Origin of the sequence: Xanthomonas sp. XNM01, from assembly GCF_014851915.1 — a bacterium.
Classification (GTDB): domain Bacteria; phylum Pseudomonadota; class Gammaproteobacteria; order Xanthomonadales; family Xanthomonadaceae; genus Pseudoxanthomonas.
In genome coordinates, this window is the sequence record NZ_JACVAP010000004.1 from 455,435 (window position 1) to 512,562 (window position 57,128).

Consider the following 57,128-nt stretch of genomic DNA (forward strand, 5'->3'; position numbering starts at 1 on the left):
GCGTTGCGGAAATCGAAGTCCAGCTCGCTGCCGACCGAGTGCACCAGGTTGCCCTGGATGTAGTCGATGCCGCCCATCCACATCGCCGCGGCCGCCTGGGGATCCTCGATCTGCTGGCCGATGACCTGCAGGCCGAGCCGGTGCGCCTGGTCGATCACGTCGCGCAGCTGGTCGCGCAGCTCCGGGTCGTTGTGCGCGCCGGCATAGCGGCCTGCCATGCGGACGTAACCGAGCGGCAGCTGGGTCAGCAGCGCCTCGGCCTCGGTGCCCGGCTCGTACTGGCTCAGGCAGAACTGCACGCCCACCGACATCAGCCGCTTGCAGAACGTGCCCAGGGTGACGCTGTGGATCAGCGCGTCGGCCAGGCGCAGGTCGATCACCAGCGCGGTGCCGTCGATCCTGCGCGTGGCGATCGCCTGCTGCAGCCAGTCGGCGAAGGCCTCGCGGGCCAGCGTGCGCGGCGACTGCGACAGGAACAGGCGCAGCGGGCTGCCGGTGTCCTTGCGCTCGGCGATCAGGTCCAGCGCGTGTTCCATGACCTGCTGGTCCAGGTCGGCGATGCGCCCACTGGCCTCGGCGGCCGGGACCACCTGGCCGGCAGAGAGCAGGGTGCCGTCCGGCTGGCGCAGGCGCAGCAGCACCTGGTACTGGGCCTGGTCGTTGCCGGCCACCGAGACGATCGGCTGGTAGGCCAGTTCCAGCTGGCCTTCGAGCATGGCCATCCGTTCCTGGGTCTCGTGCTCGCTCGGGGCGAGGTAGGCGGCGATGCCTTCCGGCTCCAGCCTTGCCTGCAGCGCACTGCGTTCGGTGGCTTCCAGTGCCGAACCGGCATCGTCGAATCCGGCCGACAGCGCGCAGTAGCCGATCGCGCTGCGCAGCTGCAGCAGTTCACTGTCGCGCACCTGGAAGCTCTCGTCCGACAGCCGCGTGCGGATGGTACCGGCGCGCGCCTCCAGGCTGCGCTCGTCCAGCGGCGCGGCCAGGGTCAGGAAGCTGTTGTCGTTGAGCCGGGCGAGCGGGTGCGGCGCGACGATCTGCGCCAGGCGCCGCCCGGCCTCGGCCATGACCCGCTCGAACGCGGCATAGCCGTAGCGTTCGCGCAGGCTCAGCGCGCCGGCGATCTCGATGAAGAACAGGCCGCCGGTGGTGCCGTCGCGCAGGCTCTGCTCGATCCGCTGCAGCAGCCAGGCGCGCGTGGCCAGCCCCGTGTCCGGATGGTGCCGCAGCGCGCTCTGCTCGCGCTCCTGCAGGCGCGGCTGGGCGCGGCTGCGCATGATCCGGTTGGACACCGCCGCGATCAGGTGGCGCGGCCGGATCGGCTTGGTCAGGAAATCGTCGGCGCCGCTTTCGAGTACCTCGAACTGGCGTTCCGGATCCGGATCGCCGGTCAGGAACACGATCGGCAGCAGCTGCAGCCCCGGCTGCTGGCGGATCAGCGTGGTCAGGCGCATGCCGTCCAGGCCGGGCATGTGCAGATCCATCAGGATCAGGTCCGGATCGAAGCGGGAGATGGTTTCGATCACGCCTTCGGGATGGTTCTCCACCTCGGCGGTCATCCCGGCGCCATGCAGCACGCTCTGCGCGAACAGCGCCTGCGCGCGGTCGTCCTCGACCACCAGGATCCGGTACGGCGCTTCGGTGGCCGGGGCATCGTCCGGCGCGGCGGCGGGTGTGGTCGCAGGCGCGGCCTGGCCAGGCGGCGAGGACGCGGGACGCACGTCCTGCGGTGCATCGGCGACCGGTGCGATGGCGCCGGGGGCGGCCACCTCCGCCGCTGCGGTTCCGGGCAGCGCCTCGGGCGTCGCCGGCGGCGGCACGGCGTCGGCGCTCCAGCGGCGCCAGTAGTGGGGCGGGGGCGTTTCCGCGCGCAGGCGCGGACGCGCGGACGTTTCGTCCGACATGGCAGGATCTCGTGCGGCCATCAGTCTTCCCCCTGGTGGTCGTGCATTATGCGGGCAAGCGTGGCCGGGTGCGCAGCATCTATGGTGCCGGCGCGAACAGGCGGCGCAGCCCGCGACCGAGCGTGCGCCAGATCCACCAGACCAGCAGCGCGCCGGTGATGCTGATGCCGACCACCAGCGCCAGCGCCAGCCCGGGATGGGCCATCGCCAGGGCGAGCCCGCCGATCACCACCGTGTCCTCGGTTGCCGAGGCGAGCCAGTTGCTGGCCGGCTCCGGCGACGTGTTCAGCAATGCCCGCGCGCCCGACTTGAGGACGTGGCTGGTCAACGCGGCGCCGGCACCGACCGCGAGCGCGCCGGCACCGAGCTCGCCGTCCGGCGACAGGGTGGCGGCGGCCAGGAACGCGCCGGCCGGTACCCGCGCCAGGGTCTGCAGCAGGTCCCAGACCGAATCCACGCCCGGGATCTTGTCGGCGAAGAATTCGGTCAGCGCCAGCACCGAGGACGTGCCCAGCACCCACCACGATTGCGTGGCCTCCAGCGCCGGCGGCAGCTCGGCCCAGCCGAGCAGCCCGGCCAGGCCGACCCCGAACACGGTGAGATAGACCCGGATGCCGGCCATCCAGGCCAGCAGGATGCCGATCACGAACAGGTGCGCTTCGGTCATCGTCGGTTCCTCGCGTGGCGCTGGCGGACGGGCCCTGCCCGTGGTGTCGTCCGGGCGGTTTACACTAGCCCGTCCAGGCCGCGCCGCAGTATAGGCAGAAACGGCTGGCAGACCCCGCAGGGGCCAGCCGCCGCCGACCCGATGAACCAGCCCTCGTCCCGCTTCCGCATCGTCCAGCGTCGCCCCGGTTCCGGGCGCGGCCCGCTGCTGGTCATCGGCATCGTCTGGCTGCTGTCGCTGGTCGCGGTGTGGGCGCTGGCCAGCTGGCGCGCCGCGCCCAGCCTGGGCAGCGTGCAGGGGCAGCTGCGCAGCGCCGAGCGCGAGCAGGCCCGGTCCGGCCGCCAGCTCGACGAGCTGAACCAGCGCATCGCCACGCTGACCCGCTCCGACCAGATCAGCCGTGCCGCCAACACCGAGCTGCAGTCCTCGCTGGCCGAGCGCGACGAGGAGATCGCCGCGCTGCGTGCCGACGTGGCGTTCTACGAGCGGCTGGTCGGCGCCACCGCGCAGCGCAAGGGCCTGAACGTCCATGCGATCGAATTCACGCCTGAAGACGCCGGCACCTGGCGCTACCGCGCCGTGCTGACCCAGAACCTGAACCGTGGCGCGATCAGCCAGGGCCAGATGCGTTTCAGCATCGAAGGCGTGCGTGCCGGCAAGCTCGCCAGCATCGGCTGGAACGAGCTGCTGCAGCGTCCCGATGCCGGCGGGCAGGAGTATTCGTTCCGGTATTTCCAGGAACTGGGCGGCAGCGTGATGCTGCCCAAGGATTTCACCCCGCAACGTGTGCGAGTCTCGCTGCGGGGAACGGGGACGAGCGCCGACCAGACCTTCGACTGGAAACTGGCCGGCCCAGGTGGAGTGAAGTGAAGATGTTCAAGAGCAAATCGACCCAGCGCGACGGGTTCGCGATCGACACGCTGATCGGGCCGCAGGTGGTGATCCGTGGCGACCTCGTGTTCAGCGGCGGGCTGTATGTGGAAGGCCGCATCCACGGCAAGGTGACCGCCGAGGACGGCAAGCCGGCCAGCCTGATCCTGTCCGAGCAGGGCGCGATCGAAGGCGAGGTGCGTGCGCCGGTGGTGGTGATCAACGGCGAGCTGACCGGCGACGTCCATGCCGGCGAGCGGGTCGAGCTGGCGCAGAAGGCGCGGGTGCAGGGCAACGTCCACTACCAGGTGGTGGAGATGAGCGCCGGCGCCCAGCTGACCGGGCGCCTGGTCCACGCGCAGCAGGCCAAGGCGCTGCCCGCGCCGGAAGCGGCCGAGCCGGCCACTGCCGGGGCTTGAGTCCGGCCGCCGCCGCCCCCATCTGTGCCCCCATGAGCGTCCTCAGCTACCAGCAACTCGAGCAGCCGCTGCGGTTCAGTGCCGCCGCGGCCACCAAGGTCCGTGACCTGATCGCGGAGGAAGGCAATGCCGACCTCAAGCTGCGGGTCTACATCCAGGGCGGCGGCTGTTCGGGCTTCCAGTACGGTTTCGAGTTCGACGAGAACCAGGCCGGCGACGACATGGCGGTCAGCACCGACGGGGTCACCCTGCTGGTCGACCCGCTCAGCCTGCAGTACCTGATGGGTGCGGAAGTGGACTACAGCGAAGGCCTGAGCGGCGCGCAGTTCGTGATCCGCAATCCCAACGCCAAGACCACCTGCGGTTGCGGCAGCAGCTTCAGCATGTGATCCGGCGGGCCGGCACGATGCTAAGCCCCTGCATGCCGGACTTCAGCGGTTATGCCTTTTCCGGCGCGGCGGTCCTGGACCGCGCCGATGCCCTGCGCGGCGATGCCGACGCGCTGCGCGCGGCCTGGCCTGATGCGCGGTTGATCGTGCTCGATGCCGAGGGCCGCGCCGCGGCCGACGCCGCCGGCGGCCTGTTGCCGTTGTCCGGCGGCGATCTGGGCGGTGGCCCGGGAACCGCGATCCTGCTCGGCCTCGATCCGACCGGTCGCGCGCTTTTCGCGCTGGACGCCACCGCGCTGCCGGCGATCGAGGCGGCGCAGTGGATCGACCTGCGCCGCGCCGCGGCCGAGTGGCCGGCCGAGCAGGCATCGGCCTTCGCCTATGCGCGCGGCATGCTGTACTGGCATGCCCGCAACCGGTTCTGTGGCGTGTGCGGCGGGGCGGTGGAGTTCCGGCGCGCCGGCTTCGTCGGCCACTGCGCCCAGTGCGGCACCGATCATTACCCGCGTGTGGACCCGGCGGTGATCGTCGCGGTCAGCGATGGCGAGCGCCTGCTGCTGGGCCGCCAGGCCGCGTGGCCGCCGCGCCGCTGGTCGGTGATCGCCGGCTTCGTCGAGCCCGGCGAGACCCTGGAACAGACCGTGCGCCGGGAAGTGTTCGAGGAAACCCGGGTGCGGGTGCGCGATTGCCGGTATCTCGGTGCCCAGCCGTGGCCGTTCCCGGGTGCGTTGATGCTCGGCTTCTGCGCCGATGGCGAGCCCGATGCGCCGCAGGTCGACGGCGAGCTCGAGGCGGCCCGCTGGTTCGATCGTGACGACATCGGCGCCGCCCTGGCGCGCACGGACGGGGATCCGGGCGATGGCATCTTGCTGGCCCCGCCGATCTCGATCGCGCGTGCGCTGATCGCGCACTGGCATGCCTCCGTGACGCGCCCGCCGGACGGCGACTGACCGCGCAGACGTCCGGACCCGCATGCTGCGGCCGCGGCATGCCGCAACGGCCACCGAGGCTCTAGAATCCGGGGTCGAGGGAGGATCCATGTTCACGACCCTGGTCGCCGTCATCGCTGCGCTGGTGCTGGGCCATGTCGCACCGGCGACGGTGGCCTCGCTGCGCCGGTTCTCCTGGTTTTCGCACTGGCTGGAGTGGCTGGGCGCGCAGTCCGCGCAGCGCGGGCTGCTGGCCGGACGCTACGGCATCGCACTGGCGCTGCTGCCGCCGGTGCTGCTGGTGCTGGCGGTGCAGCTGGCGCTGAAGGCGCCGTGGTTCGGCCTGCCCGGACTGCTGTTCGGCCTGCTGGTGCTGATCTACGCCTGGGGACCGCGCGACCTGGATGTCGACGTCGAGGCGGTGCTCGATGCGCTCGATCCGCAGAGCCGGCGCGAACGCCTGTTGCGGCTGGCGCCCGAGCCTGGCGTCGAGGTGGTCGAAGGACCGTCCGCCGCCGAGGCGGTCGTGCGCAGCGGCCTGCGCCGCTGGTTCGGTGTGCTGTTCTGGTTCCTGCTGCTGGGGCCGGCCGGCGCGCTGCTGTACCGGCTCAGCGAGCGCGCGGTGGTGGCGCAGGCGATGCCGGCGCTCGGTTTCGAGGCGCAGGCCGGCGCACGGCGCTGGCTGCAGTGGATGGAATGGCCGGTGGCGCAGCTGATGACGCTGACCCTGGCACTGGCCGGCAACTTCGACGTGGTGTTCCGCGCCTGGCGCGGTGCTGGCGGCGATCGCTGGACGCCGGACGCGGCCTTCCTTGGTGCGGCCGCGCGTGCGGCGGTCAGCGGCGAGCTGGCCGAGGAGCTGGCCGACGATCTGCGCGACGGGCTGGTTCCGGTCCTCGGTGACCTGGCCGAGCTGCGCGATGCGATGAGCCTGGTCTGGCGGATGCTGCTGCTGTGGCTGGCCCTGCTCGCGCTGTTGATCATCGCCGGCTGGGTGCACTGACGGCGGCGTGCGGGCCGCAGCGGCACGGCCACTGCGCAGGAACGACCGGCTAACGCGGGCGACCGGTGGGTCAGGTCGACGACACCGGACCTGAAACCTCAAACCCCACTGATCGATCCGGCGGCACGCCGCTGAGGCCGGCGCCGTGAACCGCATGGCTCGGACAGTGGCCGGGCGGATGCAGTGATCTGCGGGCTCCGGCGCCTGCCGGCATGCGTTGCGTGCGGATTGCCGCGTTCCGGCGGCAGGCGTGATTCCGCTGGACGCGGCGCCGGGCAGGAGAACGGCGGCTACGACCGGGAGCGGACGATTCCGGCCGAGAGGAAGATGGGATGCCGTGCCGTGGGACGCGCGCGCCCCTGTCGCTGCACGCGTGTCGGCACTCAGCCCGGTGCGAGCAGGTTGAACGGATACCAGGGGAGGTTGCGGGCGATCCAGTACCCCGGCAGCAGCCACAGCCACAGCTTCGGTGCCATCAGCACGTCCATGACCGGGCGCAGCCGTGCGGGCTGCCACCAGCCGGCCGACCAGGCAGCCATCACCGGCATCAACGGCAGCAGCAGCACCGCCAACGGATTCATCGACAACGCGCGCTGCAGGTCGCCATGCACCAGCGCGTGCAGGGCCCGGGTCAGGCCACAGCCGATGCAGTAGCAGCCGGTGAACGCGCGGAACATGCAGGGCGGGAACGGATTGCCGGCCACGTTCGGATCGTAGGTGCGCAGCAGCCACACACCGGCGCCGGCCGCGACAGCGGCCGACGCCAGTCCTGCGATCTGCAGTGGACGCAGGGATGCCACCGATCAGCCGGCCTGTTCGATCTGCTGCATGATCTGCTGGTACTCGGCCATGCCGCCGGTCGAGAAGAAGTAGACCGTCCACAGTAGGCCGATGATGGCCAGCGCGGTCGCCACCCAGCACCAGGTCTTGGCGTTGGCCGAGGCGCGGCGCGCACCGTCGAAGTCGCCCTGGTTCATCAGGCTGTTGACCTTGCTCGAGAACACGATGGCGACGATGCCGACCAGGCCCAGCGGGCAGCACAGGCAGGTGGCCAGCACGGTCGAGATGATCGCCCAGGCCAGGTGGTTCGGGATCGGCGCGTGGGTGGACGGAGCGTTGGAGGGAGGCGGAACGTAACTCATGTGATGCTCCTGAGCGGATGGGTGGAACGGGGTGGATGGATCAGTAACCGCTGCCCGACAGCGCGCCCAGTACGGCCAGACCGCCGAACAGGAAGAACCAGAGCAGGATGAGGGTCGGCCCGACCAGTGCCGAGCACCAGGCCCAGACCGACGCCTTGCGCGCGGATTCGCGTGCACCGGCGATGTCGCCGGCGGCGCGCTTGCCGTCGACCTGGGCGGCATGGACGATGGAGACGATGCCCAGCGGCAGGCAGCAGAACAGCGTGGTCAGGATCGCCCAGACCAGGTTGTTGGGGACGTACTCGTAACGCCCGGGCGGGGGCGGCAATGCACTCATGACGCGAATCCTTTCAATGCCCGTGCTGGCGGACCGCGGCGGGCAGTCGAGCTGTGGGCGACAAGCCTAACCGAGGCCCCGTCGGAGGCAAAGGGCGATGTCACGCCGCGTCGCCGCGCAGCTGCCGTACCGCCGCTTCCAGCGCCGCCGCGTCGGTACCGGTGCCCGGCTGCGGCGTGCCCGCCACCACGTCGACCGGTGCACGGAAGCGGCGCGGCACCCGCATCCTGGCCAGACGGCCGTCGCGCCGGCTCCACATGCTGGCCCACATGCCGCGCAGCGCCATCGGTACCACCGGCACCGGCTGGCCGCGTTCGGCCGCGCGCTGCAGGATCCGCTCGACGCCCGACTTGAACGTCGCGATCCCGCCGTCCGTGGTGAGCCGGCCCTCGGGGAAGATGCAGACCAGCTCGCCCTCGGCCAGGGTCGCGTCGATCTCGTCGAAGGCGCGCTGCATCAGCGCCGGGTCCTCGCGCGCGCCGGCGATCGGGATCGCCTTGGCGGTGCGGAAGATCCAGCGCATCACCGGGATGTTGAAGATCCTGTAGTACATGACGAAGCGCACCGGGCGCGGGATGCTCGCCGCCAGGATCAGCGCATCCATGTAGCTGACGTGGTTGCACACGATCAGTGCCGGCCCTTCGTCCGGCACGTGCGCCTCGACGCCGCGGATCCGCAGCCGGTACAGCAGGCGCACAAGCAGCCAGCTGAGGAAGCGCATCAGGAACTCGGGCACGATCGTGAAGATCCACAGCGCGACCAGCGCATTGGCGATCGCCAGCGCCAGGAACAGCTGCGGGCTGGTCAGGCCCAGCGGTTGTTGCGCGGCCAGGCCGATCAGCGCGGCCAGCACGATGAAGCCCGAGTTCTGGATGTTCAGCGCGGCGAACACGCGCGACATCCGCGAGGTCGGCGTGCGGCTCTGGATCAGCGCGAACAGCGGCACCACGAAGAAGCCGGTGAACACGCCGATGCCGAGCAGGTCGACGATGATGCGCACGCTGCCGGGCTGCTGCAGGAATCCCGGCAGGTCCAGGCCGGTCACGGTGGCGGCAACCGGCCGCGCGAAGTAAAGGTCCAGCAGGAACGCGGTCATGCCGAACGCGCCCAATGGCACCAGCCCGATTTCCACCGTGCGCGCCGACAGCTTCTCGCACAGCAGCGAGCCGGCGCCGGTGCCGATCGAGAACAGCGCCAGCGCGGCGATGTAGAGCAGCGCCGAGTCGGCTGCGCCGCCCAGGTAGGTCTCGGCGTAGGTCGGCAGCTGCGAAGTCAGCATCGTGCCGAAGAACCAGAACCAGGACACGCCGAGGATCGCGTTGCGCACGGCCAGCTGCTCGCGCGCCATGCGCAGCACCGCGATCGACTCGGGCAGCGGATTCCAGCGGATGGTCAGGGTGGGTTCGCCGGCATCCATGCGCGGGATCAGCCGGGCGACCAGGTTGCCGCCGATGGCCAGCAGGACGATCGCGGCCGCGGCGGTGACCGGGCCATGCGCGCCGGCGAGTTCGAAGATCAGCACGCCGCTGATCATGCCGAACAGGATCGAGATCGAGGTGCCCATCTCGACCAGGCCGTTGCCGCCGGTCAGTTCCTCCGGCTTGAGGATCGACGGCAGCACCGAGTATTTCACCGGGCCGAACAGCGTGGACTGCATGCCGGTGCAGAACAGCGCGACCAGCAGCAGCGGCATGCTCTGGATCAGGAAGCCGACCGCGGCCAGCGACATGATCGCGATCTCCATCGTGGTGGTGATCACGATCAGCCGCTGCTTCTCCAGCTTCTCGGCGATCTGCCCGGCGATGGCCGAGAACAGGAAGTAGGGCAGGATGAAGATCGCCGGCGCGATGATCGCGTAGAGCGAGCGTTCCTCGGTGCTGACGCCCAGGAAGAACAGCAGGCCGATGATCGCCTGGCGGTAGACGTTGTCGTTGAACGCCCCCAGCGCCTGGACGATGAAGTACGGCAGAAAGCGGCGCTGGCCGAGCAGGGCGAACTGGCTGTGGCGGGGCATGCGGTCTCCTCGATCGGCCGCAGTCTAGCGGGCCGGCACCGGTCATGGGCGACCGGCGCCGGCGTCGTGGATCAGTCCGCGGCCGGCGCGTAGACCAGGTGGTCGTCCAGCTCCGGCCCGCCGCCACGGTTGCCGCTGCCGGCGGCGATGTGGATTGCGCCGTCCAGCAGGGTGGCCTGGGTGCCGTGGCGGCCGACCGGCAGCGGCGCCAGCGTGGTCCAGCGTCCGCTGGCCGGGTCGTAGGCCTCGACCTCGGCATGGGCGAGCTGCTGGCTGCCGCTCTCGCCACCGATCACCACGATGCGGCCGCCATGGGCCACGGTCGCGCTGCCAGCGCGTGCGGTCGGCAGCGGTGCGTCCAGCGTCGACCAGGTGCCTGCGGCGAGGTCGTAGACGTCGACCGCGACGATGGTCCTGCTGAAGGTCTCGCCGGTGGCGTGCGAGCTGGTGCGGCCACCGGCGGCATAGAGTTTTCCATCCAGCACCGCGGCGTGGAAATGGTCGCGCGGATGCGGCGCATCGGGCAGTGCGGTCCAGCGCCCGCTGACCGGATCGAAGCGGTCGGCCCAGGGCACGTAGCCGCCCAGATGGCCGCGGGTCAGTCCGCCGATCACATAGAACTGCCCCTCGTGCACGACCAGTCCACCGCCGCCGCGCTGGCGTCCTTCGGGCAACGGCGCGCCGGCCTGCCAGCGGTCGCTCGCTGGATCGTAGGTCAGCACCGTCGTCACCGGCGGCTCGTCCGGGAAGCCGCCGGTCAGCGCGCCGATCGCCCACAGCCTGCCGTCGTGCGCGACCGCCTGCAGATGGTGCAGTTCCTGCGGCGGCGCGGCGCCTTCGCTCCAGCGGCGCGTGGCCGGGTCGAAGATCTGCAGGGGCCGTTCGCCGCGCCCGCCGAGCAGGTACAGGCGGCCGTCGAGCGCGACGAAGGCGTTCTCGTGGCGCGCGGCCGGGCGATTGGCCGATGCGACGCTGCGCCATGCCGGTTCGCCGGTGGCTGCAGCCGCCGGTGCCGGACATGCGGCGGCCCAGGCGCACAGCGACAGCAGCAGAAGGGCGGGGGCGCGTCGGAATGGATGCATCGGCAAGCTCCTTTCGATCATGGGATGGACGGCGCCGCAGGCGCGAGCCGATGGTAAACGCTGCGCCGGCAGCCACCGTGACGGGCGCGCGCACCACCGCCGGCGGCCGGAGCGACTACCATCGAGCGGTCTCCCGCTGCCGGATCCATGCGATGTCCTCACCGCTTCGACGCCTTCGCCCGCTGCTGTTCGCCGCCGCTGCCTGGCCCTGCCTGGCGATTGCCGCCGACGCGGCGCTGCCGGTCACCGAGATGACCGCCTGGCGCCGCGACCTGCACCAGCATCCGGAACTGGGCGGGCAGGAGACGCGGACCGCGCAGAAGATCGCCGACCACCTGCGCACGCTCGGGTTGGAGCCGCGCACCGGGCTGGCGCATACCGGCGTGGTCGCGGTGCTGAAGGGGGCGAAGCCGGGCCCGCGGATCGCGCTGCGCGCGGACATGGATGGCCTGCCGGTGACCGAGGAGACCGGCCTGCCGTTCGCGTCGAAGGCCACCACCACTTATCGCGGCCAGCCGGTCGGCGTGATGCATGCCTGCGGCCACGACATGCACGTGGCGATCCTGATGGGGGTCGCCCAGGCGCTGGTCGCGCGCCGCGACACGCTGGCCGGCGAGGTCATGTTCGTGTTCCAGCCCTCCGAGGAAGGTCCGGCCGAACCGGGCGCGCCGTTCGGCGCGAAGATGATGCTGGACGAGGGCGTGTGGAAGGACTTCACACCCGACGCGGTCTTCGGCCTGCATGTCTGGGCCGGCCTGCACACCGGCCAGATCGGCTTCCGCAGCGGCCCGTCGCTGGCCAGCGCGGACGAGTGGCTGCTGACGGTGCGTGGCCGCCAGACCCACGGTTCGCGGCCGTGGGACGGCGTCGACCCGATCACCATCGGCGCACAGATCCTGCTGGGCACGCAGAGCATGATCGCGCGCCAGGTCAACATCGCCAGCACGCCGGTCGTGCTGACGGCCGGCCAGTTCAACGCCGGCGTGCGCTTCAACATCATTCCCGACCAGGCGCAGCTGGTCGGCACGCTGCGCACCTTCGATCCGGCCGTGCGCGAGGACGTCATCGCCCGCTTCCGCCGCACCGCCGAGGATTTCGCCCATGCCGGCGGCGGCAGCGCCGAGCTGCAGGTCAATGCGAACGCGCCGGCCACGATCAACGATCCGGCACTGGCGCGGCGGGTGACACCATCGCTGCAGAAGGCGGTGGGCCGCGACAACGTGATCGAGATGCCGCTGGTGACGGTGGCCGAGGATTTCTCGCAGTTCGCCAACGTCGCCCCGGGCGCCTACTTCTTCGTCGGCACCACACCGGCCGGCCAGGACCCGGCGACGATGCCGATCAACCACTCGCCGAAGTACGCGCCGGATGAGGACGCGCTGGAGGTCGGCGCGCGCGCGATGCTGCAGGTGGCGCTGGATTATCTGGAGGCGGGCGCGGCAGTGCGTTGAGCGGTCAAGCGCGCGAGCACGGCGGCATGACCGATGGCCCATGCCATGCGCCTCGCCGGCGGCGAGGCTGGCATCCGGTACTGGACAGGGGCGCGATCATGCTGCTCGGCATGGTGTTGGGATTGCAGGTGGCGCTGGCATCGGTGACGCCGATCGAAGCGGTGACGATTTCGCCGCTGTTCCGTCAGGCCTTCATCTGCGGCGAGCATCCCGAAGGCGAGCTCGAGTGGCCCGGCGACGCATTGGGCACCGACTGCCTGGTGACCGGCGGCATCGATCCCCGCAGTCCGGTCGGCTTCGCGCGCACCTTCCGGACCGACGGGATGCGCAACGAAGACTGGTATGGCTGGGGCGCCGAGGTGCTGGCGCCGTTCGATGGGGAGGTCATCCGCGTCGTCGCCAACGATGTGGTCAATCCCCCCGGCCGGTTCGGCAAGCCGCCGGCGGCGATGTTGATGTTCCGTCGCGACGACGGCGTGGTCGTGGTTTACGGCCATGTCGCCGGGGTGCGCGTCGCGGTTGGCGAGCGTGTCAGCGCGGGCCAGGTGGTCGCGCTGGTCGGCAACAACGGGATGTCGCGCAGCCCGCACATCCATGTCGGCGCACTGCGTGGCGATACGCCGCTGCAGATCCGCTGGGACCTGCGCGCGATGGGGCGGTTGCAGCGTGGCGAGTAGGCGACGGTCTTCGCCCGTGCGCAGCGCGGATTCTCAATCCTCGCGCAGGCGCATGTTCCCGCGCTGGAACACGAAGCGGCGCCGCTGCAGCAGAGGCTGGATCGCTGCCGGTGCGTCGTAGTGGCGACGGCGGCAGACATCGTCCGGCAGTTCCAGGAACTGCGCGTCGACGCGTTCGCCGTCGATCTGCAGCAGGCCGACGCCGTGCAGGCGGGTCTGCGCATGCCGCACCGCCGGGTTGCCGCGCACGATCAGGCCGTCCAGCGCCGCGGCCAGCCGGCGCGTGGCCTCGGCCTGTGCACCATCGCCCTGGCCGCTGCGGGCGATGATGCTGCCCAGCGTGTCCGACGACACCGCGGCGGTGGTGAACTCCACCGTGCGCGCGCTGTGCTGGGTGGCAAAGCTGGCATGGATGTCGCCCGACAGCAGGATCGTGCCGCCGGCCGGATCGAACACTTCGCCGATCAGGCGCCGGCGTTCTGCCGGGAAGCCGTCCCAGTGGTCGAGGTTGAGATAGACCTGGTGCCGCATCGGTGCCGGCGCATCCACCGCCGGGTCGGCCAGGTCGAGCACCAGCGAGGTGAACGACACCGAGCTGGCGACGACCTTGAAGCGCGCGTCGCTGCCGCGCATGCGCTGTTCCAGCCACTGCCGCTGGGCGGCGTCGTACGGCGATGACGGGCCTTCCAGCGCACGCAGCGCGGCGAACAGGTCGAAGCTGGCCTTGAGCACCACATAGCGCGATCCGATGTCGCTGAACGGCTGGGTCTTGCCCAGCGCCAGCCAGGGCAGGCCACGTGGCAGCGTCGCCGGATCGGGCAGTGCCGGAAGCGGCTGCGCCTGTGCAGATGCGTGAGTGGCGAAGGTCTTCAGCAGTTCGGCCAGCACCGGCAGTGCGATCGGGCCGGCGGCGATGCGCTGCGCCGCCTGCTGGGCCTGGGCGGCCGGCAGTCCGGCGGCGGCCGCGCCCTGCGCGATCACCGCAGCCACCGGCGCGCGGAAAGCTGCCGCAGCGGCGTCGGACAGCTCCAGGTACGGCATCAGCATCGGTGCGACCGCCGCCTCGTCCAGGCCGAGCCGCGGCAGCAGCGTGGCCAGCTGCGTGGCGTCGTAGGCCAGCGCGCCGGGAAAGGCATCCTCGGGGATCGCGTGGTCCGGGCGCGCGCTGCGGTAATCGGTCAACAGCAGGTCCATCGCCCTGCCGTAGCGCAGGCCGCGCCACAGTTGCACGTTGGGGAACAGCTTCTCGCGCGCGACCGGCAGCTGCGCGTCGCCGCCGACCGCATCGGCCAGCTCGATGTCCACCGGCAGGTACTCGAAGTAGGCCTGCTCGGCGTTGCGCCGGCGCTCGCGGTCGCGTTCGTCGCGCAGCCCGTCGTGGTAGGTGCCGGTGTCCTGCCAGCAGTCGTCGGAGAATTCGTGGTCGTCCCAGATCGCGACCAGCGGTGCGCGTTCCAGCAGGGTCTGCAGCACCGGATCGCTGCGGTAGGTGCGGTGCAGCTGGCGGTAGTTGGCCAGGCTGCGCGCGGCGTGATAGCGCTGGCCGCCGCGTTCCAGCGCGATCGCGCCGTCGATGTCGTCGAACACGATGCCGCGCTCGCCATCGCGCTCCTGGAACTGCGGGTCGCCGGCGGTTTCGTAGATGAAGTCGCCCAGGTGCAGGACGAAGTCGAGGTCCTGCTCCAGCAGCGGCAGCAGCGTGTTGTACCAGAGGCCGCCGTAGTCCTGGCAGCTGAGGAAGGCGAAGCGGACCGGCACATCGGCATCCGCGGCCGGTGCGGTCCGGGTGCGGCCGACCGGTGAGGACACACCGCGATCGACATCGAGCAGGAAGCGGTAGTGGTAGGTGGTGCCGGCAGCCAGGCCGTCGACGCGCACCTTCAGGCAGCCGTCGCAGTCGCGCTCCAGGGGCAGCAGGCGGTCGACGCGCAGCTGCGCGAATGCGGCATCCTCGGCCACCTGCAGTCGTACCGATGCGACATCGGCCAGCACGCGCGTCCACAGCAGCACGCGGTCCGGACGCGGATCGCCGGAGGCCACCGACTGCGGGAAATGCGTGCGCGAGACGCGCAGCGTGCGTGGCGCCGCAGCCACGACAAGCGAGGCGGGCAGCAGCGTCGCCGAGGCGGTGACGACCAGGGCCGACAGGAAGCGGCGACGGGAAGTGGAAGGCATGCGGCGTGCTCGGGCTGGCGTGGAAGCCGGCCATCGTGTCCGTCGTCGATGACCGTTTCTTGTCGGCGGCGACGTCATCCCGGTGTCATGCGCGCATCAACGTGCGGCAACGCATGGCGCCCAGCCTCTGCGGTTTCGCGACCCGGGGAACCTCCACCATGACCTGCCGTCTTCATCCGCTTGTCCCGGCCGTGCTGGCCGCTCTGTCTTCGGGCCTGCTCGCCGCACCGGCGCAGGCGCTCGATGCGCCGACCGAACTGGACGCCATCGTGGTGACCGCGCAGAAGCGCGAGCAGCAGGTGCAGGAGGTACCGATCTCGATCACCGCTTACTCCGGCGACTTCCTGCAGCGGCTCGGCGTGGATGGCTTCGAGCAGCTCGGCCACTACGTGCCCGGCCTGCAGACCCAGGTGCAGAGCCCGAACAACCCCGGTTTCGTGATCCGCGGCATCACCTCCGACAGCGGCGATGCGACCAGCGAGCCGCGCGTGTCGGTGTTCCAGGACGGCGTGTCGATCAGCCGCTCGCGCGGCTCGGTGGTCGAACTGTTCGACATGGAGCGCGTGGAAGTGCTGCGTGGCCCGCAGGGCACGCTGTTCGGACGTGGCGCGCAGATCGGCGCGGTCCATCTGATCCAGAACAAGGCGCGCGATGTGGTCGAAGGCGGCTTCCGCGCCGGCTTCGGCAATCTTGGCGAGACCTACTTCACCAGTCATGCCAACGCGCCGCTGATCGACGACACGCTGTACGGCCGCATCGCAGTGTTCCACCAGCAGCGCGACGGCAGCGTCGACAACCTCTCCGGTGGCGACCTCAATGGCCGCGACACCCAGGCCGTGCGTGGCGCGCTGCGCTGGGATCTGGGCGACAACGGCATCCTCGACCTGATCGTCAATCATCAGCGCGACACCCCGCCGGGTACGGCGTTCCGCAGCGGCAACATCCCGACCCGACAGGGCAGCACCGCGTTCTTCGACGCGCCGGCCGACCTCAACCGCGGCGAGGCGCTGGGCCTGGACCGCACGGTCAACAGCGCGACCCTGCTCGGGGAGTTCCGCCTGGGCGACACCTGGACGCTGTCCAGCACCACCGGCTGGCGCGAGTTCGATTCGACCGAGGAGTTCGACGCCGACGGCTCGCAGGCCAACCTGCTGGAATTCGCCGAGATCGCCGAAGGCCGTCAGTTCAGCCAGGAGATCCGCTTCAACTACGACGCCGGCGGTCGCTTCCGTGGTTTCGCCGGGGCCAGCTGGTTCGATGAGTCCGGCTCGCAGCGGGTGCCGTTCCAGACCGACGAGCGCAGCCTGTACGCGCTGCTGTCGCCGATCATCTCCGGCGCGGCCGGCGGTCTGCTGCCGGTGGTGCCGCTGCTCAATGCCGACGGCACGCCGAACACCAGCCTGTCGGTGATCAACGTGCACCCGGCGCTGCAGCAGATGCTCGGCCTGCCGGCACTGCTGCCGCTGAAGGCCTCGCACACCGAGGAATACGCGAACTTCGGCGACGTGCGTGCGCTGGAGGTGTTCGCCGACGGCACCTGGTCGCTGACCGACCGCTTCGACCTGACCCTGGGCCTGCGTTACACCCGCGAGGACATCGAGTCCGGCTACGAGGCCATGTTCCATGGCACGCCCAGCGTGCTCGGCCTGTTCCTGCCGTCGTTCCCCAACAGCGTGGCGTTCCCGAACGCGCTGTTCCTGCCGACCGCGCGCCTGCAGGCCTCCGACACGTTCTCCTCGGTGGTCGGCCGCGCGGTGGCCAGCTACCGGTTCAGCGACGACGTCAACGGCTACGCCAGCGTCGCGCGCGGGCGCCGGCCGAACCTGCTGCAGTTCAACGACAACGCGATGGAAGAGGTCGACGCCGAGATCGTCTGGAGCTACGAGGTCGGCCTGAAGGGCTCGGCCAACAACGGACGTTTCATCTACGATCTGTCGGCGTACTACTACGACTACAGCAATTTCCAGGCACAGATCGAGAACCCGAACGCGCCACCGTTCTATGTCACCGCCAATGGCGGCAACGCGCATGCTGCAGGCTTCGAGGCCTCGCTGATGCAGCGCTTCAGCGACCACGTCACCGGCTTCCTCAACGTCGGCTGGATCGACGCGACGTTCAATGCGGTCGACGACCAGGGCAATCCGCAGGCCCTGGCCGGCAACCGCTTCCGCCTGAGCCCGGAGCACACCGTCGCACTGGGGCTGGACTGGCGCATCCCGACGGCCGGCGGGCATGAGGTCTACGTGCGTCCGAACTACAGCTGGCGTTCGCAGGTGTACTTCGAGGACGACAACACCGCCGGAATCGAGCAGGATGCGTATGGCCTGCTCAACCTCAACGCCGGCATCAGGCTGGCCGGCGGCTGGGACCTGCAGGCCTACGTGCAGAACCTGGCCGACAAGGAGTACCTGATCGATGCGGGCAACACGGGTTCCCAGTTCGGCATCCCGACCTATGTTCCCGGTTCGCCACGCCTGTACGGCGTCCGCATCGGCTATGCGTTCTGACGCCATGCGCATGCTCTCGATGCTGATGGCCGGTGCGGCCGCGCTGGCCGCGTTCGCAACGCCTGCAGCGGCAGCGCCTGCCGGCGAGGGGCGGCTCGATCCGGCGACCGCCGCGTCGATCCGGGCCTCCGATGCCGGCCCGGCGGTGATCGCGCACCGCGGCGCCAGCGCACTGCGGCCCGAGCACACGCTGGAGGCGTATGCGCTGGCGATCGCCGAAGGCGCCGACTTCGTCGAACCCGATCTGGTGATGACCCGCGACGGCGTGCTGGTGGCCCGGCACGAGAACGAGATCGGTTCGACCACCGATGTCGCCGCGCATCCGCGGTTCGCTTCACGCCGGACGGTGCGCGAGGTCGATGGCGAACAGGTCGATGGCTGGTTCATCGAGGATTTCAGCCTGGCCGAACTGCGCACGCTGCGTGCACGCGAACGCCTGCCGGAACTGCGTGGCACCGCGTACGACGGCAGGTTCGCGGTGCCGACTTTCGACGAGATCGTCGCCGCGGTGGCGCAGGCGTCGGCGCGCGATGGCCGCATCATCGGGCTGGTGCCGGAGCTCAAGCATTCCAGCCACTTGCATGCGCGTGGGCTGGATCCGGAAGCGGCGCTGATGGAGGCGCTGCAGCGGCACGCCTACACCCGGCGCGCGCCGGTCGGCGTGCAGTCGTTCGAGGTCGGCAACCTGCGACGCCTGCGCGGGCTGCTCGATGCGGCCGGGCTGCGCAATGTGTTCCTGGTGCAGCTGATCGGCGATCCGCAGGCCTCGCCGGCGGATCTGGTCGTAGCCGGCGCGCCGGTGCCGTATCTGCAGCTGCTGTCGGCGCAGGGCCTGCAGGACATCGCCGGCTACGCCGACGTGCTCGCTCCGCATCTGCGCTACGTGCTGCCGCTGGATGCGGCCGGTGCGCTGGCCGCGCCGACGCCGCTGGTGCCCGCCGCGCATGCCGCCGGGCTCGCCGTGCACGTGTGGACGCTGCGGCCGGAGAATCCCTTCCTGCCGCCGGCGCTGCACTGTGCCGACGGCGTGCGCTGCGAGGACGGTGCGCGGACCGAGGCGCTGGCCTTCGTCGAGGCCGGCGTCGATGGCCTGTTCGGCGACGACCCGGGGCTGCTGCGGCGGATCCTGCAGCAGCGTCCGTGACGCGGTGACTCAGTCGGCCGCGGCCAGCGCTTCCACGCGCATCGCCTGGTAGCGCTGTTCCAGTTCCTGGCGGATCTCGCGGCGCTGGCGGCCCTGGGCGAAGCGGCGCCGTTCCTCGGCGGTCTCCGGTTCGCGCGGCGGCACCGGCGTCGAGCGGCCTTCGTCGTCCACCGCGACCATCGTGAAGAAGCAGCTGTTGGTATGCCGTACCGCGCGTGCGCGGATGTCCTCGGTGACCACCTTGATGCCCACTTCCATCGAACTGCGGCCGGTGTAGTTGACCGAGGCCAGGAAGGTCACCAGTTCGCCGACATGCACCGGCTCGCGGAAGGTCACCTGGTCGACCGACAGGGTCACCACGTAGCGGCCGGCATAGCGGCTGGCGCAGGCGTAGGCGACTTCGTCGAGCAGTTTGAGCAGGGCGCCGCCGTGGACGTTGCCGGAGAAATTGGCCATGTCCGGCGTCATCAGCAGGGACATGGTGAGCTGGGCGTTGCCTGGGGTCATGGCGGCGCGGGCAGTGGAGGGGCAGGACGAGCATGGCATGTCCGCGTCGTGCGCGGACCATCCCTGTGCGCGTTGCACGCCGTGCCGGCTGCAGACGACCGGGCCGCCGCTGGCGACCCGGATCGCGTGGGTGTCAGTCGGCGGCGCGTTCGCGCTCGATCGCGCGCCAGCCGATGTCGCTGCGGTGGAACGCATTGGCCCAGTTCACCGCGGCAACGCCGGCGTAGGCGTTGCGCTGCGCATCGGACACGCTGTCGCCCAGCGCGGCCACGCACAGCACGCGGCCGCCGGCGCTGACCACACTGCCGGCCGCATCCAGCGCGGTGCCGGCATGGAAGATCTTGGCGCCGCCCCGGTCCAGATCGCCGGCGACCGCATCCAGGCCGGAGATCACGTCGCCGGTGACCGGCGCGTCCGGGTAGGGCCTGGCCGCCAGCACCACGCCCAGCGACGGGCGCGGATCCCACTGCGCTTCGGCCTCGTGCAGGCGGCCGTCGATCGCGGCCTCGACCAGATCGACCAGGTCCGACTGCAGGCGCAGCATCACCGGCTGGGTTTCCGGGTCGCCGAAACGCACGTTGAACTCGATCACCTTCGGCGCGCCGGACGCGTCGATCATCAGGCCGGCATAGAGGAAGCCGGTGAACGGCACGCCGTCGGCGATCATGCCCTGCACGGTCGGGTTGACGACCTCGCGCATCACCCGCGCATGCACCTCGGGCGTCACCACCGGCGCCGGCGAGTACGCGCCCATGCCGCCGGTGTTCGGGCCGGTGTCGCCGTCGCCGACGCGCTTGTGGTCCTGGCTGGTGGCCATCGGCAGCGCGGTGGCGCCATCGACCATCGAAATGAAGCTGGCTTCCTCGCCCTCGAGGAACTCCTCGATTACCACACGCGCGCCGGCATCGCCGAAGGCGTTGCCCGACAGCATGTCGCGCACGGCGGCTTCGGCTTCGTCCAGCGTCATCGCCACGATCACGCCCTTGCCGGCGGCCAGGCCATCGGCCTTGACCACGATCGGCGCGCCCTTCTCGCGGAGGTAGGCCAGCGCCGCCTCGACCTCGGTATGCACCGCGTAGAACGCGGTGGGAATGCCGTGGCGGGCGAGGAAATCCTTCGCGAACGCCTTGCTGCCTTCCAGCTGGGCGGCGGCGGCGGTCGGGCCGAAGATGCGCAGGCCGGCGTCGCGGAACGCATCGACCACGCCTGCCACCAGCGGCACCTCGGGGCCGACCACGGTCAGCGCCACGCCTTCGTCCTGCGCGAGCGCGAGCAGGCCGGCGATGTCGGTGACCTTGACCGGCACGTTGCGGCACTTGCCCTCGGTGGCGGTGCCCGCGTTGCCCGGCGCGACCAGCACCTCCGACACGCGCGGCGACTGCGCGATCTTCCAGGACAGGGCGTGTTCGCGGCCGCCGGAGCCGATGACGAGAACTTTGAAGGGCGTGGGCATGGGGTCTGGACCGATTGGTGAAATGAGCCGCGCGGGATGCGTGCTCAGGTGAGCAGTGCGACGAGGTTGACGACGCAGAGCGCGATCAGCGCCAGCCACCACGCCATCAGTCCACGCAGCGACAGGCGGAAGCCCAGGCCGATGAACAGGTGGATCGCGTAGGCCAGCCCGCCGATGGAGAACAGCCTGCCGGACTCGTGCGTGAGCGCGGTGGCCCGTGTGTAGGACACCTGGCAGGCCGGATGAAAGCTCCACAGGCAGTCGAAGAAGCGCTCCATCTTCGTGGCCGTCCACCACCCCATGACGTTGCCCAGCATCAGCAGGCTGAAGAACAGCACGATGATGCCGGCATAGGCCGCCCATTTGGCGCCTTCCAGGCCGGTGGGCGCGGTGCGGCCGGGTGCGGCGGGTGTCGTCGCGGTCGTCGGCGCTACGACAGGTGACGGCGCGGCGATGCCACGCGCGGCCAGTTCTTCCCGCGCCAGTGCGCGCACCTGCGGGTTCCACGCAGCGTCGTCGCTGGCGGCGATCCGCCTCAGGGCCTCGTCGTTGAGGCTGCGGTGGCGTTCACGGATCGCGTCGATGTCGAGCGTGTCGGTCATGCGGACAGGAATGGCCCATGTGCGGGGCGCGTCAGCATAGCGCAGGGCCCGTGCCGCCACGAATCCCGACGGGTCGCACCGCGCACGCCCGCTCAGTTCGCGGAGAATGCGGCGTGATAGGCCACGCTGGCTGCCGGCGGCGCGGCATCCAGGCCCAACGCGAGGAAGTAGCCGGCCGGTGCCTGCGGATAGCGCAGCGCGGCATGATGGCGGAAGCCGAAACGCGTGTAGTAGGCCGGCTCGCCGAGCACCACGCAGCCGCGCGCGCCCAGTGCCGGCAGTTCGGCCAGCGCCGCACGCACCAGCGCGCTGCCGACACCATGGCCCTGGTCGCGCGGGTCGACCGCGACCGGGCCCAGCCCGAACCATCCATCGCTGCCGTCGTCGAGTACGACCGGCGACAGCGCGACATGGCCGGCGATGCGCCCATCGATGTCGGCCACCAGCGACAGCGCCAGCGCACCGGCGCGCCGCAGTGCCGCGACGATCCCCGCCTCCGTGCCGGAGGCATGGGCCGCACCGGCGAACGCCGTGGCGATCACGCGGGCGATCGCGTCATGGTCGGCGGCGGTTTCGGTGCGGATCCACATGGTGCGGCTCCAGGCGGGATGCTCAGTGGCGGAAGTGGCGCACGCCGGTGAACACCATCGCGATGCCGTGCTCGTCGGCGGCGGCGATGACCTCGGCGTCACGCATCGAGCCACCCGGCTGGATCACCGCCTTGATGCCGGCTTCGGCCGCCGCGTCGATGCCGTCGCGGAACGGGAAGAACGCATCGGACGCCATCACCGAGCCCGGCACCACCAGGTGCGCGTCGGCGGCCTTGATCCCTGCGATGCGGGCCGAATACACGCGGCTCATCTGGCCGGCGCCCACGCCGATGGTGCGGTTGTCCTTCGCGTAGACGATGGCATTGGACTTCACGAACTTGGTCACCTTCCAGGCGAACAGCAGGTCGGCGAACTGCGTGTCGGTCGGCGCCAGCTTCGTGACGACCTTGAGTTCGTCGCGGGCGACCACGCGGTCGTCGGCGGTCTGCATCAGCAGGCCCGAGCCGATCCGCTTGGTATCGATGAAGCCGGCCGAGGCCGGCGCGTGCGGAATGCGCAGCACGCGCACGTTGGCCTTCTTCGTCGCGTAGTCCAGCGCGGCCGGCTCGTAATCCGGCGCGATCAGCACTTCGACGAACTGCCGGTCCAGGATGACCCTGGCGGTGGCCGCGTCCAGCGTGCGGTTGAACGCGATGATGCCGCCGAACGCGCTGGTCGGGTCGGTCGCGTAGGCCAGCTCGTAGGCATCGCCGCAGGCCACGCCGACGGCCACGCCGCAGGGGTTGGCATGCTTGACGATCACGCAGGCCGGCGCGTCGAACTGGCGCACGCACTCCCATGCGGCGTCGGCGTCGGCGATGTTGTTGTAGCTCAGCTCCTTGCCCTGCAGCTGGACGAAGGTCGCCAGCGAGCCCGGTGCCGGATGCAGGTCGCGGTAGAACGCGGCCTGCTGGTGCGGGTTCTCGCCGTAGCGCAGATCCATGACCTTGATGAAGCTGCCGTTGGCCTGCGCCGGGAAGGTGCTGCGCACCGGCACATCGGCGGTGGTGTCGGTGACCGCCGACAGATAGCTGCTGATGGCCGCGTCGTACTGGGCGACGCGGTTGAACGCGGCCACCGACAGCGCGAACCGCTGCGCGGCCGACAGCCGGCCCTCGTTGGCGTCGAGTTCGGCCAGCAGGCCGGCGTACTGGTCGGGCGAAGTCGCCACCGCGACGCGGGCGAAGTTCTTGGCCGCCGAGCGCAGCATCGCCGGGCCACCGATGTCGATGTTCTCCACCGCATCGGCCAGCGTGCAGCCGGCCTTCGCGGTGACCGACTCGAACGGATACAGGTTCAGCACCAGCAGGTCGATCGCGGCGATGCCGTGTTCGGCCATCACCGCATCATCGGTGCCGGCGCGGCCGAGCAGGCCGCCATGCACCAGCGGGTGCAGGGTCTTGACCCGGCCATCCATCATTTCCGGGAAGCCGGTGACCTCGGACACGTCCTTGACCGCCAGTCCGGCCTCGCGGATCGCCTTCGCGGTACCGCCGGTGGACAGCAGCTCGACGCCGCGTGCCGCCAGTGCGGCGGCCAGTTCGACCAGGCCGGTCTTGTCGGAAACGGACAGCAAGGCCCGGCGGATGGGCAGCAGATCGGAGGACATGGACGATGTGCGGGAGAAGAGGGGGCGGGAATTATAGCTCCCCGCTGTTCCTGCCCCGGCGCAGGCCGCGCCAGCCCGGCCTCATGTGTCTGCGGCTCTTCCGTGGCAGCGACCGCGGCGCGCGGCACCGTACCGGCGCGACAGGTCGGCGATGGCCGCCGGCCTTGTGGGAAGGCGCGATGCGCCGACCTGGCCGGCGTCTCTTTGGCCGGTGACGCAGGAGCGGTATCAGGTGTCTGCGAGGCAGGGCGGCCGGACTGCGACGATCATCCATCGACCGTCGCGGAGGCCGGGCCGCGGACGACTCCGCTTCTGCCTGCGGCCGCACGCATGTGTGCACCGGCCGGGTATGCGGATCAGGCCATCGGGCCCTGGCGGGCAGCCAGTATGTCGATGCGGCGATGCGGGAATCGCTGGCGAGGATCGCCAGGCGGCTTGGTGCATCGGCGCGGGACGTCGACGACGTCGCCGCGAACCGGGCTCAGGTCAGCCCGTAATCCTTGAGCTTCTTGCGCAGGGTGGCGCGATGGATGCCGAGCAGCGCCGCGGCACGGCTCTGATTGCCTTCGCAGTGGTTGAGCACCTCGACGAACAGCGGAATCTCCATCTCGCGCAGCACGATCTGGTAGACGTCGTTGGCGTCGACGCCGTCGAGGTCGCGCAGGTAGCGGCGCACGGACTGGGCGACGTGTTCGCGCAGCGGTGGTCGGGACGAAGGGCGGCCGGCATCGGCGCGCGAGGGAGCGTTCTGCTGCACGAGGGGTCCGTAAGACGGGTCCGCGTTCGAGCGGGCAGGGGAGTCTAGCGCGAGACCGGGAGCACCGCCACGTCGGGGCGGTGGTGTCGCCCGTTCATCTGAAGTCGAAGGAGAACGCGACGGTGCCAGGCGCGGGTTCGTGCACCAGAAACTCCACCGCCGCGCTCTGCCCCGGTGCGATCAGGGTGTCGGGCGCCTGCCCCAGATACTGCGCGGGGCTGAAGACCTGGCTGCCGAGCGTGCGGCCATCGGCATCGGCCAGCGACAGCTGCAGCGCCGGCCAGGCCTGTGGCCAGCGCGCATCGTTGCGGAAGCTGGCTTCCACCCGCAGCACGCCGGCGGTGGTGGCCGGGCGGACCTTGCGGTCGAGCATGCTGAAGGCGGCTGGTTCGTGCCAGGTCGGAAGGCTGCAGCGCAGGACGGTGCAGCCACGTTCCAGCCACGGACGCCAGCCGGGATCGGCAGCCAGCCGCGCACGATCGGCCAGCAGCAGCTGCAGCACGAGCAGCGTCGCCAGCACGGCGACCGCCGACCACTGCCAGCGGGCCGGTCGACGCTGCATGCCCTGCGCCATGCGCGCATGCCACGCACGCGCAGGCTGCGGTGGTGGCGCCGGTGCAGGCTGCACGTCGAGCGGCGCAGCAGGCTCCCCGATCGCATCCACCGGTGCTTCCGCGGACGGGACGTGCGCTGTGTTTTCCAGGTCGGCGTCCGCACCCGCTTCGATCGGCGGAGCAGCCAGGTCGTCCGCCTCGCCGGGCAGGTCGAGCGGCTTGCCGCAGCGTGGACAGACCTGCGGCAGCGTCCGCTGCTGCGGATGCTGCGCGATCAGGAACTGGCAATGCGGACAGGGAGCGAACATGCGCCTATTCAAGCACGCCGGTCAGCGGCGGACGCCATCGATCCGCACCCAGTCTTCCTCGGTGCTGACCTGCAGCTGGTCGAACCAGGCGCCGTAGCGTTCCAGCAGGTCCGGCTCCTGCCCGCGCAGGATGCCGGACAGCGCGATGCGGCCGCCGGAGGCGACGCGCGCGGCCAGCACCTCGGCCAGCGCGTCCAGCGCGGTCGCCAGGATGTTGGCGACCACGATCGGGTAGGTCGCAGCCGGCTCGTCGTCGGGCAGGTGCACGCTGAAGCGGTCGGCCAGGCCGTTGCGGTCGGCATTGTCGGCGCTGGCGATCAGTGCCTGCGGATCGTTGTCGACCCCGATGGCCTGTGCCGCGCCCAGCTTCAGCGCGGCCAGCGCGAGGATGCCGGAGCCGCAGCCGAAATCGAGCACGCGCGCGCCGCCGAGCACGCCTTCGGTGGCCAGTCCGTCGAGCCAGCGCAGGCACAGCGCGGTGGTCGGATGCGTGCCAGAGCCGAAGGCCAGGCCCGGATCCAGGCGCACGATGGCGGCGTCGTCGGCCTGTGCCTCTTCAGGGAGCTCGTGGTTCCACGGCACGATCCAGGCGCGCTGGCCGAAACGCATCGGCTTGAACTGGTCCAGCCAGGCGCGTTCCCAGTCCTCGTCCTCGACCTTGCGGAAACCGACCTGGGCCCAGTCCAGCTCGGGATCGAAGGACTCCAGCGCGGCCAGCAGCGCCAGCGCGTCGGTCCCGTCCTCGAACAGCGCGGTCAGCACCAGCGATTTCCAGATCGGGGTCTCGCCGACGCCGGGCTCGAGGATCGCGCGTTCGTTCGGCGTGTCCGCATCGGCATCGAGCAGCGTCACCGACAGCGCGCCGAGATCGTCCAGGGCGCGTTCGTAGCGGGGCTGTTCGGCTTCGGTGCTGCGCAGCGTCAGTTCCAGGTACGGCATGGGAATCCTTGGTCGAAGCGGGAGCGCACGGCCGGTCACGGCCGCATCGTCGGGCGCGATTATCGCCTGAAGCGTGGCGGCCGCGGAGTCGCGGTTGCCACAGGCGTGGCGATGGCCGTGGACCGGGGAGACGCACCGTCACGGCTGCTCCGATCCCGGCGCGCCGCGGCGTTGCGCGACACCCCGCTGGTGCATGGCGCGGGTGCGTCCGCGCTGCGAGCCGACCGGCACGGCGGCCGGCGCCGACGCTGTCGTGATGCTGGCGGACGTACGGAGACACGCGCAACGCGCTGGAGGGTGCCACCCGGAGGGTCCTGCCTGTGTGGCGCCTGCCGAGCGATCCGGGCCACGGTCGTGCCCGTGGCACCAGCAGGAGCATGCAGCGCCGTCGGCTATGGGAGCGTGTCGCGCAACGCACCTGCGTCAGGTGATCGTGAGAGGGAGCACGACGGTGTCACGCAACGGGGACGACGAGGTGACGCGCCGCTGCCAGCGTCGGACGCGGTCCGGCACGGATGAATCCGGTGACGGACGGCAGCGTGCCCTGCGCGACCGGCCAGGAAGATCGCGTGCCGTGCGCGATGGTATTTGGATCAGACGCCGGATCCAGCGTTGCAACGTGCGGGCAACCCCGGCATGCGAGGCGCGGCAGCATCGCTCCGATGCGGCCGGCGGTGTCCGCCCTGACTGACTCCGTGTTCCGTGTTCCGTGGACCGGAGTGGCCGGCGGTGCCGGCTGGGCGCGGATGCGGCGCATCGGCCGCATCCGCGCGGGTCGATCAGCCCAGCGCGATCGACTGGTTCTTGCGCTCGGCCAGGCGCTTCTCGAGGTAGTGGATGTTCTGCCCACCGGCCTGGAAGCCCTTGTCGCGCATGATCCGCTGCTGCAGCGGGATGTTGGTCCTGATCCCGTCCACGACCATCTCGCTCAGCGCCACGCGCATGCGGCAGATCGCGGTCTCGCGGTCCGGCCCGTGCACGATCAGCTTGCCGACCATGGAGTCGTAGTTCGGCGGCACGCGATAGCCCTCGTAGATGTGGGTATCGACGCGCACGCCCGGGCCGCCCGGTGCATGGAAGTGCTGGATCAGCCCGGGGCTGGGAATGAAGGTCTCCGGATCCTCGGCGTTGATGCGGCACTCGATCGCATGGCCTTCCAGCACCACGTCCTCCTGCCTGATCGAGAGCTTATGACCGGCGGCGATGCGCAGCTGCTCGGCGACCAGGTCGATGCCGGTGACCATCTCGGTGACCGGATGCTCGACCTGGATGCGGGTGTTCATCTCGATGAAGTAGAAGCGGCCGTTCTCGTACAGGAACTCGAACGTGCCGGCGCCGCGGTAGCCGATGCGGATGCAGGCCTCGGTGCAGACCTTGCCGATCTCGGCGCGCTGCTCGGCGGTGATGCCCGGTGCCGGCGCTTCCTCGACCACCTTCTGGTGACGGCGCTGCATCGAGCAGTCGCGTTCGCCCAGATGGATCGCGTTGCCCTGGCCGTCGGCCAGCACCTGGATCTCCACGTGGCGCGGGTTCTCCAGGAACTTCTCCATGTAGACCTGGTCGTTGCCGAACGCGGCCTTGGCTTCGCTCTTGGTCGTGGCGATGGCGTTGACCAGCGCGGCTTCGGAGTGCACGACGCGCATGCCGCGACCGCCGCCACCGCCGGCCGCCTTGACGATGACCGGGTAGCCGATCTCGCGGGCGATCTTGACGTTGGTGGCCGCCTCGTCGCCGAGCGGGCCGCCGGAGCCGGGCACGCACGGTACGCCGGCGTCCTTCATCGCGCGGATCGCCTCGACCTTGTCGCCCATCAGGCGGATCGTGTCGGCTTTCGGCCCGATGAAGATGAAGCCGGACTGTTCGACACGCTCGGCGAAGGCCGCGTTCTCGGACAGGAAGCCGTAGCCGGGGTGGATCGCCTGGGCGTCGGTGACTTCGGCCGCAGCGATGATCGAGGCCATGTTGAGGTAGCTGTCGGACGACGGCGCCGGCCCGATGCAGACCGACTCGTCGGCCATGGCGACGTGCTTGAGGTTGCGGTCCACGGTCGAGTGCACGGCGACGGTGCGGATGCCCATCGCATGACAGGCGCGCAGGATCCGCAGGGCGATCTCGCCGCGGTTGGCGATGACGACTTTATCGAGCATGGGTGCTCCCTGTCAGCCGATCACGAACAGCGGCTGGTCGAACTCGATCGGCTGGCCGGTCTCGCACAGGATGGCGACGACGGTGCCGGAGGTGTCGGCCTCGATCGGGTTGAACATCTTCATCGCCTCGATGATGCCCAGCGTGTCGCCGGCCTTGACCTGCTGGCCGACGCTGACGAAGGCCGGTTTGTCCGGTGCGGGCGACGCGTAGTAGGTGCCGACCATCGGCGCGCGGACCACGTGGCCCGGCGGCAGCTCGGCGCCGGCCGGCTTGGCGCCGCCGGTGGCCGACTCGGTCGGCGAGCTCATCGGCATCGGCGCGGCAGCCGGGGCAGCCGCCGCCGGGGCGCGCACTTCCAGCGCGGCGGCCGGGGTGGCGACGGCGTAGCCGCCGGTCGGGATGCGCGACAGGCGCACGCTCTCCTCGCCCTCCTTGATCTCGATCTCGGCGAGGTTCGATTCCTCGAGCAGGTCGATCAGCTTCTTGATTTTGCGGAGATCCATACAGGCCTCGTGGTTGGTGCGATGAAAAAAGCGGGCAGGCGCGGTTTACAGCCGCTGCAGCTGCCCGGTGCGGATCCGGGTGTGTTCGATCAGGCAGTCCAGGCGCGCGCTGTTGCGGCCGCTGCCGTCGATGGCGATGGCGTAGGCGGCCTCGCAGTCGTTGTCGCGGAACACGATCCAGGCTTCCTGCGCCTGGTCGAGCGCATGCAGGGCCTGGTCGCAGGCGCTGATGCAGGACGCGCCGGCGGCCAGACGCTCGTTCGCGGCCTGCAGCGCGTGGCCGAGCACGATGTCCAGGCGGTCGTACTCGGCGGCCTGGCAGAGGTCCTGCTGCATCGTGCCGCTCGACGCCACGCAGTCGGCCGGGTCGAGCGTATCGGCGCGCGCATCGCTGCACGCTGCCGCCGGGCCCAGGGCCAGCAGCATCGCCAGGACCGCTCTCACGCGGCACCGCCCAGGCGGGTCAGCGCGGCATCCAGCGCATAGCGGTAGCTGTCGGCGCCGAAGCCGCAGACCACGCCGACCGCCTTGTCGCTGAAGTAGCTGTGCTGGCGGAACGGCTCGCGGGCGTGCGGGTTGGACAGGTGGATCTCGATGAACGGGATCGCCACCGCGGCCAGCGCATCGCGCAGCGCCACCGACGTGTGGGTGAAGGCGGCCGGATTGATCAGGATGAAGGCGGTGCCGTCCTCGCGCGCGGCCTGGACCCGGTCGACCAGCACGTGCTCGGCATTGGACTGCAGGCTCTGCAGCGTGTGTCCGGCGGCGGCGGCACGCGCCGCGAGGTCGGCATCGATGTCGGCCAGGGTCGTGCGGCCGTAGACCTCCGGCTCGCGGGTGCCGAGCAGGTTGAGGTTGGGGCCGTGCAGGACCAGCAGATGGGCCATCGATGGGGAGCGTGCCTGAAAGGGCGGCAGTCTGCGCGAAGGCGCCATTACTGTCCAGTTCGGCGAAGATGGCGGCGTTTCAATCGATTGTTTGAATCTGGCCGGTGGCGGACGACCGGGTGAAGTCGCCCGCGGGCGGCGCGCGGCGAACCGCCGGAGCCGCTCAGCGCACCCAGCCGTCGATCTCGCCGTGCGCGAACGGCCCGAGCTTGCGCCGGACTACGCGCCGGTCCGCGTCGATCAGCACCGTGTACGGCAGCAGGCCGCGGGTATTGCCCAGGCGGACGCTGGCGTCGGCCGGGCCGGGCGTGTCCAGCACGATCGGGTAGCCCACCGGCACGCGCTGCAGGAAGTCGGCCACCGCCTCCGGCGTGTCCAGGGCCAGGCCGATCACCTGGATGCCGGTGTCGCCCTGTTCGCGGGAGAAGCGTTCCAGTTCCGGCATTTCCTCGATGCAGGGCCCGCACCAGCTCGCCCAGACGTTGATCAGCAGCGGCCGGCCCGCCGCCAGCGCGACCAGATCGACCGGCGTGCCGTCCAGACCCGGCAGCTGCACCGGCGGCATCGCGTCGCCGGGTTCGGCGGCGGTCACGCCCGGTGGCGGCGCAGGCATGTCCGGATCGCCATGGCGGCCATGCCAGGTGCCGGCGAGCACCCCCAGCGCACCGGCGGCGACCGCGACCACGACCAGCCGCAGCGCCGGCCTCACCGGGTCGCCGCCCGCAGCAGCGCGTCCTCGAGCACGGCCGAGGTCAGCACCGGCGGCAGCACGGTCGGCGGCGCGCCGGGGCCGTAGATCACGTACAGCGGAACGCCGACCGCCTTGTGCGCTTCGAGGAAGGCGCTGATCTCCGGATCGGCATTGGTCCAGTCGCCTTTCATGTAGACCACCTCGCTGCGCGCGAGCATGGCGTGGAACGCATCGCCGGACAGCACGTTGCGCTCGTTGGCCTTGCAGGTGACGCACCAGTCGGCGGTCATGTTCACGAACACGACGCGGTCCTGCGCACGCAGGCGGTCGAGTTCGGCGGCCGAGTACGCCAGCGCACCCTCCGCCGGTGTCGCCGCTGCCGTTGGCGGCGCGATCCGGCTCACGCCCCAGACCGGGACCAGCGCCAGCACCACGAGCGCCAGCGGCAGCAGCGCCGCGCCGCGCCGGCCGCGCCAGCGGACCCGTTCGAACCACCACAACGCCAGCGCCAGCAAGGCCGCGCCGGCCAGGACCAGCGCGATCGCGTCAACCCCGCGCTGGCGGCCGAGGACCCAGAGCAGCCAGATCGCGGTCAGGTACATCGGGAAGGCCAGGACCTGCTTGAGCGTCTCCATCCACGCCCCCGGCCTGGGCAGCCGCTGCGCAACGCCCGGCACGAAGCCGATCAGCAGGAACGGCAGGGCCAGGCCCAGTCCCAGGGTCAGCAGCACCAGCATCGCCGCCGGCGCCGATGCGGTGAACGCATAGGCCAGGGCCGGCCCCATGAACGGGGCCACGCAGGGGCTGGCGACCACGCAGGCCAGCACGCCGGTGAAGAAGTCGCCGGCCGGGCCGCTGCGGGTGGCCAGGGCCTGGCCCATGCCGCCGAGCCCGCCGCCCAGGGTGAACACACCCGACAGGCTCAGGCCGACCGCGAACATCAGATAGACCAGGGTCGCGACGAACCAGGGGTGCTGCAGCTGGAAGCCCCAGCCCGCGGCCTGTCCGGCCGCGCGCAATGCGATCACCAGCATCCCGACCACGGCGAAGGCCACCAGCACGCCGGCGGTGTACCAGAGCGCGTGCCGCCGCGCATGGCTGCGGCTTTCCCCGCTCTGCGCCAGGCCGAGCGCCTTCAGCGACAGGATCGGCAGCACGCAGGGCATCAGGTTCAGTGCCAGTCCGCCCAGCAGGGCCAGCGCCAGGATGCCGAGCAGCTGGGCCGCGCCACCTTCGGGCGCGGGCGCGCGGGTGCGCTGCGCGTTGCCCGACGACGCGTCCGGCCCGCCGGCGATGGTCTGGTCCGCGGGCGGCGGTGCGGGCAGCCGTTCGGTGGCCGCCGCATCTGCCGCACCCGCCGCCGGCGCGGCCTCGGTCGGCTCGGTGTCGCTGGCGGGCACGGCCGGCAGCGCCGCACGTGGCACCACGTTGGCGACCACGTCGGGCTTGCCCTCGGGCAGGTCCAGCCGGATCCGCCGGGTCATGGGCGGGTAGCAGATGCCGCCGTCCTGGCAGCCCTGGAACGTCACCACCAGCGTGGCCTTGCCCGCACGGGTGTGTTCGCGCAGCAGCGGCACCACCGCCTCGATCGGCTCGAAGTAGACGACGACTTCGCCGAAGTGTTCGTCGCGGTGGCGGGTGCCGGTGGGCCAGCGCGGCTTGCCGGTCTGCACGCCGTCGAGGCCCTCGAGCGCGAACGCGCTGCGGTCGCGGTAGATGTAATAGCCGGGCGCCGGCTGCAGGCGGACCAGCAGGCGGTTGCCGCCATCGGCGATCGCATCGACGGAGAACGCCTGCTGCTCCGGCAGCGCGGCCTGGCCCTGGAGCAGCCCGCGCAGCGGATTGCCCGCCGCCGACGGCGAGGTGCCGGTTGCGCCTGACAGGGCTGCCAGCGGGTTGCCGCCGGCGGGCAGGGCGACCTTCAGTTCGCGGGTCTGCGGCGGGTAGCAGATGCCGGCGTCGGCGCACCCCTGGTACTTGATCTGCAGGGTCACCGGGCCGGCACCACTGGCCTGGCCACCTTCGAAGACGCCATCGAGGCGGGTCCGGTAGGTCTCCACCGGGCCGAAGAACTCGTCCACGTGCGGCTTGCCGGCCGGCAGGCGCAGGCTTCCGCCCTCCAGGCCGGACAGGGCCCGCACCTCGGTCCGATGGCGGTAGAGGTAGTAGCCGTCGGCGATCTGCCAGCGGATGTCGATCCGCCCACCCGGGCCCGGCTGGGCGCTGAGGACGAAGGCCTCGTCCACCGGCAGCAGGTCGTCGGCATCCACGGCGCGGGCAAGCGGGGTGACCGCCCAGGTCAGCAACAGCCCCAGCAGGGCCAACAGCGGCAGTCGGTACGGCAACGACATGGAGTCACTCTTCCTCATGGACTTCGGCGGCCACCCAGGCCAGGTAGGCCGGCAGACCGCCGGCGGCTTCGACCGCGATCACCTCCGGGAGTTCGTAGGGATGCAGGGCCAGGATCCGCTCGGTCACGGCGGGCACGCGACTTGCTTGGGTCTTGATTACAAGCAAGGCCTCGTCCGAACGCTCGATGGCACCCTGCCAGCGATAGGTCGAGCGCATGCCCGGCAGCACGCTCACGCACGCCGCCAGCCGCGCCCCGACCAGGTCGTCCGCGATGGTGTCGGCTGCGGTGGGCGGGCAGGCGCAAAGGACGATCTGGAGCATGCGGGGGAGCGATGGCGCCGGCGTGGAATGACCCGCCATGGTAACCGGGACAAGGCGCGAGCCATTTTGCAAATCAACCGTTCAAGAATGTGAATAGTGATGGGCGTCAAGTTTTTACTGCGTGGTAAACCGCTAGGCTTCCGTGCAAAATGCCGCTTGCTGCAGTGCGGCATGGCGCGGTCTGGACCGGTGCCGGGCAATTGGGGATGCCGGCACCTGGAACCAGCGGGTTCCGGCGAGACGACGGGGAGTCTTGGGGACGTGCACATGAAGCCTAGAGCGGGCGGTTTCACGCTGATCGAACTGATGATCGTGGTGGCGGTGATCGCCATCCTCGTGGCATTGGCGCTGCCCAGTTACATGGACTACGTCCTGCGCAGCAAGGTCCGGACGGCCCAGGCCGATCTGCAGGCGTTGTCGGCCGCCGTGGAAAACCATCGCCAACGCACGCTTTCCTATCCCGGCACGGCCGCCGACTCGACCGCTGCCGTACAGACTGCATTTCCGGGCTGGAGCCCGGCATCCAAGGCCGCCGATTTCGGCTTCAGCTATTCGACCACCAACGGCTATACGGTCTCGGCCGCAGGCGCGGCCGGCAAGCTGTCCGGCTGCACGTTGACGCTGAATGCCGACAACGCGCGCAGCCACGACGGCTGCACCGGGTTTGGCGACGTCTCATGGTGATTTCGCAGGCAAGGCATGGTGGCTTCACCCTGATCGAGCTGATGATCGGTGTCGCGATCATGGCGCTGCTGCTGCTGGCGGCTGCGCCATTCACGATGGACTGGGTGGACAGCGCGCGTCAGATGCGCGCCCGCAGCAACCTGATCGAGGCGGTGGGTCAGGCGCGTGCGCTGGCCATGCGCAATCCTGAGGCGGTCTCGTCCGGTGTCGCCGTTGCCGCGGTGCTGTACCAGCCTGGCCAGAGCGCATTGTGCGTAGTGACCCGCGAGTCCGGCGCATGGCTGGCGTCGACCTGTCTGGCGGACGGCAAGTCCTGTGCGGACAAGGACACCGGCAAGGCTGCGGCCGGGGTGTCCTGGCTGGGCTGCATCAGCAGTCCGGGCAACAGTCTGGCGATGAAGGTCGCCGACGTGGATTTTCTGTGCGCTGCCTACGACAGTCGCGGCCGGCAGCTGGACACGACCGATCTGGTGGCCTCGGCGTGTGTTTCGCCGGACAGCGCATCGGTGTCGATCACGGCGGGCAGCCAGGAGGGAGTCGATGTCTCGCTTCTCTGAGCGCCAGGTCCGGCCGGGCCTCCAGCGCGGCGACGTCCTTCTCGAGGCCCTCCTGGGAGTTCTGATCACGGCGCTGGTGGGGGCCGGGATGGCGCACGTGGCTTCCCGCATCTCGGTCAGCCATCGCGATGCCAAGATCGAGGCGCTGGCGGTCGAGCGCATGCGCGATCTGCTTCAGAACAAGGGCGTCGCGCTGTGCACGCTGCCCGAGACCGATCGCCAGTTCACGCTGCCCGATGGGGAAGTCGTGACTCCGGAGGTGGACTGCCCGGAGGTGGCCGCCAGCATCGAGCTCACGCTCGGTGAGGCCGCTGGCGCCATTTCCACCGTCACGCCCGACGAGATTCCACGGGAAGTGATCCTCAGCGTCGCTGCCGCCGATCTCGGTCTGGGCGACGCGGAGGGACAGCCCGCGCTGGTCGTGGGAACACGGCAACTGCCGGCGGAGGGATCATGAAGGCGCGTCCGTTTCTTCGGCGTCCTTCCCGCCGTCAACGCGGCCAGACGTTGATCAGCATGATGGTCGGGCTCGTCATCTCGCTGCTGACCATCGCGGCGATGCTCGCGATCTACAAGATGATGATCGAAATCTCGGGAAACGCATCGCGTTCGGCCCTGCGCGATGGCCAGGTGGCGCTTGCGATGCTGGCGACCCAGATCGAGATGCAGCAAGCCGGTTATGCGATCCCCGAGACCGATACGCAGCCCCGGATCGATGTCTCGGAGGAGCGGGTGGTCTGGCGCTACAGGGCGGGGACTTCCGCATCCGCCACGTCGTGCGCCGGCGTGGAAATCCTGCGTCAGGCATCGGGTGCGCGCGAGGCTGGCGTCTATGCGCTGACGCCTTCCGCCTGCGCAAGTCCGAATGGCTGGGTGGCCGACGGATACAGCCTCCTCGCCTCGAAGGAGGCCTTCTTCGTGCCGGTCAACCGCGACGGCACCGCGATGACCGATGAGGTCGGCGCCAACCTGCTGGCCAATGCCGTGTTCGAGCACAAGGACGGTTCGGCTGGCGACGCCTGCGGCCTCCCGTACGCCCAGCAACTGGGTGGTACCGCGCCCTCATCGCAACGCGTGATCCTGAAGGCGGGCGATGACACCGACGCCGGCATCCTCTTTTCCGTCTGTCTGCCCAATCTCGCCGCCGCGACATCGGGTGGTGCGGGCACCGCACCCGATGGGGCATCGTGATGACGTCACGCACCACCACCATTCCGTGTCGTCGACGCACCCAGCGCGGCATCGCCACGATCCTCATCCTGCTGCTGGTTGCGCTGGCCGTCACTGTCACTGTGCTGATCGTGGCGTACTCGCTGCGTGGCGGACAGCAGCGGCAACTGACGGTGCACGCCACCACGGCCGCCCAGGGCGCTGCGTGGCGGGGCGTGGAGGTATTGCGCGCGGGCCTGAGCAATGTGGCGGCGAGCCAGGTCAGCGCATGGTCGAACAGGGACGGATGGGATCTGCTGGACCAGGGTTCGGTGATTCCCGCCTCCGGTTCCGGGTCGACCGGCGTCGGGCAGGCCAGCGGTGGTGGATCCATGCCCGCCTCTGGCGGCACGGGCGGCGGCGGTGGCTGGGTCGCCACCTGCGACAGTACGGATTCGGCAAGCGGCGTGATTCATGTCGATGGCCTCGATGGCCTCGGCATCAATCGTGCGCGGCTGGTGGAGGTCTGCCGCACGGCGACAAACGGGATCTACCGCGTCACCGCCCAGGTGACCGGTACCGCAGGCGAAGGAAGCGCGCTGACCACGTCCACGGTCGAAGTCGTCTACACCGTCACGCCCGGCAGCGGCTCCTCCGGTGGCGTCTGCGCATCGATACCGCCGGCGCTCATGGTGTTCAACGGCGATCTCAACATCACCGGCGGCTCGCTAGGTGTGACGGGTAATTCGGGCGACCAGTACGAGAACATCGCGGTGTCTGGAAATCTCACCGTCGGCAGTTCGTCGTCGGCGCGGATTTCAGGTTGTGCCAAAGGCAACATCACGCTCAGTGGCGGCGGCATTACCTCCAACGGTCATCTGCATGCGGAAGGGGCGATCAGCGTTTCCAGCATGACGCCACCGGACGGCACCACCTTCTGGGCACGCGCGATCACGCTGGACGGGTCCTCGTCGGGCGCTCGCTATGCTGCATTGAAGGCAGGTGCCTACGCGGCATCGGTGATGGTGGGGGATGCGGTGGTCGGCAGTACGCGCGTGGGCGGCACCCTGATCCCGTCCACCGCCGGCGGCGGCATTCCGTGGACCACGGGCGTGGTGGTGCCGAGTGCGCAGTCCGCGACCTTCGTGGTGACATTGACCGACAACAGTCAATTCGTGTTCGATCCGCGCGACCTGACCATCGATTCTGCGACGGGCATGATCAGCGGCGCCGCCGCAGCGGGCGAGCGGCTGCAGGGCGAAGGAACGATGCCCGACAGTTTCGTGCTGCGTTCCGGCTCGATCTTCGGAGGTGGGGTGACGGCGCAGGGTCTTGCAACAACCGGCCTGGTCTGGGGCCATGATGTCTCGCTTGGCCTCAACAATGGCGGTGGGCTGACCGGTTCGGCCAACGTCACCCGTCTGCAGAGCAACGGCCATCTCCAGCTCGGCACCGGCACGATCCAGACCCTGGTTGGCGGCGGTGAGCTCTGGGCGCGTGGCGGTGGCCGCAGCTCATCGACCAACCATTGGAACTTCCCGAAGGTCTCGTCATCCGGACGCATCGCCGGGCAGATCTACTATTCGGGGAGCCGGACGCTTCTTCCGCCGGTCGAGGGGCCTGCGGCCGCAGGCGTCCAGGCAGCCCAGACCGGCACGTCGCCTGGCCTCCCGGGCATTCCCTTCTGCGACGCTCGGGTCAAGGCGGTCGACGCGGAGGCCTACAAGGCCCAGGCCAACTACATCTTCGAGTTCCGCGATGGCGCCCCGGTGCTCACCATCCGCAACGTGAAGACCGCTGCCGGCGCGTCGATCGACGGCACCTACAACCTGGCAACCGGTGACCTGCGCCGGATGCCTGCGGGGACGGGCAACCCGTTCCTGACCTGCAACTGGCAGACCGATCCCAACAACGGGGGGGCGCATTGCTTCCGCGACGCGACGGTCGGCGGCGGCTGGAAGGTGACGGGCGTATCGAACTTTCCGAAGGGCGTGGTCTGGTTCGATGGTCCGTTCACCGTCGATGGCACGGCTGGCGGGATGAACCTGATCAACACGATCACCGGGACCGGCAAGGTGTCCCTGACCCAGGCCGGTCATGGCGAGTTGATCGCGCCGAACTTCTCGACCCCGGGCACCGTCTGCGGTGGCGCCTTCTGGCCGACCAACCTGTGTGACAAGAGCGGTGCCACGCCGGCTTTCGCTCAGTGGACCGATCAGGATGGCAACTCACACGTCGGTCTGCCGATCGGCAATGTCGCGATCGCCACCGAGGGAGCGGGAGCGTTGTCCGGTTGGAACATCTACGGCAGCGTCATCCTTGGCCGCAATCTGGAAACGGCAGCCAACGTGACCGTGGTGCAGGGCACGTTGACGGTCGGTGCGAACCAGCCCAACAGCACGACACTGATCGACCAGGGCGGCGCCCAGATCAAGGTGCCCACGACGTCGGACCAGGTCTTCGTGCCGGTCTGCGAGGCCACGCCGGCGATCCCGGCGGTGGACGGGCAGGTCCAATGGAGCCGCTACCTCTGATGGTCACATCGGGCCGCCTTCGGGCGGCCCGATCGTTTTGGGCATCACACCCCTTGAAAGGCCCCGCGGGACCCCCATCTGCCTGAAGACCGCCCCGGCGCAAGGCAGCCCCTTCGACGCGGCCGCGGTTCTGGCACTCGCAGGGTGCGAGTGCTAGACTCGCCACCCAAATTCCAACCCTGTCAATCACTTAACGAGGATTGAGATGAGCAACATCAAGCCCCTGTACGACCGCGTCGTGATCAAGCGCACCGAGGAAGAGAAGGTTTCGGCCGGCGGCATCGTGATTCCGGACTCGGCCACCGAGAAGCCGATCAAGGGCGAAGTCGTCGCCGTCGGCGCCGGCAAGGTGCTGGACAACGGCAACGTGCGCGCCCCGGTGGTGAAGGTCGGCGACCAGGTGCTGTTCGGCAAGTACAGCGGCACCGAGGTCAAGTTCGACGGCGCCGAGTACCTGGTGGTGAAGGAAGACGACATCTTCGCCGTCATCGGCTGAGCGTCGCTTTCTCCCGCACGACCCCGAACATCCACGCATTCGTTTTGAGGAATCACTGAAATGGCAGCCAAAGAAGTCCGCTTCGGCGAAGACGCACGCGCCCGCATCCTGAAGGGCGTCAACACCCTGGCCAACGCGGTCAAGGTCACCCTGGGCCCGAAGGGCCGCAACGTCGTGCTCGAGAAGAGCTTCGGCGCCCCGACGATCACCAAGGACGGCGTGTCCGTCGCCAAGGAGATCGAGCTGGCCGACAAGTACGAGAACATCGGCGCGCAGATCGTCAAGGAAGCCGCTTCCAAGACTTCCGACATCGCCGGTGACGGCACCACCACCGCCACCGTGCTGGCGCAGGCGTTCATCCGCGAGGGCCTGAAGGCCGTCGCCGCCGGCATCAATCCGATGGACCTCAAGCGCGGCATCGACAAGGCCGTCGTGGCCGCCGTCGGCGAGCTGAAGAACCTGTCCAAGCCGACCGCCGACGACAAGGCGATCGCCCAGGTCGGCACGATCTCGGCCAACTCGGACGAGTCGATCGGCAACATCATCGCCGAGGCGATGAAGAAGGTCGGCAAGGAAGGCGTGATCACCGTCGAGGAAGGCTCGGGCCTGGAGAACGAGCTGGACGTCGTCGAGGGCATGCAGTTCGACCGCGGCTACCTGTCGCCGTACTTCATCAACAACCAGCAGAGCCAGTCGGCCGATCTGGACGACCCGTTCATCCTGCTGCACGACAAGAAGATCTCCAACGTGCGTGACCTGCTGCCCGTCCTCGAGGGCGTGGCCAAGGCCGGCAAGCCGCTGCTGATCGTCGCCGAGGAAGTCGAGGGCGAAGCCCTGGCGACCCTGGTGGTCAACACCATCCGCGGCATCGTCAAGGTCGTCGCCGTGAAGGCGCCGGGCTTCGGCGACCGTCGCAAGGCGATGCTGGAAGACATGGCCACCCTGACCGGCGGCACCGTGATCTCCGAGGAAGTGGGCCTGTCGCTGGAGAAGGCCACGATCAAGGATCTGGGCCGCGCCAAGAAGGTGCAGGTCTCCAAGGAGAACACCACCATCATCGACGGCGCCGGTGACACGGCTGCCATCGAGTCGCGCATCAAGCAGATCAAGGCGCAGATCGAAGAGACCTCTTCGGACTACGACCGCGAGAAGCTGCAGGAGCGCGTGGCCAAGCTGGCCGGCGGCGTTGCGGTGATCAAGGTCGGTGCCTCGACCGAGATCGAGATGAAGGAAAAGAAGGCCCGCGTCGAAGACGCCCTGCACGCGACCCGCGCTGCGGTGGAAGAAGGCGTGGTCCCGGGCGGCGGCGTCGCCCTGATCCGTGCGCTGAAGGCCGTTGAAGGCCTGAAGGGCATCAACCCGGACCAGGACCTGGGCATCGCGATCACCCGTCGCGCGCTGGAAGCCCCGTTGCGCGAGATCGTCGCCAACGCCGGCGAAGAGCCGTCGGTCGTCGTCAACCGCGTCAAGGAAGGCGAAGGCAACTTCGGCTACAACGCGGCCACCGGCGAGTTCGGCGACATGATCGCGTTCGGCATCCTGGACCCGACCAAGGTCACCCGTTCGGCCCTGCAGCACGCGGCCTCGGTCGCCGGTCTGGCGATCACCACCGAAGCGGTGGTGGCCGAGCTGCCGAAGAAGGACGAGCCGGCTGCTCCGGGCGGCATGGGCGGCATGGGCGGCATGGATTTCTGATCCAGCCCGCACCGTTGTAGCGTCATCGAAAACCCCGCCGCGAGGCGGGGTTTTCTTTTGTCCGGCAACAGCCGTGCGGCCTGGCAGCGCTTCGGGATGAGCGGGGCGATGCGGGCGATTGCAGAACATCAGAACATCCGGAGCCGGACGGCCCGGCGCGCGCACGGATGGCGCCCGCGATATGCCAGGAAGGACCGGTGTCCGATGTTGCCGGACCGGCCTCGCTGTATCCGCGTCCAGTAGTGATCGCGGCCGCTGACCTGCTTCCGTGGCGGGAGCGGGCTGTGCATCACGCAGCTCCTGCACGCAGCCGACGCTGTGAGGCCAGCGATTCGGGGCTGCAGGAACTCAGGTCCACCGCGGACGACGATGCGCCGCCGGAGGCATCACGTGTCCCTGCCGCTTGAACATGCACGCCGCATCGCCCGGAACCTGGCCTTGTCGGGGAGATGATCGAATGCGGCTGTCGGACGCTTCCGAATTGCACGCTCCGCTGCATGCGCCACGCCATCGACGCATCACGGCGGAGGGATCGCCGGTGCTCGTACCGGCGTCCACGCGCGGCTCCCACGCCGGGCAGGTGCAAGGGCTGCAAGGGCTGCGTCCCGTCCGGGCGATGGCCGCGCTGGCGGGCGATCCTTGCGGACAGCGGCCCTCCGAGCCCCGCGCGCAGGCGACGTTGCTCCTGAAACGGTTGCGCGGCCGGAAAACGGCTGCTATCAATGGCGCCGTGAACACGTCGCGCGCCAGCCTCTACTTTTGGTACTACTTTCCGAAGCCACAGGCGGAGGAAGGGGTACGCGCGCTCTGAAGTTCGAGCCAACAGACACCCCCGAAAGCCGCCAGCGACCCTGGCGGCTTTTTTGTCGCCAGTCTCCGGCGGGAAGCCGAACACCCGATTCCCAGGAGCATGACCCATGGCACCCCACACCGACGACCTGCGCATCCGCCGCATCGATGCGCTGGTCCAGCCCGCCGAACTGATCGCGCGGCTTCCCTGCGACGAGTCCGCGTCGGACACCGTCGCCGACAGCCGGCGCGCGCTGCACGCGATCCTGCACGGGCAGGACGACCGTCTCGCCGTCGTGATCGGGCCCTGCTCGATCCACGATCCGAAGGCCGCGCTCGAGTACGCGCGCCGGCTGCGGCCGCTGCGCGACACGCTCGGCGACGCGCTGGAGATCGTGATGCGCGTGTACTTCGAGAAGCCGCGCACCACGGTCGGCTGGAAGGGCTTGATCAACGATCCGCACCTGGACGGCAGCTTCGACATCAACCACGGCCTGCACCTGGCGCGCTCGCTGCTGCGCGAGATCAACCTGATGGGCCTGCCGGCCGGCTGCGAATACCTGGACACGATCTCGCCGCAGTACATCAGCGATCTGGTCGCCTGGGGTGCGATCGGCGCGCGCACCACCGAGAGCCAGATCCATCGCGAGATGGCCTCCGGCCTGTCCTGCCCGGTCGGTTTCAAGAACGGCACCGACGGCAACGTGCGCATCGCCGCCGATGCGGTGATGGCCGCCTCGCACGCCCATCATTTCCTGGCCGTTACCAAGGACGGCCGCTCGGCCGTGGCGACCACCGCCGGCAACCCGGACTGCCACGTGATCCTGCGCGGCGGCAAGACGCCGAATTACGATGCGGCCAGCGTGCAGGCCGCCAGCGAGGTGCTGTCGAAGGCCGGGTTGCCGACGCGCCTTATGATCGATGCCAGCCACGCCAACAGCGGCAAGAATCCGGACAACCAGCCGGCGGTGATCGACGACATCGCGCGTCAGATCGAGGCCGGCGATGCGCGCATCGTCGGCGCGATGGTCGAAAGCCATCTGGTCGGCGGGCGCCAGGACCTGATCGACGGCCGGGCGCCGACCTACGGCCAGAGCATCACCGACGGTTGCCTGGACTGGGAGGCGTCGGTGGCGGTGCTGGAGCGGCTGGCGGCGGCGGTACGCATGCGGCGCGCGCAGCGCGAGGACATCGCGGCCGCCTGACGCGGTTGCGCCGGAGCAGCGCGGCAGCACCCGGCATACCGCGGCTCGCGAAGCGCGTGTGATACTCGCCCGCGGTCCACGCATGGCGTGCACCGGCACGCCGCGCGGGAACGGAACGACCACGCGGCCTGGATGGCCCGGCTGCGCTCTGGCGTGCACGGGCCGCGCGTTCCGCTGCAGAGGCCGGCCGATGCGTCTGATCCGCCCGATGGCGATGCTGCTTGCGTGCGCGTTCCTGCAGCCCAGCGTGGCATCCGCGGATGAGGGTCTGTCCGCGGCGCTGACCGCGCAGCTGGAGCACAACCGGGTGCGCTACGGCATCGCCGGGCAGGCCCTGCTGGTGATCGACGATGGCCGCGTCGTGTTCTGCGGCGTGGATGGGCTGGCCGACGTGGGCACCGGGACGCCGGTCGCGGCCGACCACGTCTTCGCCGGCTACTCGCTGAGCAAGCTGTTCGTCAGCGTGCTGGTGCTGCAGCTGGTCGAGCAGGGACGGGTGGACCTGGACACCGCGGTCGGTACCTACGTGCACGGGTTGCCTGCGCACTGGCGCTCGATCGCGGTCCGCGATTTCCTCGACCACACCTCCGGCGTACCGGAGTACTTCGACCCGCAGCACGACGACAACGCCGCGCTGGAGACGTCCCTCCCCGCCACGCTGGACGCGGTCTGGGCCGCCCTGGCGGACCGGCCACTGGCGTTCGCGCCCGGCACCGACATCCGCTACACCCAGACCAACTATCTGGTGCTGAGCGCAGTGCTGGTCGCGCAGTACGGCATGCCGTATCCGCGGATCGTCGATGAGCGCCTGCTACGTCCGCTGCGGCTGCGCCACACCTGGCTCGGCCGGCCGCAGGCCCCCGTCCAGGTGGTGACCCGGTACACGGGCCGGCAGGGACGGCTGGCAGAGGCGCCGGACATCACATGGCCCGACTACGCCATGGGCCATGCCGGGCTCCACATCACGCTGGACGATCTCGGGCGGTTTCTGCAGGCGGTGAACGCGGGCGAGCTGGTCGATCGCGCGGTGCTGCGCAGGGCGTGGCAGCCACGCACATTGCCGGATGGACGCCGCGGCTGGTTCGCAGGCGGATGGGAGCAGGGCCGGAGCGGTGCGTACCGGCTGCTCGGGCACGATGGCGGCGCGCAGGTGCGCGTGCGGATCGTGTTCGACGAGGCGCAGCAGGACGGCGGCTGGATCATTGCCTACCTGACCAATGGCAGCGCGAAGAACGTGTGGTCGCGCACGCTGGTGGACGGGGTGATGGCGCGGATCGCGCCGGAGCGGTTCCCGGTGGAAGCCTTGAGCGAGTCACTGCAGGATGTCGCGCTGCGCGTTTCCGAGGACGGCGACGTGGAGGCACAGGCTGCTGCGATCCGCGCGTCGACGTCGCTGGACGACGCGGCGCTCGAGCGCGCAGTCAACAACGCCGGCTACGGCATCCGCGAGAACTTCGGGACCGGGCCGGCCCTGCGGGTGTTCGCGCTGAACACCGTGCTGTTTCCCGCATCGGCCAACGCCTGGGACAGCCTGGCGGAAACGCATGCGCTGGCGGGCGACGCGGCACGGGCGCAGCAGCTGTACGAGCGCGCCCGCACGCTTGCATCACCTGGTGCGCCGGCGGTGCGGCAGTAGGCGCTGTCCGCGCTTCCGGGAAAGGACGACTGGCACGGATGAGTCCGCTTCGGGCGCTTCCTGCCGATGCGCGGCAACGTGTCATCGCCCGTCCGTGAGCGCGCGCTGCACATCGGCTCACGGAACGCGGATCAGATGGAGGCGTAAGCGGATTCCAGCGCGCGCGGCCCCGGCTGCCCGTGCGTGCGGTTTCAGAAACGCACGCATCCGTCCTGCACCGCGCTCCCGCTCTCCGCCATCTGCCGTCAGGGCATGCTCGCGACGGCGCTCGAGGCGCGTCGCGGAGGAGCCGGGCTCAGCGCTCCTGCGGCGCCGCTTCCGGCACGGCGGCCGGGCGCGTCCAGCGCAGCCGCAGCCGCGCCAGCGCCAGGTAGATCGCCGGTGTGGTGTACAGGGTCAGCACCTGGCTGACGGCCAGGCCGCCGACGATGGCCAGGCCCAGCGGCCGGCGCATCTCCCAGCCTTCGCCGGTGGCGATCATCAGCGGCAGCGTGCCGAGCAGGGCGGCGATGCTGGTCATCAGGATCGGCCGGAAGCGCAGCCGTGCGGCCTCGTGGATGGCGGTGTGCGGGTCCTTGCCCCCGCGCTGCGCGGACAGGGCGAAGTCGACCATCAGGATGGTGTTCTTCATCACCACGCCGACCAGCAGGAACAGGCCGAGCATCGAGATCAGATTGAGTTCGCTGCCGAACCAGATCAGCGCGACCAGCGCGCCGACGCCGGCCGACGGCAGGCTCGACACGATCGCCAGCGGCAGCACGTAGCTCTCGTAGAGGATGCCGAGGACGATGTAGACCGCGACGATCGCGCCCAGGATCATCCACAGCTGGCGGTCGCGCAGCTTCTGCAGGCCGTCGGCCGCATCGCCGTGCCGGGCCTGGATCGCGACCGGCAGCATCAGCTGCGCGAGCGCGTCGTCGATGGCGACCATCGCGTCCTCCAGGCGCACGTCCGGCGCCAGCGCGAAGTCGACGCTGGTGCTGGCGAACTGCTGGCGATGCTGCACGCGGTCGTTGGCCATGCCGTAGCGGTAGCTGGCGAAGGCCGACAGCGGCACCCGGCGGCCGTCGCCGGCGATCGCGTAGACCCGGTCCAGCGTGTCCGGCGTCTGCGTGTAGCGCGGGTCCAGTTCCATCACCACGCGGTACTGGTTGAGGCTGTCGTAGCGGGTGGCGACCTGGCGCTGGCTGAAGGAGTTGTCGAGCACGTCGGCGATCGTGCGCACGTCCACGCCCAGCCGGGCCGCAGCGTCGCGGTCGATCTCCAGCACCACCTGGCGCGCGCCTTCGTCGCCGGCCGCTTCCACGTCGGTCAGCTGCGGCAGTTTCGACAACGCATCCTGGATGCGCGGCGTCCACAGCCGCAGCAGGTCGAGGTCGTCGGACAGCAGGCGTAGGTCGTACTCGCCGTTGTCGCCGCCGCCACCGCCCAGGTTGATGTCCTGGTCGACCCACAGGCCCATGCGTCCGCCCGGAATCTGCGGCATCTGCGGGCGCAGGCGGTCGATGATCTGCTGGCTGGCCACGCCGCGCTCGTGCAGCGGCTTGGCCTGGATCAGGATGAAGGCGTTGTTGACGCCGCTGCTGCCGCCGACGAAGCCGCCGATCTCGGCGATGCCTGGATCGGACAGCAGCAGTTGCCGGTACTGCGCCAGTTTCGGCTGCATCACCTGGAACGACAATCCGTCGTCGCCACGGGCGAAGCCGCGCAGCTGGCCAGTATCCTGGCGCGGCACCACGCCCTTGGGGACCTGGCCGAACAGCCAGATGTTCAGCCCGACCACGGTGACGAAGCCCAGCAGCATCGCCGGCAGGAAGCGCAGGGTGGCGTCCAGCGAGCCGAGGTAGCCGTCGCGGATCCGGTCGAAATGACGCGTCGCGAAGCGCGCCAGCGGATTGCGCGCGGGCGGCGCATCGTTGGCGGCGGCCGCATCGCGCCGGCGCAGCAGGCGCGCGCACAGGCTGGGCGTGAGGCTCAGCGAGACCAGCAGCGACACGCCCATCGCCGCGACCAGGGTGATCGAGAACTCGCGGAACAGACGCTCGACGAAATCGTCCAGAAACAGGATCGAGATGAACACCACGGCCAGCGCGATGTTCATCGACAGCAGCGTCGCGCCGACCTCGCCGGCGCCGCGCAGTGCGGCCTGCAGCGGCGGCTGGCCCTGCTCGAGATGCCGCGAGATGTTCTCCAGCACCACGATCGCATCGTCCACCACCAGCACCGTGGCCACGATCAGCGCCATCAGCGACAGCGTGTTGAGCGAGAAGCCGAGCATCCAGATGATCGCCAGCGCGCCGGCCAGCGACACGGGAATCGCGAAGGTCGGCAGCAGCGCCGCGCGCAGGTTGCCGAGGAACGCCAGCACCACCAGCACGACCAGCGCGATCGCCAGCAGCAGGGTGACCTGGGCCTCGCGCAGGGTGGCGCGGATCACCGGCGAGCGGTCGACCACCACGGTCATTTCGGCCGCAGCCGGCAGCAGCGCGCGCAGCACCGGCAGCTGCGCGTGGATCGCATCGACGGTCTCGATGATGTTGGCCTGCGGCTGGCGGTTGATCACCAGCAGGATCGCGTCGCGCTCGTTGTGGAAGCCGGCCGCGTAGCGGTCCTCGGTGCCTTCGCCGACATTGGCCACATCGCCCAGCCGCACCGGGCGGCCGTCGCGCCAGGCGATCAGCAGGTCGCGGTAGTCCTGCGCGGTGCGCAGTTGCAGGTTGGCCTCGATCTGCCAGCGGCGTTGGCCTTCCTCGACGCTGCCCAGCGGACGCAGCGCGTTGGCGTCGCGGATCGCACCGGCCACTTCGTCCAGCGCCAGGCCCTGGTGATTCAGGGCGTTCGGATCCAGCGACACACGCACCGCCGGCAGCGAGCCACCGCCGATGTTGACCTGGCCCACGCCGGGAATCTGCGCCAGCTTCTGCGCGATGATCGTGGCGGCCACGTCGTAGAGCTGGCCGCGCGACAGCGTGTCCGAGGTCAATGCCAGCGCCATCACCGGCGCCTGCGAGGGATTGATCTTGCGGTAGGTCGGCAGGCCGGGCATGCCGCTGGGCAGCTGGCTGCGCGCGGTGTTGATCGCGGCCTGCACGTCGCGCGCGGCGTCGTCGATGTCGCGGCCCAGGTCGAAGCGCAGGTCGATCCGCGCCGAGCCCTGCGAACTGCTGGAGCGGATCTCGGTGACGCCGGGGATCGTGCCCAGCGCGCGCTCCAGCGGCGTGGCCACGCTGGCGGCCATCGTCTCCGGGCCGGCGCCGGGCAGGCGCGCGTCGACGTTGATCGCCGGGTAGTCGACCTGCGGCATCGGCGACACCGGCAGCATCGCCCAGGCCAGCGCGCCGGACAGCAGCACCGCCACCGCCAGCAGCACGGTGCCGACCGGGCGTTCGATGAACACGCGCGACAGGTTCATGCCGCGCTCCGGCGCAGCGCGTGGGCGTGCGTCATGCCGGCTCCAGCCCGGCGTCGGACGTGGTGCGGCGGCGCCTGGAGAGACGATCGAAGAACAGGTAGATCACCGGCGTGGTGAACAGGGTCAGCACCTGGCTGACGATCAGGCCGCCGACCATCACCAGGCCCAGCGGCTGGCGCAGCTCGGCACCCGAACCGCTGGACAGCATCAGCGGGATCGCGCCGAACAGCGCCGCCAGCGTGGTCATCAGGATCGGCCGGAAGCGCAGCAGCGCGGCCTGGTGGATCGCCTGCTGCGGGGCCATGCCCTGTTCGCGTTCGGCCTCCAGCGCGAAGTCGATCATCATGATCGCGTTCTTCTTGACCAGGCCGATCAGCAGGATGATGCCGATCACCGCGATCAGGTCCAGGCTGCGGCCGCTGAGCAGCAGCGCCAGCAGCGCGCCGACGGTGGCCGAGGGCAGGGTGGAGAGGATGGTGATCGGGTGGATGTAGCTCTCGTAGAGCACGCCCAGCACGATGTACATCACCACCACCGCGGCCAGGATCAGCCACAGCGTGGACGACAGCGAGTTGCGGAACGCGTCGGCCGCGCCCTGGAAGCGCAGCTCGATGCTGGGCGGCACGTCCATGTCGGCGCGCACGCGCTCGACCGCGGCCACCGCCTCGCCGAGCGAAGCACCGGGCGCGAGGTTGAACGACACCGTCACCGCGGGGAACTGGCCGACATGGTTGACCAGCAGCGCGGACGACTGCTCGACCACGCGCGCAATGCCCGACAGCGGCACCTGCTGGCCGTCGGCACCCGGCACGCGGATGCGGCCGATCGCATCGGGACCGAGCTGGAAGTCCGGCCGCGCCTCCAGCACCACCCGGTACTGGTTGGACTGGGTGAAGATGGTCGAGATCTGGCGCTGGCCGAAGGCGTCGTACAGCGCATCGGCGATGGAACGCACGCTGACGCCCAGGCGCGCGGCGGCGTCGCGGTCGATCTCGATCCAGGCCTGCAGGCCCTGGTCCTGCAGATCGCTGGCGACATCGGCCAGCGGCCCGGCCTGACCCAGCTGCTCGACGATGCGCGGCGTCCACTGCGCCAGCAGCGCCGCGTCCGGCGTAGTCAGCACGAACTGGTACTGGGTGCGGCTGATCCGGTCCTCGATGCCCAGCTCCTGCACCGGCTGCAGGTACAGGGCAATGCCCGGCACCTGTGCCGCGCGCCCGCGCAGGCGTTCGATCACCTCCAGCGCACCGGCATCGCGGTCGGCGTGCGGCTTGAGTTCGATCAGGAAGCGGCCGCTGTTGAGCGTGGCGTTGCTGCCGTCCACGCCGATGAAGGACGACACGCTGGCCACGTCCTCATCCTGCAGGATCGCATCGGCCAGCGCCTGCTGGCGCTGCGCCATCGCTCCGAAGGACACCGACTGCGGCGCCTCGCTGATGCCCTGGATCATGCCGGCGTCCTGGATCGGGAAGAAGCCCTTGGGGACAGCCAGATACAGCAGCACGGTCAGCGCCAGCGTGGCGACGGTGGCGACCAGCATCGTCGGCTGGTGGCGCAGTACCCAGACCAGGCAGCGGTCGTAGAACCCGATCACGCGGTCGAAGTAATCGCCCTGCTGGTGCGACTCTTCATGCGCTGCATGTACATCGCCGTCCTCGCCGTCGCGGCGGGTGGCGTGGCCGGCGCGCAGGAAACGCGCGCACATCATCGGGGTCAACGTCAGCGACACCACCAGCGAGATGCCGATGGCCACCGCCAGGGTGATCGCGAACTCGTGGAACAGCCGGCCGACGACATCGGCCATGAACAGCAGCGGGATCAGCACCGCGATCAGCGACAGGGTCAGCGAGATCAGGGTGAAGCCGATCTGTTTCGCGCCTTTCAGCGCCGCGTCCATCGGCTTTTCGCCGCGCTCGATGTGGCGGGCGATGTTCTCCAGCATCACGATCGCGTCGTCGACGACGAAGCCGGTGGCGATGGTCAGCGCCATCAACGTCAGGTTGTTGAGCGAGAAGCCGGCCAGCAGCATCACCCCGAAGGTGCCGACCAGCGACAGCGGCACCGCGATGCTGGGGATGATCGTGGCCGGGATGTTGCGCAGGAACACGAAGGTGACCATCACCACCAGGCCGATCGCGATCACCAGCTCGTGCTGGACGCCGCGGATCGAGGCGCGGATCGATTCGGTGCGGTCGCTGAGCACCTCGACGTCGACGCCGGCCGGCAGCGTCGCCGACAGCTGCGGCAGCAGCTCGCGCACGCGGTCGACCACCTCGATCACGTTGGCGCCGGGCTGGCGCTGGATGTTCACCAGGATCGCCGGGGTGCGGCCCGACCACGCAGCCAGGTGCCGGTTTTCGGTGCCGTCGGAGATCTCGGCCACGTCGCCCAGGCGCAGCGGCGCGCCGTCGCGCCAGGCCAGGATCAGCGCGCGGTATTCCTCGGGCGAGGCCATCTGGTCGTTGGCGTCGAGCAGGATCTGCCGCACCGGGCCGTCGAAGCTGCCCTTGGGCGCATTGACGTTGGCCGCGGTGATCGCGCTGCGGATGTCGCCCATGCCCAGGCCGTTCGAGGCCAGTGCGGTGGGATTGACCTGCACGCGGACCGCCGGCCGCTGGCCACCGGCCAGGCTGACCAGGCCGACGCCGGGCACCTGCGACAGGCGCTGGGCCATGCGCGTGTCGACCAGGTCGTAGACCGCCGGCAGCGCCATCGTCTCCGAGGTCACCGCCAGGGTCAGGATCGGGGTGTCTGCCGGATTGACCTTGCGGTACACCGGCGGCGTCGGCAGGTCGTTGGGCAGCAGGTTGCCGGCGGTGTTGATCGCCGCCTGCACCTCCTGTTCGGCCACCGCGAGCGATACGTCCAGCGAGAACTGCAGGGTGATCACCGAGGCGCCGGTCGAACTGGTCGACGACATCTGCTTCAGGCCCGGAATCTGGCCCAGCCGGCGCTCCAGCGGCGCGGTCACCGCGCTGGTGGTCACGCCCGGGCTGGCGCCCGGATACAGGGTCAGGATCTGGATGACCGGGTAGTCCACCTGCGGCAGCGCGGCCACCGGCAGCAGCCGGTAGGCGATGACGCCCGACAGGGCCAGCGCGAGCATCAGCAGCGTGGTCGCCACCGGCCGCAGGATGAACGCGCGCGAGAGGTTCATGCGTCGCCCGCGTCGGCCGGCGCGGCGCTGTCGGCCGGGTCCTCGACGATCTGCACGTCGGTGCCGTCACGCAGGTTGTCCAGGCCTTCCAGCACCACGCGCTCGCCTGCCTCCAGGCCTTCCAGCACCGAGATCTTTCCGCTTTCCGACGCGCCCAGGCGCACCGTACGCATGGTCGACTTGCTGTCCTCGCCGATCACGTAGACGAAGGTGCCCCTGGCGCCGAACTGCACGGCCGCATCGGGAATCACCAGCGCCTGGCGGTCGCTGACCTGCAGCCGGATGTTGACGAACTGGTTCGGGAACAGGCGCTCGTCGGCGTTGTCGAAGCGCGCGCGCAGGCGCAGCGTGCCGGTGGCGGTGTCGATCCGGTTGTCGAGGCTGGCGAGGGTGCCGCTGGCCAGCAGCTGGCGCTCTTCGCGGTCCCAGGCTTCGACCGGCAGGGCGGCATCGGCCTGCACCGCATCCAGCACCGCCGGCAGCTCGGCCTCGGGAATGGTGAACAGCACGCTGATCGGCGTGGTCTGGGCGATGGTGGCGATGCCGGCTTCGTCGCTGCTGCGGACCAGGTTGCCGACGTCGACCGCACGCAGGCCGACACGGCCGGAGACCGGCGCGGTGATGCGGGTGTACTGCAGCTGCAGGCGGGCTTCGTCGACGGCGGCCTGGTCGCTCGCCTGGCGGCCCTCGAACTGGCGCACGCGCGCCTCCTGGTTGGCCAGTTCCTGCGCGGACACGTAGTTGCCCTGTTGCAGGTCGCGGTAGCGCTTGAGCTCGCCGCGCGCGTTCTGCAGCTCGGCCAGGTTCTGCTGCTGGGTGCCCTCGGCCTGGGCCAGCTGGATCCGGAACGTGCGCGGGTCGATCTCGGCCAGCAGGTCGCCGGCGTCGACCCGTTGGCCTTCCTCGAAGCGCAGCGCGACCAGCTCGCCGTCCACCCGGCTGCGGACCGTCACCGTGTTCATCGGGGTCACCGTGCCCAGCGCCTTCAGGCGGACCAGCAGCGGCTCCTGCGACACCTCCGCGACCCGGACCGGGATCGCGCTCCGGCGCCAGTCCGGGCGTTCCGGGGTCTGCGTCCGGGTCTTCTGCCAGCCCCAGGCCACCAGTGCGATCAGGACGATGGCGATGACGGGCTTGAGCCAGCGGCGGGAGCGGGTGGTCGGCGGTACTGCAGGCGTCATGAAGGTTCCTGTCCGCCGCGAAGGCGGGCATCTGGGCCGGAAGGTGGGCGCCGCGCATGCGCAGGACGGTGTCGGACCGGGGGCACGACGGTGCTGCGGCTGGAAACGTGGCAACCGGCGATGATACAGCGGGGTCATGACACCGCTGGCCTGCCATTGGTACTGGTCAACCGCGGCGCGCATCACGCGTTGGGGCGAGGCGGCACGCCCCCGGATGCAGTGCTTCGATCACGTCGATCGTGGTGATACCGGTGTCAGTCTTGGATCAATGCCGTATTCATTTTCAGCCGTGAAAACAGCCCAAATTGAACCGCCGGGTGTTGTTTTGCACTGCAGCGTGCAAGGCTTCGGAGCGTGGGTCACGATGGCCCCGCATCCCGACGTGGGGGAGGGAGCAGGCCCGCTGGCAGTTCGCTGCAAGCGGGCTTTTTTATGCCCGGCATCCAGCGATGCCGGCTGCAGCCGGCATGCCACAATCGGCCGATGAGCGAGACAGCCCAGGCCCCCGCAGTGATCGACCGTCTTGGCGCACGTGCGCTGTCCACCCTGGGCAGCGCGTCGCCGCGGCACCAGGCGCTGCTCGCCGACGCCGGACTGGCCGCGCGGGTAGCCCGGGTTGCGGTCGCCAGCGAGTTCGCGATCGACACGCTGCGCCGGCAGCCGGCCCTGCTCGAGCACCTGGCTGCGCCCGACCCTGCACCGCTGCCCGCGCCGGTGCTCGACCCGGCCCTGCCATCGGCCTGGCCGAGCCAGCTGCGGCTGTGGCGCGCTGCCGAATCCACCCGCCTGGTCTGGCGCGACGTGCTCGGGCTGGACGACGTCGACGACACCCTGGCCGGCGCGACCCGGCTGGCCGAAGACTGCCTGCAGCTCGGCCTGCAGGCGCTGGAGGTCGAGTTCGCCTCCCGCCACGGCGTGGTCCGCGACGGCGAGGGCGCGGTCGCGCGGCTGGTCGTGTTCGGGCTGGGCAAGCTCGGCGGGGGAGAGCTGAACTTCTCTTCCGATGTCGACCTGGTCTACGCGTATCCGCACGACGGCGATTCCGACGGCGCCCGGCCGCTCGCGGCCGAGGACTACTTCGCCCGGCTCGGCCAGCGCCTGGCCCGCCTGCTGGACGAGGTCACCGGCGACGGGTTCTGCCACCGGGTCGACCTGCGCCTGCGTCCGTTCGGCAATGCCGGCCGCGTGGCCTGGTCGTTCGCGGCGATGGACCAGTACTTCCAGCGCGAAGGCCGCGACTGGGAGCGCTATGCCTGGCTCAAGGCGCGTCCGGTCGCCGGTGACATCGCCGCGGGCGAAGCCTGGCTGGAGACGCTGCGCCCCTTCATCTACCGGCGCTATCTGGACTACACCGCGCTGGACGGGCTGCGCGGGCTGAAGGCGGCGATCGTGGCCGAGATGCAGCGCCGCGACATGGTCGACGACCTCAAGCGCGGGCCGGGCGGCATCCGCGAGATCGAGTTCCTGGTGCAGTCGCTGCAGCTGATCCGCGGCGGGCGCGAGCCGGCGCTGCGGGGCCGCCAGCTGCTGCCCGCGCTGCGGGCGCTGGTCGAGGGCGGGCAGATCGCCACCGGGGACGGCGACGCGCTGGCCGAGGCCTATCGCTTCCTGCGCCGCCTGGAGAACCGCGTGCAGATGCTGCGCGATGCGCAGACCCACGCGCTGCCGGACGACCCCGAGATGCGCCTGCGGATCGCGCTGGGGCTGGGCCATGAGACCGTCGACGCGCTGGAGTCTGCGCTCGCGCAGCGCCGCGCGCAGGTGTCGGCCGAGTTCGATGCCCTGCTGGTGCCGCGCCGCGGGCAGGCCGCGCCGGACGCGCTGAGCCATTACTGGCGCGCGCTGCCACAGGGCGGCGAGGCGACGACGCTGGCCGATGCGGGCTTCAACGACGCGCAGGGCAACGATGCCGCGCTGCGCGATTTCGCCCGCGGCACCGGCGTGCGGGCGCTGTCCGACGCCGCGCGTGCGCGGCTGGACCGTGTGGTGCCGGCACTGCTCGCCGCGGCGGCGCGCTCGGCCCAGCCGGATGCGGCGCTGCGCCGGCTGCTCGGCCTGCTGCAGGCGATCCTGCGCCGGGCCAGCTATCTGGCGCTGCTGGACGAGCAGCCCAGCGCACTGGCGCGGCTGGTCGACGTGCTCGCACGCAGTGCGCTGCTGGCCGAGCGCATCGCGGCCTATCCGCTGCTGCTGGACGAACTGCTCGATGCACGCGTCGCCGGGCCGATGCCCGACGCCGAGAGCGTGCGCGCGGCCTGTGCCGCGGCGCTGGCGTTCGACGATCCGGAGAACGCGCTGCGCGCGCTCAACGAGGCAAGGCAGGCGCTCAGCTTCCGGGTCGCACTGGCCACGCTGGACCAGCGCCAGCCGGCGCAGGACAGCGCCCGCCAGCTGGCCACGATCGCCGATGCGGTCGTGCAGTCGGTGCTGCGCATGGCCTGGGCCGAGGTGGCCGGCGCGCATGGCGCGATCGCCGGCGGCCGCTTCGCGGTGATCGGCTACGGCAGTCTCGGCGGGCAGGAGCTCGGCTTCGGTTCGGACCTGGATCTGGTGTTCCTGTACGACGCCGACCCGAGCGCGCTGTCCGATGGTGCGCGGCCGGTCGAAGCCTCGCGCTGGTTCACCCGCCTGGCGCAGAAGATCGTCGCCCTGCTCGGCGCGGTCACCAGCGCCGGCAGGCTGTACGAGACCGACATGCGCTTGCGCCCCGACGGCGGCAAGAGCCTGCTGGTCTCGACCCTGGCCAGCTACGAGGACTACCAGCTGCATCGCGCGTGGACCTGGGAGCACCAGGCGCTGGTGCGCGCGCGCGCGATCGCCGGCGATTCGGCGCTGTGCGCGGAGTTCGAGCGGGTGCGCAGCGCCACGCTCGCACGGACGCGGGCGTCCGCGGCGCTGCAGCAGGACGTGGTGCAGATGCGCCGGCGCATGCGCGCGCAGCTCGATCGCAGCGATGCGGCGCGTTTCGACCTCAAGCAGGGCGCCGGCGGCCTGGTCGATCTGGAGTTCCTGCTGCAGGAGGCGGTGCTGGCGCGTTCGGTGGCCGCACCGACCCTGCTGGTGCCGCGCGATACCGGTGGCCTGATCGACGCGCTGGAAGTCGATGGCGGGCTCGCGCCCGACGAGGCCGCGGCGCTGCGTGGCGCGCATGCCGTGCTGCTGGATGCCGGGCTCACCTGCACGCTGGACCGGCGTCCGCGCCTGACCGCCGAGACCACCGGCCTGGCGCAGGCGCGCGCGGCGATCGCCGCGGCCTGCCGCGCGCACGGGCTCGACTTCGATGCGGCCGTCGAGACCCAGCCGATCGGCTGAATCCCGCCGGTGGATTCGCGGAGTGCGGCTGCGGCGCTGATCAGCTAACAGCTACCGGGTGCGGCTGGGCGATGGCACCCAGGATGCATCGTCGCCGCGCTGGATGGCGCTGGCGCCGGCGCGTCATCGGCAGGACCACGCATCGGCGGTGCGGTGCGCCGTGCGGATGTCGTCGCAGCGGGCCCGGAAGCGGTCGCGCCGCAGGCAGCACCGTCGACCGGCAGCGGGCCGCACGATCGGCGGCCACGCCAGCCGTCCCGGCAACGGAGGTGTGCGGGGATCAGCGATCGGGCAGGGGCAGCCGCTGCCGGATCTCGGCCGCCACGCGCGCGGTCTCGCGCAGTGGCTGGACCGCGAACGGCAGCAGGTCCGCGGAGAACGGCGCGATGCGCGCGCGCGCCTGCAGGTCGTCGATGAAGCGGCGCAACCTGCCGCGCGTGCCGTGCGGATCGAGCACGTGCACCGGGACTTCGGTCGCGCAGGCCTCGGACAGCATGTTGACCGAATCGGGCGTGCAGACGATCGCATCGGCCCAGGCCAGCAGGCCGGCATAGGGGTTGGTGCCCTGGCCATCCCAGCACTCGCCCGGATGCCGCGCGGCCATGTCGCGCAGCGCGGCCTGGACCGGGGCCGGCGTGCGTCGCGAGGTCGTCGCCAGCAGGCTGCCGCCGGCCTGCCGCAGCCGGGCATCGAGCGCGGCGAGCAGCCGCTCGAACGCGGATCGGTCCCAGGGAGCGTTGCGGGTCGGTCCGCCGACCAGCACCGCGATGCGGGGGCTCGGCAGCGCAGCGAACATGGCGAACGCCTGGCGGCCGGCGGCCAGCCACACCGCGTCGACCGGATGCAGGCTGCCGCTCAGGCCGATCACGTTGCCGCCGGACAGCCGGTCATGCGCCGGGGCGATCACCAGGTCCCAGTGCGCCGGATCCAGGCGTGGATCCAGGATCTGGATCGTGCGCGCGCCGGCCTCGCGCAGCAGGCGCGTGGCCAGCGCGCCCTGGCGGCCGCAGCCGATCGCCAGCTGCGGCGGCGTCGCAAGCGCGGCATGGAAAGTCGCGCCGAATGCGCGGCTGTCGCCCGGCAGCCGGCGCGGCGCGAACCAGCGCCACGGCGCGGCCGGCGCGAGCACGGGCGATTGCGAGGGCAGCCCCAGCGCCCGCGCGAGCGCCCGGGTCTGGCGGCGGTTGCCGGCATGGCCATCGGTGAGCAGCCATGTGCCCGGGCCTGGATTTTGTTTCGAAAACGGCACCAATTCGTTTCGATTCGGGTTAGCGCAACGGTCGCTGCAACACTCTACACTGGCCGCCAGATCCAGGGTGCCGACGCCGACCATGTCGCGGATGGAGACCCCACTGCCAGCAGGATGCCCATGATGTCGCAGCCCTTGAACGACGCCAGCCTCGACCAGTTGTTCCGTACCGCCCGCACCGCCAACGCCTTCCTGGACCGGCCGGTCGAGGACGCGCAGCTGCATGCGCTCTACGATCTGCTCAAGTGGGCGCCGACCTCGGCCAATACCAGCCCGGCGCGCTTCGTGTTCGTGAAGTCGGCCGAGGCCAAGCAGCTGCTCGCTCCCGCGCTGGACGAAGGCAACCGCGCCAAGACGCTGGCCGCGCCGGTCACCGTGATCGTCGGCTTCGACGAGGATTTCCACGAGAAGCTGCCGTACCTGTTTCCGCACGTCGACGCCAAGGCCTGGTTCGACGGCCCGCGCGATGGCCGCCATGTGCCGGCGTTCCGCAACGGCAGCCTGCAGGGCGCCTACCTGATCCTGGCCGCGCGCGCGCTGGGACTGGATGCCGGGCCGATGTCCGGCTTCGACAACGCCAGGGTCGATGCCGCGTTCTTCGCCGGTACCGCGGTCCGCTCCAACTTCCTGGTCAATCTCGGCTACGCCGACCCGGCCGGAACGTTCGCGCGCTCGCCGCGGTTGTCGTTCGACGAGGCCGCGCGCATCGCCTGAGCGGTGCGGCGTCCTTCGCTTCCTTCCGTCGTACCACCCACCCACGCTCCGGAGTTTCCCGCATGAAGACCACCCGCACCCTGCTGCTGCCGCTGGCCATCGCCCTGGCCGTCGCCGCCTGCGCCAAGCCGGCCGACGACGCCGCTGCTCCGGCCGCCGACGCGGCGCCTGCCGCCACCGCTCCGGCCGCCGAGGCGCCGGCTGCGCCGGCGACCGACGCCGCGCCGATCCAGGCCGCTTCGGGCACCTACACGATCGACCCGACCCACACCGACGTGCTGGCCCAGTGGACCCACTTCGGCTTCTCCAACCCCAGCGCGCACTTCGGCGCGGCCGAGGGCAGCATCGTCTATGACGCCGAGGATGTGACCCGGTCGTCGGTGCAGGTCACCCTGCCGCTGACCGGTCTGAACAGCTTCGTCAAGGATTT

Annotated in this window: 49 protein-coding genes (2 of these 49 running past the window's edge); 22 read left to right on the top strand and 27 right to left on the bottom strand. The window is 70.3% G+C overall.

What is annotated here, in order from left to right; translation table 11 throughout:
* Together IB242_RS16130 and IB242_RS16135 are read right to left on the bottom strand one after the other, a co-directional pair.
* Positions 1-1,922, bottom strand: the 5' portion of a protein-coding gene (locus tag IB242_RS16130) for an EAL domain-containing response regulator (protein ID WP_192281801.1). Its footprint begins 10 nt before the window's first position; 1,922 of the gene's 1,932 nt are visible here — the first part of the coding sequence; it begins with the start codon at positions 1,920-1,922; the stop codon falls past the left edge of the window.
* A gap of 58 nt (positions 1,923-1,980) precedes the next feature.
* Complete coding sequence (locus tag IB242_RS16135) at positions 1,981-2,568, bottom strand: DUF4126 domain-containing protein (RefSeq protein ID WP_192281804.1); 588 nt, start codon at positions 2,566-2,568, stop codon at positions 1,981-1,983.
* A gap of 141 nt (positions 2,569-2,709) precedes the next feature.
* Between IB242_RS16135 and IB242_RS16140 the strand changes: the two genes are divergently transcribed.
* From IB242_RS16140 to IB242_RS16160, 5 genes are all read left to right on the top strand, one after another.
* Complete coding sequence (locus IB242_RS16140; protein ID WP_192281807.1) at positions 2,710-3,438, top strand: DUF6776 family protein; 729 nt, start codon at positions 2,710-2,712, stop codon at positions 3,436-3,438.
* Positions 3,439-3,440: 2 nt separating this feature from the next.
* Positions 3,441-3,857, top strand: coding sequence for a polymer-forming cytoskeletal protein (locus tag IB242_RS16145; RefSeq protein WP_192282207.1), 417 nt, complete (start codon positions 3,441-3,443; stop codon positions 3,855-3,857).
* Positions 3,858-3,889: 32 nt separating this feature from the next.
* Positions 3,890-4,246, top strand: coding sequence for an iron-sulfur cluster insertion protein ErpA (gene erpA, locus IB242_RS16150; RefSeq protein ID WP_192281809.1), 357 nt, complete (start codon positions 3,890-3,892; stop codon positions 4,244-4,246).
* 32 nt (positions 4,247-4,278) lie between these two features.
* A complete protein-coding gene (gene nudC, locus IB242_RS16155; RefSeq protein ID WP_192281812.1) occupies positions 4,279-5,196 on the top strand; it encodes an NAD(+) diphosphatase in 918 nt (305 codons plus the stop codon).
* Between the two features lie 88 nt (positions 5,197-5,284).
* Positions 5,285-6,178, top strand: a complete 894-nt coding sequence (locus tag IB242_RS16160; RefSeq protein WP_192281815.1) for a hypothetical protein — start codon at positions 5,285-5,287, stop codon at positions 6,176-6,178.
* Between the two features lie 383 nt (positions 6,179-6,561).
* Here the strand turns inward: IB242_RS16160 and IB242_RS16165 are convergent, their stop codons facing one another.
* The 5 genes from IB242_RS16165 to IB242_RS16185 form a co-directional block, all read right to left on the bottom strand.
* The gene (locus tag IB242_RS16165; protein ID WP_225540787.1) at positions 6,562-6,969 is read right to left on the bottom strand and encodes a DUF2752 domain-containing protein; all 408 of its coding nucleotides are present in this window, start codon (positions 6,967-6,969) and stop codon (positions 6,562-6,564) included.
* A gap of 12 nt (positions 6,970-6,981) precedes the next feature.
* On the bottom strand, positions 6,982-7,320 hold the full coding sequence (locus IB242_RS16170; RefSeq protein ID WP_192281818.1) for a CD225/dispanin family protein: 339 nt from the start codon (positions 7,318-7,320) through the stop codon (positions 6,982-6,984).
* Positions 7,321-7,360: 40 nt separating this feature from the next.
* The gene (locus tag IB242_RS16175; protein ID WP_192281821.1) at positions 7,361-7,657 is read right to left on the bottom strand and encodes a CD225/dispanin family protein; all 297 of its coding nucleotides are present in this window, start codon (positions 7,655-7,657) and stop codon (positions 7,361-7,363) included.
* A 100-nt stretch (positions 7,658-7,757) separates the two neighbouring features.
* Entirely contained in the window at positions 7,758-9,671 is a 1,914-nt protein-coding gene (locus IB242_RS16180) for an MFS transporter (RefSeq protein WP_192281824.1), read from the bottom strand.
* 71 nt (positions 9,672-9,742) lie between these two features.
* Complete coding sequence (locus IB242_RS16185) at positions 9,743-10,753, bottom strand: kelch repeat-containing protein (RefSeq protein WP_192281827.1); 1,011 nt, start codon at positions 10,751-10,753, stop codon at positions 9,743-9,745.
* 152 nt (positions 10,754-10,905) lie between these two features.
* On the opposite strand from IB242_RS16185, the gene IB242_RS16190 reads away from it, so the two are divergent.
* Entirely contained in the window at positions 10,906-12,204 is a 1,299-nt protein-coding gene (locus IB242_RS16190) for an amidohydrolase (protein WP_192281830.1), read from the top strand.
* A gap of 110 nt (positions 12,205-12,314) precedes the next feature.
* The gene (locus tag IB242_RS16195) at positions 12,315-12,881 is read left to right on the top strand and encodes a M23 family metallopeptidase (RefSeq protein ID WP_225540725.1); all 567 of its coding nucleotides are present in this window, start codon (positions 12,315-12,317) and stop codon (positions 12,879-12,881) included.
* Between the two features lie 33 nt (positions 12,882-12,914).
* Here IB242_RS16195 and IB242_RS16200 read toward each other — a convergent pair whose 3' ends face one another.
* The gene (locus tag IB242_RS16200; protein ID WP_192281836.1) at positions 12,915-15,056 is read right to left on the bottom strand and encodes an alkaline phosphatase D family protein; all 2,142 of its coding nucleotides are present in this window, start codon (positions 15,054-15,056) and stop codon (positions 12,915-12,917) included.
* 158 nt (positions 15,057-15,214) lie between these two features.
* Here IB242_RS16200 and IB242_RS16205 point away from each other — a divergent pair, with 158 nt between their 5' ends.
* Entirely contained in the window at positions 15,215-17,563 is a 2,349-nt protein-coding gene (locus IB242_RS16205; protein ID WP_192281838.1) for a TonB-dependent receptor, read from the top strand.
* A complete protein-coding gene (locus IB242_RS16210; RefSeq protein ID WP_225540726.1) occupies positions 17,553-18,707 on the top strand; it encodes a glycerophosphodiester phosphodiesterase family protein in 1,155 nt (384 codons plus the stop codon). The genes IB242_RS16205 and IB242_RS16210 overlap by 11 nt, the downstream gene beginning before the upstream one ends.
* A gap of 9 nt (positions 18,708-18,716) precedes the next feature.
* Here IB242_RS16210 and IB242_RS16215 read toward each other — a convergent pair whose 3' ends face one another.
* The 15 genes from IB242_RS16215 to cutA form a co-directional block, all read right to left on the bottom strand.
* On the bottom strand, positions 18,717-19,214 hold the full coding sequence (locus IB242_RS16215) for an acyl-CoA thioesterase (RefSeq protein WP_192281841.1): 498 nt from the start codon (positions 19,212-19,214) through the stop codon (positions 18,717-18,719).
* A gap of 133 nt (positions 19,215-19,347) precedes the next feature.
* Positions 19,348-20,667 carry a phosphoribosylamine--glycine ligase gene (purD, locus tag IB242_RS16220; RefSeq protein ID WP_192281844.1) on the bottom strand — a complete coding sequence of 440 codons (1,320 nt, stop codon included), beginning with the start codon at positions 20,665-20,667 and terminating at the stop codon, positions 19,348-19,350.
* A 44-nt stretch (positions 20,668-20,711) separates the two neighbouring features.
* Positions 20,712-21,269 (bottom strand): hypothetical protein, encoded by a 558-nt coding sequence (locus tag IB242_RS16225; protein ID WP_192281847.1) that lies wholly within the window; start codon positions 21,267-21,269, stop codon positions 20,712-20,714.
* A gap of 92 nt (positions 21,270-21,361) precedes the next feature.
* A complete protein-coding gene (locus IB242_RS16230; protein ID WP_192281848.1) occupies positions 21,362-21,859 on the bottom strand; it encodes an N-acetyltransferase in 498 nt (165 codons plus the stop codon).
* Positions 21,860-21,881: 22 nt separating this feature from the next.
* Positions 21,882-23,468, bottom strand: a complete 1,587-nt coding sequence (purH, locus tag IB242_RS16235; RefSeq protein ID WP_192281851.1) for a bifunctional phosphoribosylaminoimidazolecarboxamide formyltransferase/IMP cyclohydrolase — start codon at positions 23,466-23,468, stop codon at positions 21,882-21,884.
* A 481-nt stretch (positions 23,469-23,949) separates the two neighbouring features.
* A complete protein-coding gene (gene fis, locus IB242_RS16240; protein ID WP_192281854.1) occupies positions 23,950-24,225 on the bottom strand; it encodes a DNA-binding transcriptional regulator Fis in 276 nt (91 codons plus the stop codon).
* Between the two features lie 94 nt (positions 24,226-24,319).
* Positions 24,320-25,087, bottom strand: coding sequence for a DUF3426 domain-containing protein (locus IB242_RS20525; protein WP_225540728.1), 768 nt, complete (start codon positions 25,085-25,087; stop codon positions 24,320-24,322).
* A 21-nt stretch (positions 25,088-25,108) separates the two neighbouring features.
* Positions 25,109-26,026 carry a 50S ribosomal protein L11 methyltransferase gene (prmA, locus tag IB242_RS16250; RefSeq protein ID WP_192281857.1) on the bottom strand — a complete coding sequence of 306 codons (918 nt, stop codon included), beginning with the start codon at positions 26,024-26,026 and terminating at the stop codon, positions 25,109-25,111.
* A gap of 779 nt (positions 26,027-26,805) precedes the next feature.
* Positions 26,806-28,173, bottom strand: coding sequence for an acetyl-CoA carboxylase biotin carboxylase subunit (gene accC / locus IB242_RS16255; RefSeq protein WP_192281860.1), 1,368 nt, complete (start codon positions 28,171-28,173; stop codon positions 26,806-26,808).
* A gap of 12 nt (positions 28,174-28,185) precedes the next feature.
* Positions 28,186-28,677: an acetyl-CoA carboxylase biotin carboxyl carrier protein gene (gene accB / locus IB242_RS16260; RefSeq protein WP_192281863.1), complete on the bottom strand. Its 492-nt coding sequence runs from the start codon at positions 28,675-28,677 to the stop codon at positions 28,186-28,188.
* Between the two features lie 45 nt (positions 28,678-28,722).
* Entirely contained in the window at positions 28,723-29,121 is a 399-nt protein-coding gene (locus IB242_RS16265; protein ID WP_192281866.1) for a lysozyme inhibitor LprI family protein, read from the bottom strand.
* Entirely contained in the window at positions 29,118-29,564 is a 447-nt protein-coding gene (aroQ, locus tag IB242_RS16270) for a type II 3-dehydroquinate dehydratase (protein ID WP_192281869.1), read from the bottom strand. Before aroQ ends, IB242_RS16265 begins: the two co-directional genes overlap by 4 nt.
* Before the next feature lie 163 nt (positions 29,565-29,727).
* Positions 29,728-30,273, bottom strand: coding sequence for a TlpA disulfide reductase family protein (locus IB242_RS16275; RefSeq protein ID WP_192281872.1), 546 nt, complete (start codon positions 30,271-30,273; stop codon positions 29,728-29,730).
* The gene (locus IB242_RS16280) at positions 30,270-32,606 is read right to left on the bottom strand and encodes a protein-disulfide reductase DsbD domain-containing protein (protein ID WP_192281875.1); all 2,337 of its coding nucleotides are present in this window, start codon (positions 32,604-32,606) and stop codon (positions 30,270-30,272) included. Before IB242_RS16280 ends, IB242_RS16275 begins: the two co-directional genes overlap by 4 nt.
* Positions 32,607-32,610: 4 nt before the next feature.
* A complete protein-coding gene (cutA, locus tag IB242_RS16285; protein ID WP_192281878.1) occupies positions 32,611-32,928 on the bottom strand; it encodes a divalent-cation tolerance protein CutA in 318 nt (105 codons plus the stop codon).
* A 267-nt stretch (positions 32,929-33,195) separates the two neighbouring features.
* On the opposite strand from cutA, the gene IB242_RS16290 reads away from it, so the two are divergent.
* The 10 genes from IB242_RS16290 (at position 33,196) to IB242_RS16335 (ending at position 43,673) form a co-directional block, all read left to right on the top strand.
* Positions 33,196-33,612, top strand: a complete 417-nt coding sequence (locus IB242_RS16290) for a type IV pilin protein (protein WP_192281880.1) — start codon at positions 33,196-33,198, stop codon at positions 33,610-33,612.
* Positions 33,606-34,169, top strand: a complete 564-nt coding sequence (locus IB242_RS16295) for a prepilin-type N-terminal cleavage/methylation domain-containing protein (protein ID WP_192281883.1) — start codon at positions 33,606-33,608, stop codon at positions 34,167-34,169. Before IB242_RS16290 ends, IB242_RS16295 begins: the two co-directional genes overlap by 7 nt.
* Positions 34,153-34,626 carry a hypothetical protein gene (locus IB242_RS16300; RefSeq protein ID WP_192281886.1) on the top strand — a complete coding sequence of 158 codons (474 nt, stop codon included), beginning with the start codon at positions 34,153-34,155 and terminating at the stop codon, positions 34,624-34,626. The genes IB242_RS16295 and IB242_RS16300 overlap by 17 nt, the downstream gene beginning before the upstream one ends.
* The gene (locus IB242_RS16305; RefSeq protein WP_192281889.1) at positions 34,623-35,360 is read left to right on the top strand and encodes a prepilin-type N-terminal cleavage/methylation domain-containing protein; all 738 of its coding nucleotides are present in this window, start codon (positions 34,623-34,625) and stop codon (positions 35,358-35,360) included. The genes IB242_RS16300 and IB242_RS16305 overlap by 4 nt, the downstream gene beginning before the upstream one ends.
* The gene (locus IB242_RS16310) at positions 35,360-37,852 is read left to right on the top strand and encodes a hypothetical protein (protein ID WP_192281892.1); all 2,493 of its coding nucleotides are present in this window, start codon (positions 35,360-35,362) and stop codon (positions 37,850-37,852) included. The genes IB242_RS16305 and IB242_RS16310 overlap by 1 nt, the downstream gene beginning before the upstream one ends.
* Before the next feature lie 205 nt (positions 37,853-38,057).
* Positions 38,058-38,348, top strand: a complete 291-nt coding sequence (groES, locus tag IB242_RS16315) for a co-chaperone GroES (RefSeq protein WP_192281895.1) — start codon at positions 38,058-38,060, stop codon at positions 38,346-38,348.
* 60 nt (positions 38,349-38,408) lie between these two features.
* The gene (groL, locus tag IB242_RS16320; RefSeq protein WP_192281898.1) at positions 38,409-40,043 is read left to right on the top strand and encodes a chaperonin GroEL; all 1,635 of its coding nucleotides are present in this window, start codon (positions 38,409-38,411) and stop codon (positions 40,041-40,043) included.
* 457 nt (positions 40,044-40,500) lie between these two features.
* Positions 40,501-40,854, top strand: a complete 354-nt coding sequence (locus IB242_RS16325) for a hypothetical protein (RefSeq protein ID WP_192281901.1) — start codon at positions 40,501-40,503, stop codon at positions 40,852-40,854.
* A 106-nt stretch (positions 40,855-40,960) separates the two neighbouring features.
* Positions 40,961-42,037: a 3-deoxy-7-phosphoheptulonate synthase gene (locus IB242_RS16330; protein ID WP_192281904.1), complete on the top strand. Its 1,077-nt coding sequence runs from the start codon at positions 40,961-40,963 to the stop codon at positions 42,035-42,037.
* Positions 42,038-42,245: 208 nt separating this feature from the next.
* Positions 42,246-43,673, top strand: coding sequence for a serine hydrolase domain-containing protein (locus IB242_RS16335; RefSeq protein ID WP_192281906.1), 1,428 nt, complete (start codon positions 42,246-42,248; stop codon positions 43,671-43,673).
* A 295-nt stretch (positions 43,674-43,968) separates the two neighbouring features.
* Here IB242_RS16335 and IB242_RS16340 read toward each other — a convergent pair whose 3' ends face one another.
* Genes IB242_RS16340 through IB242_RS16350 form a run of 3 tightly spaced genes read right to left on the bottom strand, consistent with a single transcriptional unit; the run spans position 43,969 to position 51,423 of the window.
* Positions 43,969-47,085 (bottom strand): efflux RND transporter permease subunit, encoded by a 3,117-nt coding sequence (locus IB242_RS16340; RefSeq protein WP_192281909.1) that lies wholly within the window; start codon positions 47,083-47,085, stop codon positions 43,969-43,971.
* A 31-nt stretch (positions 47,086-47,116) separates the two neighbouring features.
* Positions 47,117-50,242 carry an MdtB/MuxB family multidrug efflux RND transporter permease subunit gene (locus IB242_RS16345; RefSeq protein WP_192281911.1) on the bottom strand — a complete coding sequence of 1,042 codons (3,126 nt, stop codon included), beginning with the start codon at positions 50,240-50,242 and terminating at the stop codon, positions 47,117-47,119.
* Complete coding sequence (locus IB242_RS16350) at positions 50,239-51,423, bottom strand: MdtA/MuxA family multidrug efflux RND transporter periplasmic adaptor subunit (protein WP_192281912.1); 1,185 nt, start codon at positions 51,421-51,423, stop codon at positions 50,239-50,241. The genes IB242_RS16345 and IB242_RS16350 overlap by 4 nt, the downstream gene beginning before the upstream one ends.
* A gap of 483 nt (positions 51,424-51,906) precedes the next feature.
* On the opposite strand from IB242_RS16350, the gene glnE reads away from it, so the two are divergent.
* A complete protein-coding gene (gene glnE, locus IB242_RS16355; protein ID WP_192281915.1) occupies positions 51,907-54,735 on the top strand; it encodes a bifunctional [glutamate--ammonia ligase]-adenylyl-L-tyrosine phosphorylase/[glutamate--ammonia-ligase] adenylyltransferase in 2,829 nt (942 codons plus the stop codon).
* Between the two features lie 280 nt (positions 54,736-55,015).
* On the opposite strand, the gene IB242_RS16360 is transcribed toward glnE, so the two are convergent.
* Positions 55,016-55,984, bottom strand: coding sequence for a mitochondrial fission ELM1 family protein (locus tag IB242_RS16360; protein WP_343237161.1), 969 nt, complete (start codon positions 55,982-55,984; stop codon positions 55,016-55,018).
* A gap of 123 nt (positions 55,985-56,107) precedes the next feature.
* On the opposite strand from IB242_RS16360, the gene IB242_RS16365 reads away from it, so the two are divergent.
* Positions 56,108-56,698: a malonic semialdehyde reductase gene (locus IB242_RS16365; protein ID WP_192281920.1), complete on the top strand. Its 591-nt coding sequence runs from the start codon at positions 56,108-56,110 to the stop codon at positions 56,696-56,698.
* A gap of 62 nt (positions 56,699-56,760) precedes the next feature.
* Positions 56,761-57,128: the 5' portion of a YceI family protein gene (locus tag IB242_RS16370; RefSeq protein ID WP_192281924.1), read on the top strand. The gene runs 328 nt beyond the window's last position; only the first 368 of its 696 coding nucleotides appear in the window; its start codon is at positions 56,761-56,763; the stop codon falls past the right edge of the window.

What these genes read in the sequence shown, in the direction of transcription:
- IB242_RS16135 (WP_192281804.1), bottom strand. Translation starts at nt 2,568, where the DNA reads ATGACCGAAGCGCACCTGTTCGTGATCGGCATCCTGCTGGCCTGGATG.
- IB242_RS16140 (WP_192281807.1), top strand. Translation starts at nt 2,710, where the DNA reads ATGAACCAGCCCTCGTCCCGCTTCCGCATCGTCCAGCGTCGCCCCGGT.
- IB242_RS16145 (WP_192282207.1), top strand. Translation starts at nt 3,441, where the DNA reads ATGTTCAAGAGCAAATCGACCCAGCGCGACGGGTTCGCGATCGACACG.
- erpA (WP_192281809.1), top strand. Translation starts at nt 3,890, where the DNA reads ATGAGCGTCCTCAGCTACCAGCAACTCGAGCAGCCGCTGCGGTTCAGT.
- nudC (WP_192281812.1), top strand. Translation starts at nt 4,279, where the DNA reads ATGCCGGACTTCAGCGGTTATGCCTTTTCCGGCGCGGCGGTCCTGGAC.
- IB242_RS16160 (WP_192281815.1), top strand. Translation starts at nt 5,285, where the DNA reads ATGTTCACGACCCTGGTCGCCGTCATCGCTGCGCTGGTGCTGGGCCAT.
- IB242_RS16170 (WP_192281818.1), bottom strand. Translation starts at nt 7,320, where the DNA reads ATGAGTTACGTTCCGCCTCCCTCCAACGCTCCGTCCACCCACGCGCCG.
- IB242_RS16175 (WP_192281821.1), bottom strand. Translation starts at nt 7,657, where the DNA reads ATGAGTGCATTGCCGCCCCCGCCCGGGCGTTACGAGTACGTCCCCAAC.
- IB242_RS16180 (WP_192281824.1), bottom strand. Translation starts at nt 9,671, where the DNA reads ATGCCCCGCCACAGCCAGTTCGCCCTGCTCGGCCAGCGCCGCTTTCTG.
- IB242_RS16185 (WP_192281827.1), bottom strand. Translation starts at nt 10,753, where the DNA reads ATGCATCCATTCCGACGCGCCCCCGCCCTTCTGCTGCTGTCGCTGTGC.
- IB242_RS16190 (WP_192281830.1), top strand. Translation starts at nt 10,906, where the DNA reads ATGTCCTCACCGCTTCGACGCCTTCGCCCGCTGCTGTTCGCCGCCGCT.
- IB242_RS16195 (WP_225540725.1), top strand. Translation starts at nt 12,315, where the DNA reads ATGGTGTTGGGATTGCAGGTGGCGCTGGCATCGGTGACGCCGATCGAA.
- IB242_RS16200 (WP_192281836.1), bottom strand. Translation starts at nt 15,056, where the DNA reads ATGCCTTCCACTTCCCGTCGCCGCTTCCTGTCGGCCCTGGTCGTCACC.
- IB242_RS16205 (WP_192281838.1), top strand. Translation starts at nt 15,215, where the DNA reads ATGACCTGCCGTCTTCATCCGCTTGTCCCGGCCGTGCTGGCCGCTCTG.
- IB242_RS16210 (WP_225540726.1), top strand. Translation starts at nt 17,553, where the DNA reads ATGCGTTCTGACGCCATGCGCATGCTCTCGATGCTGATGGCCGGTGCG.
- IB242_RS16215 (WP_192281841.1), bottom strand. Translation starts at nt 19,214, where the DNA reads ATGACCCCAGGCAACGCCCAGCTCACCATGTCCCTGCTGATGACGCCG.
- purD (WP_192281844.1), bottom strand. Translation starts at nt 20,667, where the DNA reads ATGCCCACGCCCTTCAAAGTTCTCGTCATCGGCTCCGGCGGCCGCGAA.
- IB242_RS16225 (WP_192281847.1), bottom strand. Translation starts at nt 21,269, where the DNA reads ATGACCGACACGCTCGACATCGACGCGATCCGTGAACGCCACCGCAGC.
- IB242_RS16230 (WP_192281848.1), bottom strand. Translation starts at nt 21,859, where the DNA reads ATGTGGATCCGCACCGAAACCGCCGCCGACCATGACGCGATCGCCCGC.
- purH (WP_192281851.1), bottom strand. Translation starts at nt 23,468, where the DNA reads ATGTCCTCCGATCTGCTGCCCATCCGCCGGGCCTTGCTGTCCGTTTCC.
- IB242_RS20525 (WP_225540728.1), bottom strand. Translation starts at nt 25,087, where the DNA reads ATGTTCGCTCCCTGTCCGCATTGCCAGTTCCTGATCGCGCAGCATCCG.
- prmA (WP_192281857.1), bottom strand. Translation starts at nt 26,026, where the DNA reads ATGCCGTACCTGGAACTGACGCTGCGCAGCACCGAAGCCGAACAGCCC.
- accC (WP_192281860.1), bottom strand. Translation starts at nt 28,173, where the DNA reads ATGCTCGATAAAGTCGTCATCGCCAACCGCGGCGAGATCGCCCTGCGG.
- accB (WP_192281863.1), bottom strand. Translation starts at nt 28,677, where the DNA reads ATGGATCTCCGCAAAATCAAGAAGCTGATCGACCTGCTCGAGGAATCG.
- aroQ (WP_192281869.1), bottom strand. Translation starts at nt 29,564, where the DNA reads ATGGCCCATCTGCTGGTCCTGCACGGCCCCAACCTCAACCTGCTCGGC.
- IB242_RS16280 (WP_192281875.1), bottom strand. Translation starts at nt 32,606, where the DNA reads ATGTCGTTGCCGTACCGACTGCCGCTGTTGGCCCTGCTGGGGCTGTTG.
- cutA (WP_192281878.1), bottom strand. Translation starts at nt 32,928, where the DNA reads ATGCTCCAGATCGTCCTTTGCGCCTGCCCGCCCACCGCAGCCGACACC.
- IB242_RS16290 (WP_192281880.1), top strand. Translation starts at nt 33,196, where the DNA reads ATGAAGCCTAGAGCGGGCGGTTTCACGCTGATCGAACTGATGATCGTG.
- IB242_RS16295 (WP_192281883.1), top strand. Translation starts at nt 33,606, where the DNA reads ATGGTGATTTCGCAGGCAAGGCATGGTGGCTTCACCCTGATCGAGCTG.
- IB242_RS16300 (WP_192281886.1), top strand. Translation starts at nt 34,153, where the DNA reads ATGTCTCGCTTCTCTGAGCGCCAGGTCCGGCCGGGCCTCCAGCGCGGC.
- IB242_RS16305 (WP_192281889.1), top strand. Translation starts at nt 34,623, where the DNA reads ATGAAGGCGCGTCCGTTTCTTCGGCGTCCTTCCCGCCGTCAACGCGGC.
- IB242_RS16310 (WP_192281892.1), top strand. Translation starts at nt 35,360, where the DNA reads ATGACGTCACGCACCACCACCATTCCGTGTCGTCGACGCACCCAGCGC.
- groES (WP_192281895.1), top strand. Translation starts at nt 38,058, where the DNA reads ATGAGCAACATCAAGCCCCTGTACGACCGCGTCGTGATCAAGCGCACC.
- groL (WP_192281898.1), top strand. Translation starts at nt 38,409, where the DNA reads ATGGCAGCCAAAGAAGTCCGCTTCGGCGAAGACGCACGCGCCCGCATC.
- IB242_RS16325 (WP_192281901.1), top strand. Translation starts at nt 40,501, where the DNA reads ATGCGGCTGTCGGACGCTTCCGAATTGCACGCTCCGCTGCATGCGCCA.
- IB242_RS16330 (WP_192281904.1), top strand. Translation starts at nt 40,961, where the DNA reads ATGGCACCCCACACCGACGACCTGCGCATCCGCCGCATCGATGCGCTG.
- IB242_RS16335 (WP_192281906.1), top strand. Translation starts at nt 42,246, where the DNA reads ATGGCGATGCTGCTTGCGTGCGCGTTCCTGCAGCCCAGCGTGGCATCC.
- IB242_RS16340 (WP_192281909.1), bottom strand. Translation starts at nt 47,085, where the DNA reads ATGAACCTGTCGCGCGTGTTCATCGAACGCCCGGTCGGCACCGTGCTG.
- IB242_RS16345 (WP_192281911.1), bottom strand. Translation starts at nt 50,242, where the DNA reads ATGAACCTCTCGCGCGCGTTCATCCTGCGGCCGGTGGCGACCACGCTG.
- IB242_RS16350 (WP_192281912.1), bottom strand. Translation starts at nt 51,423, where the DNA reads ATGACGCCTGCAGTACCGCCGACCACCCGCTCCCGCCGCTGGCTCAAG.
- glnE (WP_192281915.1), top strand. Translation starts at nt 51,907, where the DNA reads ATGAGCGAGACAGCCCAGGCCCCCGCAGTGATCGACCGTCTTGGCGCA.
- IB242_RS16365 (WP_192281920.1), top strand. Translation starts at nt 56,108, where the DNA reads ATGTCGCAGCCCTTGAACGACGCCAGCCTCGACCAGTTGTTCCGTACC.